The sequence below is a fragment of the Mesorhizobium sp. M0854 genome, from assembly GCF_040319815.1.
Taxonomy (GTDB): Bacteria; Pseudomonadota; Alphaproteobacteria; order Rhizobiales; family Rhizobiaceae; genus Mesorhizobium.
The window spans coordinates 1-57671 of the sequence record NZ_JAMYOL010000001.1; the positions used below are offsets into that span (position 1 = coordinate 1).

Annotated in this window: 49 protein-coding genes and 1 pseudogene (1 of these 50 running past the window's edge); 20 read left to right on the plus strand and 30 right to left on the minus strand. The window is 62.0% G+C overall.

Going from position 1 to position 57671, the window contains the following annotated elements; translation table 11 throughout:
- Positions 1–161: 161 nt before the first annotated feature.
- From NKH99_RS00005 to NKH99_RS00015, 3 genes are all read right to left on the minus strand, one after another.
- Positions 162–1169 (minus strand): magnesium and cobalt transport protein CorA, encoded by a 1008-nt coding sequence (locus tag NKH99_RS00005; RefSeq protein ID WP_023677347.1) that lies wholly within the window; start codon positions 1167–1169, stop codon positions 162–164.
- A gap of 116 nt (positions 1170–1285) precedes the next feature.
- Entirely contained in the window at positions 1286–2011 is a 726-nt protein-coding gene (gene phoU, locus NKH99_RS00010) for a phosphate signaling complex protein PhoU (RefSeq protein ID WP_023677346.1), read from the minus strand.
- Between the two features lie 117 nt (positions 2012–2128).
- On the minus strand, positions 2129–3391 hold the full coding sequence (locus tag NKH99_RS00015) for an ATP-binding protein (RefSeq protein WP_353011829.1): 1263 nt from the start codon (positions 3389–3391) through the stop codon (positions 2129–2131).
- Between the two features lie 197 nt (positions 3392–3588).
- On the opposite strand from NKH99_RS00015, the gene ppk2 reads away from it, so the two are divergent.
- Entirely contained in the window at positions 3589–4491 is a 903-nt protein-coding gene (ppk2, locus tag NKH99_RS00020; protein WP_352501703.1) for a polyphosphate kinase 2, read from the plus strand.
- Positions 4492–4515: 24 nt separating this feature from the next.
- Here the strand turns inward: ppk2 and NKH99_RS00025 are convergent, their stop codons facing one another.
- The 3 genes from NKH99_RS00025 to NKH99_RS00035 all read right to left on the minus strand — a co-directional run bounded on the left by NKH99_RS00025 (position 4516) and on the right by NKH99_RS00035 (position 6748).
- On the minus strand, positions 4516–5265 hold the full coding sequence (locus tag NKH99_RS00025; protein ID WP_023677343.1) for an enoyl-CoA hydratase-related protein: 750 nt from the start codon (positions 5263–5265) through the stop codon (positions 4516–4518).
- A gap of 15 nt (positions 5266–5280) precedes the next feature.
- Positions 5281–5919 (minus strand): acyl-homoserine-lactone synthase, encoded by a 639-nt coding sequence (locus NKH99_RS00030; RefSeq protein ID WP_023677342.1) that lies wholly within the window; start codon positions 5917–5919, stop codon positions 5281–5283.
- Positions 5920–6016: 97 nt separating this feature from the next.
- Positions 6017–6748, minus strand: coding sequence for a helix-turn-helix transcriptional regulator (locus NKH99_RS00035; RefSeq protein ID WP_023677341.1), 732 nt, complete (start codon positions 6746–6748; stop codon positions 6017–6019).
- A 270-nt stretch (positions 6749–7018) separates the two neighbouring features.
- Here NKH99_RS00035 and NKH99_RS00040 point away from each other — a divergent pair, with 270 nt between their 5' ends.
- Positions 7019–7870 (plus strand): ABC transporter substrate-binding protein, encoded by an 852-nt coding sequence (locus NKH99_RS00040; protein ID WP_353011833.1) that lies wholly within the window; start codon positions 7019–7021, stop codon positions 7868–7870.
- A 14-nt stretch (positions 7871–7884) separates the two neighbouring features.
- Here the strand turns inward: NKH99_RS00040 and NKH99_RS00045 are convergent, their stop codons facing one another.
- Positions 7885–8295, minus strand: a complete 411-nt coding sequence (locus tag NKH99_RS00045; protein WP_023677339.1) for a tellurite resistance TerB family protein — start codon at positions 8293–8295, stop codon at positions 7885–7887.
- 238 nt (positions 8296–8533) lie between these two features.
- Here NKH99_RS00045 and NKH99_RS00050 point away from each other — a divergent pair, with 238 nt between their 5' ends.
- On the plus strand, positions 8534–10189 hold the full coding sequence (locus NKH99_RS00050; RefSeq protein ID WP_352685723.1) for a lysine--tRNA ligase: 1656 nt from the start codon (positions 8534–8536) through the stop codon (positions 10187–10189).
- On the opposite strand, the gene NKH99_RS00055 is transcribed toward NKH99_RS00050, so the two are convergent.
- From NKH99_RS00055 to NKH99_RS00085, 7 genes are all read right to left on the minus strand, one after another.
- On the minus strand, positions 10152–10991 hold the full coding sequence (locus NKH99_RS00055; RefSeq protein WP_353011836.1) for a thermonuclease family protein: 840 nt from the start codon (positions 10989–10991) through the stop codon (positions 10152–10154). The genes NKH99_RS00050 and NKH99_RS00055 overlap by 38 nt on opposite strands.
- Before the next feature lie 11 nt (positions 10992–11002).
- The gene (locus tag NKH99_RS00060; RefSeq protein WP_353011839.1) at positions 11003–11647 is read right to left on the minus strand and encodes a S24 family peptidase; all 645 of its coding nucleotides are present in this window, start codon (positions 11645–11647) and stop codon (positions 11003–11005) included.
- 82 nt (positions 11648–11729) lie between these two features.
- Entirely contained in the window at positions 11730–13949 is a 2220-nt protein-coding gene (locus NKH99_RS00065; RefSeq protein ID WP_353011842.1) for a 3-hydroxyacyl-CoA dehydrogenase NAD-binding domain-containing protein, read from the minus strand.
- 12 nt (positions 13950–13961) lie between these two features.
- Positions 13962–15170 carry an acetyl-CoA C-acetyltransferase gene (locus NKH99_RS00070; protein WP_353011845.1) on the minus strand — a complete coding sequence of 403 codons (1209 nt, stop codon included), beginning with the start codon at positions 15168–15170 and terminating at the stop codon, positions 13962–13964.
- 32 nt (positions 15171–15202) lie between these two features.
- Positions 15203–16372 carry an acyl-CoA dehydrogenase family protein gene (locus tag NKH99_RS00075; RefSeq protein WP_353011848.1) on the minus strand — a complete coding sequence of 390 codons (1170 nt, stop codon included), beginning with the start codon at positions 16370–16372 and terminating at the stop codon, positions 15203–15205.
- A 239-nt stretch (positions 16373–16611) separates the two neighbouring features.
- The gene (locus NKH99_RS00080; RefSeq protein ID WP_352470099.1) at positions 16612–18408 is read right to left on the minus strand and encodes an acyl-CoA dehydrogenase; all 1797 of its coding nucleotides are present in this window, start codon (positions 18406–18408) and stop codon (positions 16612–16614) included.
- A gap of 236 nt (positions 18409–18644) precedes the next feature.
- Positions 18645–19106 (minus strand): MerR family transcriptional regulator, encoded by a 462-nt coding sequence (locus NKH99_RS00085; protein WP_023677331.1) that lies wholly within the window; start codon positions 19104–19106, stop codon positions 18645–18647.
- 550 nt (positions 19107–19656) lie between these two features.
- Between NKH99_RS00085 and NKH99_RS00090 the strand changes: the two genes are divergently transcribed.
- The 4 genes from NKH99_RS00090 to NKH99_RS00105 all read left to right on the plus strand — a co-directional run bounded on the left by NKH99_RS00090 (position 19657) and on the right by NKH99_RS00105 (position 26788).
- On the plus strand, positions 19657–23517 hold the full coding sequence (locus NKH99_RS00090; protein ID WP_353011852.1) for a peptidoglycan-binding protein: 3861 nt from the start codon (positions 19657–19659) through the stop codon (positions 23515–23517).
- 191 nt (positions 23518–23708) lie between these two features.
- Positions 23709–24632 carry a sulfite exporter TauE/SafE family protein gene (locus NKH99_RS00095; protein ID WP_353011855.1) on the plus strand — a complete coding sequence of 308 codons (924 nt, stop codon included), beginning with the start codon at positions 23709–23711 and terminating at the stop codon, positions 24630–24632.
- Positions 24632–25423: a TIGR02186 family protein gene (locus NKH99_RS00100; protein WP_352455141.1), complete on the plus strand. Its 792-nt coding sequence runs from the start codon at positions 24632–24634 to the stop codon at positions 25421–25423. The genes NKH99_RS00095 and NKH99_RS00100 overlap by 1 nt, the downstream gene beginning before the upstream one ends.
- 108 nt (positions 25424–25531) lie before the next feature.
- Complete coding sequence (locus tag NKH99_RS00105) at positions 25532–26788, plus strand: Hsp70 family protein (protein WP_353011858.1); 1257 nt, start codon at positions 25532–25534, stop codon at positions 26786–26788.
- Positions 26789–26793: 5 nt separating this feature from the next.
- Here the strand turns inward: NKH99_RS00105 and NKH99_RS00110 are convergent, their stop codons facing one another.
- On the minus strand, positions 26794–27696 hold the full coding sequence (locus tag NKH99_RS00110) for a LysR substrate-binding domain-containing protein (protein ID WP_353011861.1): 903 nt from the start codon (positions 27694–27696) through the stop codon (positions 26794–26796).
- 279 nt (positions 27697–27975) lie between these two features.
- Here NKH99_RS00110 and NKH99_RS00115 point away from each other — a divergent pair, with 279 nt between their 5' ends.
- From NKH99_RS00115 to NKH99_RS00125, 3 genes are read left to right on the plus strand one after another with little or no spacing between them, the layout of a single operon-like run.
- The gene (locus tag NKH99_RS00115) at positions 27976–30906 is read left to right on the plus strand and encodes a molybdopterin oxidoreductase family protein (RefSeq protein ID WP_353011864.1); all 2931 of its coding nucleotides are present in this window, start codon (positions 27976–27978) and stop codon (positions 30904–30906) included.
- Positions 30903–31637: a 4Fe-4S dicluster domain-containing protein gene (locus NKH99_RS00120; RefSeq protein ID WP_353011867.1), complete on the plus strand. Its 735-nt coding sequence runs from the start codon at positions 30903–30905 to the stop codon at positions 31635–31637. The genes NKH99_RS00115 and NKH99_RS00120 overlap by 4 nt, the downstream gene beginning before the upstream one ends.
- Positions 31638–31648: 11 nt before the next feature.
- Positions 31649–32584, plus strand: coding sequence for a dimethyl sulfoxide reductase anchor subunit family protein (locus tag NKH99_RS00125; RefSeq protein ID WP_352920660.1), 936 nt, complete (start codon positions 31649–31651; stop codon positions 32582–32584).
- A 2-nt stretch (positions 32585–32586) separates the two neighbouring features.
- Here NKH99_RS00125 and pdeM read toward each other — a convergent pair whose 3' ends face one another.
- From pdeM to NKH99_RS00150, 5 genes are all read right to left on the minus strand, one after another.
- Positions 32587–33303: a ligase-associated DNA damage response endonuclease PdeM gene (gene pdeM / locus NKH99_RS00130; RefSeq protein WP_353011871.1), complete on the minus strand. Its 717-nt coding sequence runs from the start codon at positions 33301–33303 to the stop codon at positions 32587–32589.
- On the minus strand, positions 33300–35822 hold the full coding sequence (locus NKH99_RS00135; protein WP_352819257.1) for a ligase-associated DNA damage response DEXH box helicase: 2523 nt from the start codon (positions 35820–35822) through the stop codon (positions 33300–33302). Before NKH99_RS00135 ends, pdeM begins: the two co-directional genes overlap by 4 nt.
- A 67-nt stretch (positions 35823–35889) precedes the next feature.
- Entirely contained in the window at positions 35890–36801 is a 912-nt protein-coding gene (locus NKH99_RS00140; RefSeq protein ID WP_502893817.1) for a C40 family peptidase, read from the minus strand.
- Positions 36764–37114, minus strand: a complete 351-nt coding sequence (locus NKH99_RS00145) for a MarR family winged helix-turn-helix transcriptional regulator (protein WP_352819255.1) — start codon at positions 37112–37114, stop codon at positions 36764–36766. The genes NKH99_RS00140 and NKH99_RS00145 overlap by 38 nt, the downstream gene beginning before the upstream one ends.
- A 70-nt stretch (positions 37115–37184) precedes the next feature.
- Complete coding sequence (locus NKH99_RS00150; RefSeq protein WP_352448623.1) at positions 37185–38549, minus strand: leucyl aminopeptidase family protein; 1365 nt, start codon at positions 38547–38549, stop codon at positions 37185–37187.
- A 122-nt stretch (positions 38550–38671) separates the two neighbouring features.
- Between NKH99_RS00150 and NKH99_RS00155 the strand changes: the two genes are divergently transcribed.
- Positions 38672–39493, plus strand: a complete 822-nt coding sequence (locus tag NKH99_RS00155) for a tetratricopeptide repeat protein (RefSeq protein ID WP_352470190.1) — start codon at positions 38672–38674, stop codon at positions 39491–39493.
- Between the two features lie 116 nt (positions 39494–39609).
- On the opposite strand, the gene NKH99_RS00160 is transcribed toward NKH99_RS00155, so the two are convergent.
- From NKH99_RS00160 to NKH99_RS00200, 9 genes are all read right to left on the minus strand, one after another.
- The gene (locus NKH99_RS00160) at positions 39610–40626 is read right to left on the minus strand and encodes a type II secretion system F family protein (RefSeq protein ID WP_352819251.1); all 1017 of its coding nucleotides are present in this window, start codon (positions 40624–40626) and stop codon (positions 39610–39612) included.
- Positions 40627–40634: 8 nt separating this feature from the next.
- Positions 40635–41648, minus strand: coding sequence for a type II secretion system F family protein (locus NKH99_RS00165; RefSeq protein WP_023676935.1), 1014 nt, complete (start codon positions 41646–41648; stop codon positions 40635–40637).
- Between the two features lie 29 nt (positions 41649–41677).
- Positions 41678–43186: a TadA family conjugal transfer-associated ATPase gene (locus NKH99_RS00170; RefSeq protein ID WP_353011874.1), complete on the minus strand. Its 1509-nt coding sequence runs from the start codon at positions 43184–43186 to the stop codon at positions 41678–41680.
- 29 nt (positions 43187–43215) lie between these two features.
- A complete protein-coding gene (locus NKH99_RS00175) occupies positions 43216–44499 on the minus strand; it encodes a CpaE/TadZ family protein (RefSeq protein ID WP_352819245.1) in 1284 nt (427 codons plus the stop codon).
- Positions 44500–44554: 55 nt separating this feature from the next.
- The gene (locus tag NKH99_RS00180) at positions 44555–45289 is read right to left on the minus strand and encodes a CpaD family pilus assembly protein (RefSeq protein WP_352541279.1); all 735 of its coding nucleotides are present in this window, start codon (positions 45287–45289) and stop codon (positions 44555–44557) included.
- A 14-nt stretch (positions 45290–45303) separates the two neighbouring features.
- Positions 45304–46830: a type II and III secretion system protein family protein gene (locus NKH99_RS00185; RefSeq protein ID WP_352899680.1), complete on the minus strand. Its 1527-nt coding sequence runs from the start codon at positions 46828–46830 to the stop codon at positions 45304–45306.
- A complete protein-coding gene (gene cpaB, locus NKH99_RS00190) occupies positions 46827–47642 on the minus strand; it encodes a Flp pilus assembly protein CpaB (protein ID WP_023676931.1) in 816 nt (271 codons plus the stop codon). Before cpaB ends, NKH99_RS00185 begins: the two co-directional genes overlap by 4 nt.
- Positions 47643–47831: 189 nt before the next feature.
- Positions 47832–48350 (minus strand): A24 family peptidase, encoded by a 519-nt coding sequence (locus NKH99_RS00195; protein WP_352541278.1) that lies wholly within the window; start codon positions 48348–48350, stop codon positions 47832–47834.
- 149 nt (positions 48351–48499) lie between these two features.
- Positions 48500–48670 carry a Flp family type IVb pilin gene (locus NKH99_RS00200; RefSeq protein ID WP_023676929.1) on the minus strand — a complete coding sequence of 57 codons (171 nt, stop codon included), beginning with the start codon at positions 48668–48670 and terminating at the stop codon, positions 48500–48502.
- Between the two features lie 342 nt (positions 48671–49012).
- Between NKH99_RS00200 and NKH99_RS00205 the strand changes: the two genes are divergently transcribed.
- The 3 genes from NKH99_RS00205 to NKH99_RS00215 all read left to right on the plus strand — a co-directional run bounded on the left by NKH99_RS00205 (position 49013) and on the right by NKH99_RS00215 (position 50798).
- Positions 49013–49435 (plus strand): pilus assembly protein N-terminal domain-containing protein, encoded by a 423-nt coding sequence (locus tag NKH99_RS00205; protein WP_352613897.1) that lies wholly within the window; start codon positions 49013–49015, stop codon positions 49433–49435.
- A gap of 151 nt (positions 49436–49586) precedes the next feature.
- Positions 49587–50147: a TadE/TadG family type IV pilus assembly protein gene (locus NKH99_RS00210; protein ID WP_352541276.1), complete on the plus strand. Its 561-nt coding sequence runs from the start codon at positions 49587–49589 to the stop codon at positions 50145–50147.
- 30 nt (positions 50148–50177) lie between these two features.
- Positions 50178–50798 carry a TadE/TadG family type IV pilus assembly protein gene (locus NKH99_RS00215; RefSeq protein WP_352470083.1) on the plus strand — a complete coding sequence of 207 codons (621 nt, stop codon included), beginning with the start codon at positions 50178–50180 and terminating at the stop codon, positions 50796–50798.
- 101 nt (positions 50799–50899) lie between these two features.
- Here the strand turns inward: NKH99_RS00215 and NKH99_RS32710 are convergent.
- Positions 50900–51028: pseudogene (locus NKH99_RS32710) on the minus strand (phosphate/phosphite/phosphonate ABC transporter substrate-binding protein); the annotation flags it as partial.
- 161 nt (positions 51029–51189) lie between these two features.
- Here NKH99_RS32710 and NKH99_RS00220 point away from each other — a divergent pair.
- The 6 genes from NKH99_RS00220 to dnaN all read left to right on the plus strand — a co-directional run.
- Complete coding sequence (locus NKH99_RS00220; protein ID WP_353012438.1) at positions 51190–52431, plus strand: phosphopentomutase; 1242 nt, start codon at positions 51190–51192, stop codon at positions 52429–52431.
- Positions 52424–53314, plus strand: a complete 891-nt coding sequence (gene mutM, locus NKH99_RS00225) for a bifunctional DNA-formamidopyrimidine glycosylase/DNA-(apurinic or apyrimidinic site) lyase (RefSeq protein ID WP_353011879.1) — start codon at positions 52424–52426, stop codon at positions 53312–53314. Before NKH99_RS00220 ends, mutM begins: the two co-directional genes overlap by 8 nt.
- A gap of 24 nt (positions 53315–53338) precedes the next feature.
- A complete protein-coding gene (locus NKH99_RS00230; protein ID WP_023719544.1) occupies positions 53339–54112 on the plus strand; it encodes an enoyl-CoA hydratase in 774 nt (257 codons plus the stop codon).
- A gap of 160 nt (positions 54113–54272) precedes the next feature.
- Complete coding sequence (gene rpsT, locus NKH99_RS00235; protein ID WP_023676922.1) at positions 54273–54539, plus strand: 30S ribosomal protein S20; 267 nt, start codon at positions 54273–54275, stop codon at positions 54537–54539.
- A gap of 841 nt (positions 54540–55380) precedes the next feature.
- Entirely contained in the window at positions 55381–56928 is a 1548-nt protein-coding gene (gene dnaA / locus NKH99_RS00240; protein WP_031211816.1) for a chromosomal replication initiator protein DnaA, read from the plus strand.
- Positions 56929–57136: 208 nt separating this feature from the next.
- Positions 57137–57671, plus strand: partial view of a DNA polymerase III subunit beta gene (gene dnaN / locus NKH99_RS00245; protein WP_023676920.1) — the beginning only. It continues 584 nt past the right edge of the window; 535 of the gene's 1119 nt are visible here — the first part of the coding sequence; its start codon is at positions 57137–57139; the stop codon falls past the right edge of the window.

Here is a 57671-nt window from a genome sequence, read left to right on the forward strand (position 1 = left end):
TAGTTAGGGGAATAGGGGAGTAAGGCAGTACGGCAGTAGGTGAATTGTAGAGAAGCGCGCTCCAGAAGCGATCGCCTACTGCCCTACTGCCATACTGCCCTACTTCACTACTGCCCTCCTGCCCTAAAGCCCTACTGCCCTACTGCCCTACTGCCCTCGCTTCAAAGCCACCCATTCTTGCGAAACCGCCAGTAAAGAAACGTGCAGATCAGGGCAATTGCCGCCAGGACGGCCGGGTAGCCATATTCCATCCTCAGTTCCGGCATGTCGCTGAAATTCATGCCGTAAATGCCGGCGAATGCCGTCGGCACGGCCAAGATTGCGGCCCATGAGGCAAGCTTCTTGGAGATCGCCGTCTCCTGGCTTTGACCGACCAGAAGGCTCGCCTCGAAGGCGAAGGCGAGAACCTCACGCAGGCTGTCGATCTTTTCCTGGACAGTGCGGATGTGGTCGGTGACGTCGCGAAACAGCGGGTGCATGGCTGTGTGGATTTGCGGCAGATCGGCGCTGGTGAGCCGCCGGCAGACCTCCACCAGCGGCAGGGCCGCATTACGCAGGCGCAAGAGATCGCGGCGCAGCATGTAAAGCCGTTCGATATCGGAGCCGGTCATCGGTTTCAGCAGAACCTTGTCCTCGATCGCCTCGACCTCGTTTTCGATCTGCTCAAGCACCGGCATATAGTTGTCGACGATGAAATCGAGAATGGCGTAGAGGACGAAATCCTCGCCCTTGGCAAGGGAATGCGGGCAGCTTTCCCAATGCTGGCGAACGGCGGCGTAGGAGGTCGACGGGCCATGCCTGACGCTGACGATGTAGCCCGCGCCGACGAACAGATGCGTCTCGCCGAAGGTGACGCGGCTGTCGATCAGCTGCGCCGTGCGGGCAACGATGAACAGGGCATCACCATATTGCTCGATCTTCGGTCGCTGGTGCGGATGCTCGGCGTCCTCGATCGCCAGCTCATGCAGATGGAATTGCGCCTGGACGCGCAGCAACAAATTGCGGTCGGGCTCCAGCAGTCCGATCCAGACCACGTGGCCCGGCTTCCCGGCCCATTCGCCGGCTTCCTCGATCGGAATGTCGGCGATGCGCCGCCCAGCCGTATAGACGCCGCAAGCGATTATACCCGACATCGGCGGCGCAGGAGCAAACTCGCGGACATATTCCATCGCAGCCTCCTGAAGGCGTGGCCTTCATCGCGGAACTGAGAAGTCGGCGCGTCGAAAGCTTAGCGCAATTTTCTGTCGGGTGGCGAATCCGAAATTCGCATCAGTGCTGAGAGAACTCACTTCGCTGGTTGGGTTGCGGGAAGAATAATCTTGTCCGTCTTATCGCCCTTCGGACGATCGGCCGGCATCTGGTCGCCGGTGACGATATAGTAGATCGTCTCGGCGATGTTGGTGGCGTGGTCGCCGATGCGCTCGATGTTCTTGGCGCAAAACAGGAGATGTGTGCAGGGCGTGATGTTGCGTGGGTCTTCCATCATGTAGGTCAGCAATTCGCGAAACAGAGAGGTGTACATGGCGTCGATCTGGTCGTCGCGGTCGCGCACGAAACCGATTTTCTCCACCGACCGCGACGCATAGACGTCGAGTACTTCCTTGAGCTGGGTCAGTGCCAGATTGGCCAAAGCCTCGAGGCCGCGGAACAGGCTGTTCGGCTGGCGCCCGTCTGCGACGGCAACCACCCGCTTGGCGACGTTCTTGCCGAGGTCGCCTACCCGTTCGAGGTCAGCCGAGATGCGGATCGCGCCGACGATCTCGCGCAGATCCGTCGCCATCGGCTGGCGTTTGGCGATGATGATGATCGCCTTGTCGTCGATCTCGCGCTGTCCCTCATCCAGAACTAGGTCGTCCCGAATGACTTTCTGGGCAAGCCCCGGATCCGCATTGACCAGCGCCGCGACCGCCTGCTCGACCATGCGCTCGGCATGCCCGCCCATCGCAGCGATGCGCTTCGACAGATATTTCAGCTCCTCGTCATAGGCGCTGACGATATGCACGGACTGCATGGACGAAATGCCTTCCCGGGATCTCGTGGTTGAGTCGTTCCCTCGAATCCCCGCTGATACGCTAGCCGGATGACAGAAAAAAGAAACGGCCCATTATGTGCTAGAGATAGTACTACGTTAGCGAGCCGGCAAATGGACCGTGAACGCCGCACCCTTGCCGATCTCCGACCTGATGGAGAGTCTGGCGTTGTGGCGGGTCAGGATATGCTTGACGATGGACAGGCCAAGGCCGGTGCCCTTCTGGGTTCGGCTGTTCTCGACGTCGACGCGGTAGAAACGCTCGGTGATGCGCGGGATGTGCTCTTCGGGGATGCCGGGGCCGAAATCCCTGATGGTGACGTCGATGCCCGGTTCGGGATCGCTGTCGCTGCGTATGATCGACACCACGACACGTCCGCCCGACTGACCATATTTGCAGGCGTTTTCCAGCAGATTTTCGAAGACCTGGAAAAGCTCGTCCCGATCGCCGGCCACGTCGAGCGGCCCTTCCGCGAAATCACGCTCGATGACGACGCCGTTTTCCTTTGCGAGCGGCCCAAGCGAATCGATGACGCTGTCGATGGCCTGGCGCACGTCGACCTCGGTTCCCGGCTTGAGATAGGGCTTCATCTCCAGGCGCGACAGCGACAGAAGGTCGTCGATGAGGCGCGCCATGCGGCTGGTCTGGTTCTGCATGATCTGCAGGAACTGCTCGCGCGCCGCGGGGTCGTTGCGGGCCGGCCCGCGCAGCGTCTCGATGAAGCCGGCGATCGAGGCGAGAGGCGTGCGCAGCTCGTGGCTGGCATTGGCAATGAAGTCGGCACGCATTCTGTCGATCCGGCGCGCCTCACTCTGGTCCTTGAACACCAGCACGTAGAGATCCGTGGCATGGCCGACTGAAGACGCGCTCACCCGATAGGCTCGTTCGACCGGCAGCTTTTCTATGTAGTCGACGCTGTCCGAAGCGACGTTGCCCGCCAACATGCTATCCAGCAAGGCCTGCATTTCCGGCGCGCGGAATTTCAGCGACAGCGACATGCCGGGGGCAATCCCACCGAAGGCGGCAAAGGCAGCGGCGTTGGCGTGGACGATGGCGGCGGAGCGATCGAAAATGATCAGCGGATCGGCAACCGCCGCCGCGAGATATTCGCCGGAAAGTTGTTGCACGCCCGACTCGATGGCCGCGGCATTTTCGGTCGATTGGCGGGCGATGCCGGCCGGCAGCATCGCAGCGGCAACCAGCACGGCGCCAGCCAGCAGCACCACATAGCCAGACATGCCGGCAAAACCATAGACCATCAGAACCGCAACGAGACCGGCCGCCAGCAGCCAGCGGCTGTTCCACAGCCGCATGGCGACGGTTTGCGCCCTGCCTCTCCGCTCTGTGCCGATGTCGGCCATTTGCGCTCCGTCTGCGGCCACTTCAAGAACTTCTTGCTGGACCGGCGCTAGAGCGCAGTGCGTCCAATTGGGCGCACAAAGGACGCTCTACCTCTTTATCTGCTGCATCGTTCTTTCCGAAAATCGATTCCGATTTTCGGGCCGATGCAGTAAGGCTCCCAATAGCACGAGTCCGGAAGCTGGAAAGGTTCGCCTCGATGAAAAACGCCAACGAAAGCCCCGCCGCACCCTCATCGGGGCCGCTGAAGATCATGATCGACGGCAAGGAGAGGGCGTTCGACATCGAGGCCCCCGCGCTTCCCGACTGGGTCGAGGACCGCAAGCTCACTGCCGGCGGTTACCCTTACGACAAGAAGATGAAGAGCGAGGAGTATGACGAGAGGCTAGAGAAGCTGCAGATCGAGCTGGTCAAGGCGCAGGCGTGGCTGCAGTCGACGGGCAAGCGGGTAATGTCGCTGTTCGAGGGGCGCGACGCTGCCGGCAAGGGCGGCACGATCTTCGTTTTGCGCCAGTATCTGAACCCTCGCACGGCGCGCAACGTGGCGCTGACCAAGCCAACGCCCACCGAGCTTGGACAATGGTACTTCCAGCGCTACGTCGACCACTTCCCGACGTCGGGCGAATTCGTCACCTTCGACCGCTCCTGGTATAACCGCGCCGGCGTTGAACCGGTGATGGGATTCTGCACGCCCGAGCAGCACGAGCAATTTCTGGACGAGGTTCCGCATTTCGAGCGGATGATTCGCAACGAGGGCATACATTTCTTCAAATTCTGGCTGAACATCGGCCGGGAAACGCAGCTCGAGCGATTCCACGACCGCCGCTGGAGCCCGCTGAAGAGCTGGAAGTTTTCGCCAATCGACATCGCCGGCATCAGCAAATGGGACGAATACACCAAAGCGCGCGACCTGATGGTCGAGCGCACGCACAAGGAGTTCGCGCCCTGGATCATTGTGCGGGCGAACGACAAACGGCGCGCGCGGCTGGCCGTCATGCAGCGCATTCTCCTTTCGCTTCCCTATGACGGCCGCGACCTCGACGTCATCGGCAAGGAGGACAAGAAGATCATCGGCGAAGGGCCGACTTTCCTCGAAAAATAAGCTCACCTCATCGATACGCGGCTCTCATGCCGCCAGCCGGGCAATCCGCTGCAGTCGCTTCAGCGTGGTGTCGTCCTGCAGCGCCTGCTGGAAAAGCGAGATCTCCTGATCGATGCGGTCGCAGAGCGCGCCGGTGTCGCCCCTAAGCAGGTCGCGCGTCTGTAGCAGCGCCGCGACAGGCTTCTTGGCGAGTTGCCTGGCTCTTGCCAACGTGGCTTCCTCGACGCTGCCGTCCGTCACGATCTCGCCGACAAGGCCCAGTGCCCTGGCATCTTCGGCGGCGAGCGTGTCGCCCAGGCAGAAGAAGCGGAACGCCCCGGCATAGCCGAGCTTCTGCGGCGCCAGAATGCTGGTCGCCGCGTCCGGCACCAGGCCGAAATCGACGAACGGCACCCGAAACGTGCTCTTGCTCGAGGCGATCACCATGTCGCAGTGGAACAGGATGGTGCAACCGACGCCGACGGCGTCGCCGTCGACACAGGCAAGGACCGGTTTCGGAAACGTCGCCAGCGTGCGGAACATATCGGTGACGGCGGCGATCAGTCGCCGATGTTTGGTGGCGTCGAGAAATTCGGAGAAATCGGCACCGAGGCAGAAGCACCCGGCCAAGCCGCGCAGGACCACTACGCGGACGTCGTCGTCGACAGCGGCTTCGTGGAATGTCCTGGCCAGGCTTTCATAGGCCCGCCTGTCCAGCACCGGGCGGCCGTCACCCGACGATACCGTGACGATCAGCGTGTGATTGCGGAATTCTGCTTTTGAGTGAACGTTCATGGCCTCTCTCCAATCTCACGAGGCGCGTCTCTGTCCGAGCATGTCCGGGTACCCTCTGGCCAGCACCGGCGCAAAGTGGTTGCGGCGCGAACGCACCACGTCGAGCGTGTGCTCGTTGAAGGTGAGCAGTGTGGCAACCACCTGCTGGTTGCCATAGGTACGCTGGTAACCGAGCGGCGTTGCCAGGAAATGCAGCTGCAGCGCGCGAAGCACCCACATCGGCTCGAATTCGATGATCACCTGGTTGACGTTGCGCTTCAGACCCCACTCGACGAAGCCGGCGATCAGCTCGGTGCCGACCGTCGACACGCCGCGCCGACCGTCGCGGAATCCCGGCGCAACCGCATAGCGGGTCAGTTCATAGACATTCGGGCCCGACGGTGGGGTTCCCTCATAAAGGTCCGCCAGCACATCGGTTAGAAGATGGGCCCGGGTTGTCGGCAACATCCGCTGATAACCGGCGAGCTCGCCATTGCGGATGACGATCTGGTGCACTGCCTCGTCGTGGTCGAATTGATCGATCTCGAGGCCATCAGGGCGCTGCAGATCGGTCCATCCCATCTCTTCGACGAAAACTCTGTAACGCAAACGATGAACTGCCTCCCAGAGGTCGGGCCGTTCCATCAGTTCCTGGGTTGTGAGGGAAAAAAGCATTTGCCGTCTCCTAGTTTCAATAGGAAGATACGGCCGTGCTTTCCCAAAAAAATTACGCGATCACGCAAGCAAGAATTTCTAGGCCGGCGCGGCCGACCTAGTTAATATAGCCGCGCCTTATCGCTTCCGCGACGGCCTGGACCCGGTTGACGGCACCGAGTTTGCTTTTGGCGTTAAGAAGGTGTTTCTCTGACGTGTGTTCCGAAATGCCGAGAATTTGTGAAATCTCCCATTCGGACTTGCCAACAGCAGCCCATTGCAGGCATTCGCGCTCACGCGGCGTTAATTCGACATGATCGATGGTTTTGCCCGCCATGGTGTGGAGCTGCATTGCGCGGCCAATCGCATAAGTCGAGACCAGCGACACCAACCCGAACTCGGCGCTCGACAATTCGACAGCCTCGCCGCCTAGCGACACCATGACGATCTGGCCATCGAGCGTGATTAGCGGGAAGGCCAACCCGTCGCGCAGCTTGAATTCGCCGGCATCGCCCATCACCTCGCCGCCGCTCTTGCCGATGCGGATGCCCTGAGATGCTTCCCGCCACTGGAATGGCGCTTGAAGCTGCTTCATGTGGCTGACGACGGGGTCGTGATCGACGTAGTTGCGCGCGACGTAGCGCTCAAGCCATTCAGCCGGCCAGTCGCAGAGCAGCACATGGTCCTTTTGCTGGTTTCTCGGTGTGCCAGGTTGCGGAACCGTCCCGGCCATCAGCGCCGTCAGCCCGAACCCGCTTGTTACCCCCAGCAGCTTTTCGCAGACGGCGGCGGCTGTGCCGGCGTGCTGCAACTGATCTATCAACTCCAGCGTACGATCGAAATGACCCATCGCAACATCTACCCCATGTTGCCTTCCGCTCTTGAGGCCAATGGCAGTGATCAACCCGCACCACGCCACCAACCCCGGACTGCAAAGCTGCCTCCCCTGTGCGTCCTACTGCTCCTCTTCAGCCGGCATCACGCAGTCACTTGCAAACTCACTAAACAATATCCCTAAATTGCAATGATGAAACCAAAAACCGTCGCACCTGTGTTTTTTTCGTACAAAAACCTGTTATTTCGTACGAAAGCCGGGGCAAGACCCGGACGGAGTCGTCGCGTGGCGTTTCGGCGCATATCCATTTCATTGATCTCGATATTGATCGGAGCGCAATCGCTTGCGGTTGCTGCGCTCGCCGCGGAGCCGCAGGTGCCGGTGTTCTGGGACGCCAAGGAGCGGCTGCCAAAGCCGGACCTTTCGATGCTGCCGCGGCTGCGATTCCTGACCACCACGGATTTCCCGCCGTTCAATTTCCTCGATGGGGCAGGCCGGCTGTCGGGCTTCCATGTCGACCTGGCGCGCGCCATCTGCGCCGAGCTCGGCGTTGCCGAAAAATGCCAGATCCAGGCGCTGCCCTGGGCCGAGCTCGAAGGTGCGCTCGGGAAAGGCGAGGGCGAAGCGATCATTGCCGGCATCGCCGCGACGCCGGAGTCGCGGTCGAAATACGCATTTTCACGCTCCTACCTGCAATTTCCGGCCCGCTTCATCATGCTGAAGACACAGGCGCTGACCGAACCAATGTTCGACAAGCTGCGCAGCAAGCGTGTCGGCGTGATCGCCGGCTCCGCGCACGAGCGGGTGCTGCGCGATTATTTCGGCGACGTCCAAATCGTCCCGTTCGCAAAGCCGGAGGAGCTTTATGGCGAGCTGAAAGCCGGCAAGATCGACGCCGCCTTCGGCGACGGCATGCGTTTCGCCTTCTGGCTCGGCGGTTCGGATGCAGCGGGCTGCTGCCGCTTTGCCGGCGGCCCCTATCTGGCGCCCGAATATCTCGGCTCAGGCATGGCAATCGCCACCAGGGCCGACGATCCGGCACTGGCCGCCGCTTTCGACTACGCGCTGCAGGAAATCTCGGTGAAAGGCACGTTCGCCGAGTTCTATCTGCGCTATTTTCCCGTCAGTTTTTTCTGAGCTTGGCCGCCGGCTCAGGTCAGCGTGCGAAGGCGGGCCTTGGCGGCTCGCGCAATGGCGGCGACCGTCAGCGCATCGAGGTCGAGTTCCCGGCGGACGAGCTGCAGAACGCGTACCTCCTCCAGGCGCATTTCGAGATCGACAGCTGCGACCTCGAAGGCGGCGGCATAGGCGGTGTCACGCAGGCGTTCGGGCAGCGCCTCGGCGACGCGCGCCAGGACGCCCTCCAGCCCATCCTTTTCATGCAGCATTTTCTGGCAGGCCTGGGCGACCTCGACCAGCCGCTCCTGGTTGAAATCCTCAAACACCGGCCAGGATCGAACGACGTCGCCGATCCGTGCCAGTTCGACGTCGGTCATGTCGCGGTCTGACGCCGAGGTGATGACCATCAGGTAGATCATGGCTTCGTGTGGCGACAATGGCATTTACAACTCCTTGAGATGGTCCCGAAGTTAGGAACGAGGGACCGGCGCCGCAAGGAAAAACAGCCGCGATCGTTGGCGCTCCGATCACGCCTTGGAAGTTGATCCATCCTGACTATCGGGACGGGGGCTTCTTGCCTGATCACGGTCCTGCCCGAAAACCGGGTTCCACTTTTCGGGATCATGGTCTAGAGCATGCGGCTGCCGGCATCGATGCTGGCAACGTTGCAGGAATAGCATCATGGCCGAACAACAGCCGATCGATCTCAGCCCGGAAGTCCTCGCCGCCGCCGCCGAAAGCAAGGCGTGGCCATTCGAGGAAGCGAAAAAGATCGCCGCCCGCTACGCGAGCAGCGGCTACCCGGAAACGGTGCTGTTCGAGACCGGCTACGGCCCGTCCGGCCTGCCGCACATCGGCACGTTCGGCGAGGTGGCGCGCACATCTATGGTGCGCCACGCCTTCCGCGTGCTGACTGAAGACAAGGTCAAGACGCGGCTGCTGTGCTTCTCCGACGACATGGACGGATTGCGCAAGGTGCCTGACAATGTGCCTAACAAGGACATGCTGCGCGCCTACCTCGGCAAGCCGCTGACCAGGATACCGGACCCGTTCTCCAATGAGTATCCGTCCTTCGGCGCCGCCAATAACGCACGGCTGCGCACTTTCCTCGACCGTTTCGGCTTCGATTACGAATTCGCTTCCTCGACCGACTATTATACTTCTGGCCGCTTCGACGCGACGCTGCTCAAGATGCTCGAGCGCTTCGATAAGGTGATGGCAATTATGCTGCCGTCGCTGCGCGAGGAGCGGGCGCTGAGCTATTCGCCCTTCCTGCCGATCCATCCCAAGACCGGCATCGTCATGCAAGTCGCGATCGACGAGCGCAAGCTCGACGCCGGCACCATCGTGTGGCGCGACCCGGACACCGGCGAGCGCTTCGAGACGCCGGTGACCGGCGGTCATGCCAAGCTGCAATGGAAGCCAGATTGGGCGATGCGGTGGGCAGCACTCGGCGTCGATTACGAGATGTCCGGCAAGGATCTGATCGATTCCGTCAAGCTCGCCGGGCAGATTTGCCGCGCGCTCGATGCTCCGGCACCGGAGGGCTTCAATTACGAGCTGTTCCTCGATGAGAACGGCCAGAAGATCTCGAAGTCGAAGGGCAATGGGCTGACCATTGACGAGTGGCTGACTTACGCGCCGACCGAGAGCCTTAGCCTTTATATGTTCCAGCGCCCGCGAACCGCGAAGAAGCTCTATTTCGACGTCATCCCGAAGGCGGTAGACGAATATTACACGTTCCTCTCTGCCTATCAGAGGCAGGACTGGAAGGAGCGGCTGGGCAATCCGGTCTGGCACATGCATGACGGCAATCCCCCGGCAGTCGACCTGCCGGTTCCGTTCTCGCTGCTGCTCAACCTGGTCAGCGCCTCGAATGCGCAGAACAGGGACGTGCTGTGGGGTTTCATTTCGCGCCACGCGCCGGGTGTGACGCCGACAACCCATCCCGAGCTCGACCGGCTGGCCGAATATGCCATCCGCTATTTCGACGATTTCGTGAAGCCGGCGAAAGTGTACCGTGCTGCCGACGCGGTCGAGCGCGAGGCGCTGACCAAGCTTTCGGTAGCGCTCGCCGCGCTGCCGGCTGATGCCGACAGCGAGGCAATCCAGAACGCTGCCCTCAATGTTGCGCGCAAGATCGAGCGCTACCAGGACCATTCCAAGCAGAGCCCGGAGGGCGGACCCGGTGTCTCCGTCGCCTTCTTCCAGATGATCTATCAGGTGCTGATAGGTCAGGAACGCGGACCGCGCTTCGGCTCCTTCGCCGCGCTCTACGGCATCGCCGAAACGCGCGAGCTCATTCAGCGGGCGCTGGCTGGTCAACTGGCGGCATGAGGACGCCGTCTTGCTCCTCCAGGATCGAGCTAGGCGCTACAGGCGCGGATCGCGACGCAGCAGCCGGGAGCGGCGGCAGGCCTGAAACGCTCGGCGCCGGCCCGAAGACGCCTTTTTTTGCTGCACGCGCCTTCTCGCCGGCTTCTGCGTAAGGGCCGCCCTTGGCGGCGCGCGCCCAGCCATTTTCGACCAGCCATTGGCCGATATCCTGATTGCCGATCCGGCACTCGGCGGCGATCAGATCACGACCGCCTTCGGGCGGCACGGCACAGACCACCGCACGACTGCGGAGAAAGGCGCGGAAGGCCGTTCGCGCCCGAATGCCGCAATTCCACGACTCGCCGCCGTCGGTGCAAGTCTCCTCCTGCTTGACGATGTCGATACCGGAAACCGCAATCGAATAGCCGTTTGCTTCGATGACCCCGGCGGCCGACGCGACGGGCTGGAATAGTTTCGTGCCTTTCCAGTCGTCGGGCATTTTCGTTTTTGGCGGCTTGGGCGGTCCGGCCAATGCCAGATCGCTCAACGGGGCGCGCGGCTCTATCCGTTCAACCTCGTTGGAACCCGGTTGCGGCGGCACCACGATTTCTGGATCGATTGCCCTCGAATGCGCCGCCTGCTTGGCCGGAACTGGTTTCGGGATGGCCGACGTAGCCGGCGCGGCGGGCTGAGGTTCAGCGCCGACCTGGATTTGCTCCCAGGGGCCGCCGCCTTCGCTCTGGACGGCGCGGCCGCCGGCGACAATTGCCGTGGCCATCGCCGGGATCGCCAGAACAGCCAAGGCAAGGTGAGGCAGACGCACCGGCCCCGCGCCTACTGGCTTGCCCAGACAATCCGCGCCACCCATTCGATATTGTGCATGGGGATGTCGCGGTCCGGGTGATCGGGATTGAGGGAGACCAGCGCGATCGACCTCGGTGTCTGGCGGTCGAGCACCTTGGCCATCACCTCGCCGGCATTGGTCTTGACGACGACGCGATCACCCTTTCGTATGGTAGCCCCTGGCTCGACGATCAGGACATCGCCATTGCGATAGAGCGGCAGCATGGAATCGCCCTGGACCTTCAAGGCATAGGAGGTTTCGGTTGCCCGTGCCGGAAGCTCGATAAGGTCCCATCCCTGCCCCGCTGGGAACCCGGCGTCGTCGAAGAAGCCACCGGCGCCCGCCTGGGCGAAGCCGAGCAGCGGCACCGACGATCTCTGCGCAGGTAGTGCGCCGGAACTACCCCGACCCTCGACCAGCCCCGCAAATTCATCCAGCGAGGCGCCGGTCGCCTCGATGATCTTGGCCAGCGATTCGGTCGACGGCCAGCGCGGCCGTCCATCTGAGGACAGCCGCTTCGATTTGTTGAAGGCGGTCGAGTCGAGGCCAGCGCGCCTGGCCAGTCCAGAGGCCGAAAGCGAATAACGCTCGGCAAGAGCGTCGATGGCGGCCCAAACGCGGTCGTGCGAGAGCACCTTGCTCTTCCTTCGAAACAGGAAAAAATACCTTCCCTGTTCTACCCCTTGGCCGCCATCTTGTCCACCGCCGAAGACGGCGTCAGGCTGCCTCCTTGGCCTCGTCCCTGGTATAGGGATCGAAGCGCTCGTAGAAGGTCTCGCCCTTCTCGGCCATATCAAGCAGCAGCTTCGGCGCCTTGAACTCGGTGCCGTATTTCTTCTGCAGGCGCTTGGCGATTTTGACGAATTTCTTAGCGCCGATGCCGTCGATGTAGGACAGTGCACCGCCTGTATAGGGCGCGAAGCCGAAGGCCAGGATCGAGCCGACATCGGCCTCGCGTGGGTCGGTAACGATGCCCTCTTCCATCACCCGTACCGCCTCAAGCGCGATGGTGACCAGCAGCCGCTGCTTCAGTTCCTCATAATCAACCTGCTCCGGCGCCAGCTGCGGATAGAGATCCCTGAGACCTGGCCACAGCTTCTTCTTGGCCGGTTTTGCCGGATAGTCATAGAAGCCCTTGCTGTTCTTGCGGCCCAAGCGACCATGCGTGTCGACCATCGTGTTGATCAGCGCCATCTGCTTCGGATCGACCGCCTTGTCGCCGAGATCGCGCATGGTCTGCTTCATGATCTTCTGGGCAAGGTCGATCGCGGTCTCGTCGGTCAACGCCAGAGGACCGACCGGCATGCCGGCGGCTTTCGCCGCATTCTCGATCATCGGCGCCGGAACACCTTCGATCAGCATCTTGTAGGCTTCCGACATGTAGCGCAGTACGCAGCGATTGACGTAAAAACCGCGCGTATCGTTGACAACGATCGGCGTCTTCTTGATGGCGCGGACGAAGTCGATCGCGGTGGCCAGCGCCTTGTCGCCGGTCTTCTTGCCGAGGATGATCTCGACCAGCATCATCTTGTCGACCGGCGAGAAGAAGTGGATGCCGATGAAATTCTTTGGCCGCGCCGAATTCCTGGCCAGCGATGTGATCGGTATGGTCGACGTATTCGAGGCGAAGATCGCCGACTGCTTGAGCACAGCCTCGGCCTGTTCGGTGGCATCCTTCTTGACGGCCGAGTCCTCGAACACCGCCTCGACCACAAGATCGCAGCCGGCAAGATCCGCGTAATCGGCCGTCGGCGTGATCAGCGACAGCAACCGATCCTTGTCCTGCGGCTTGGCACGGCCCTTCTTCACCTGATCCGAGATAAGGGTCTCGGAATGCCCCTTGCCCTTGGCGGCGGACTCCATGTCACGGTCGAGCAGCACCACCGGAATGCCGGCCTTGGCCGTGACATAGGCAATGCCAGCGCCCATGAAGCCGGCGCCGAGTACGCCGATCTTCTTGAACTTCGTTTCCGGCACACCGGCCGGGCGGCGCGCGCCCTTGTTCAGTTCCTGGAGCGACACGAACAGCGAACGGATCATCGCTGCCGCTTCCCTGGTCTGCATAATCTCGGTGAAATAGCGTTGCTCGATCCGCAGGGCGGTGTCGAACGGCACCAACAAGCCCTCGTAAACGCATTTCAGGATGGCGGCAGCGGCGGGATAATTGCCATAGGTCTCTCGGCGCAGAATGGCGATGGCCGGCGGCCACAGATTGGCACCGGCCACCGAATAGATCGGGGCGCCGGGCAGCTTGAAGCCCTTTTCATCCCATGGCGCCACCGGTTTCAAGCCGTTCTTGATCATCGCCTTGGCGGTTTCGACCAGCTTGTCCGGCTCGGCAAGCTCATGGATCAGGCCCATCGACTTGGCCTTCTGAGGCAACAGCGTCTGGCCGGACGTCAGCATTTGCAGCGCCTGCTGCTGGTCGGTCAGCCGTGGCACGCGCTGGGTGCCGCCAGCGCCCGGAAAAATGCCGATCTTCACTTCGGGAAGCGCCATCCTCACTTTGTCTGAATCGGCCGCGACACGGCCATGGCAGGCGAGCGACAATTCGAACGCGCCGCCCATGCATGTGCCGTTGATCGCCGAAACCCATGGCTTTCCGGAAGTTTCCAGCTTACGGAACAGGCCGTTCATGGTGCCCGCATTGTCGAACAGCGCCTTGGTCGCCTTCTCCGGGTCCTTCGCCTTGTCGGCGGCGAAGGTCGCCAGCATCTTCTGCAGCATGGTGATATCGGCGCCGCCCGAGAACGTATCCTTGCCGGAGGTGATCACCGCGCCCTTTATCGCTCCATCGCTCGCCACTTTGTCGACGATGGTATTCAGTTCGAGCATCACCTCCTCGGTGAAGACGTTCATCGAACGGTCCGGCATGTCCCAGGTGACCAGCGCAATGCCGTCGGCGTCAATGTCGAGGGTGAAATTGGTGTAGCTCATCATCTCTCTCCGTCAGACGCGTTCGATGATCGTTGCGGTGCCCATGCCGGCGCCGATGCAAAGCGTCACCAGCGCGGTGTTGAGGTCGCGGCGTTCCAATTCGTCCAGTACCGTACCGAAGATCATCGCACCGGTGGCGCCGAGCGGATGGCCCATGGCGATGGCACCACCATTGACGTTGATCCGATCATGCGGAATGTCGAATGCCTGCATGTAGCGCAGCACCACCGAAGCGAAGGCCTCGTTGAGCTCGAACAGGTCGATGTCCGACAGCTTTATCTTCGCCCGCTTCAACAGCTTCTCGGTGACGTCGACGGGGCCGGTCAGCATCAGCACGGGTTCGGAGCCGATGTTGGCGAACGCACGGATGCGTGCGCGCGGCTTGAGGCCGAGCGTCTTTCCCGCCTTTTTCGAGCCGAGCAGCACGGCCGCCGCGCCATCGACGATGCCGGAGGAATTGCCGGCATGGTGGACGTGGTTGACCTGTTCCACCTCGGGATGCTTCTGCACGGCGACGGCGTCGAAGCCGCCCATTTCGCCGGGCATGACAAAGGACGGATTGAGTGCGGCTAGCGACTGCATGTCGGTCGAGGGCCGCATATGTTCGTCGTGGTCGAGGATGGTCAGGCCGTTCTGGTCCTTGACCGAGATCACCGAATTCTTGAACCGGCCCTCGCCCCACGCATTGGCAGCACGCTTCTGGCTTTCGACCGCGTAGGCATCGACGTCGTCGCGCGAAAACCCGTATTTGGTGGCGATCAGATCGGCCGAGATGCCTTGCGGCACGAACCAGCCGGGCAGGCCGACCGACGGGTCCATGAACCAGGCGCCGCCGGAGGCGCCCATGCCGACGCGCGACATCGATTCAACGCCACCGGCAATGACGATCTCGTCGGCGCCTTGCGCGATCTTGGCGGCGCCGAAATTGATGGCGTCGAGGCCCGAGGCGCAGAAACGCGATATCTGCATGCCAGGCGCCTTGGTGTCGTAGCCGGCCTCGAAAGCAGCAGCACGTGGAATGACCGCACCCGCCTCGCCAACCGGATCGACACAGCCGAAGATGATGTCGTCGACGGTACCGGTGTCCAGCCCGTTGCGGTCGCGGATGGCCTCGAGCACCTTAGCGCCGAGCCGCACCGCCGGCACTTCGTGCAGAGAGCCATCCTTCTTGCCCCTGCCGCGCGGCGTGCGCACGGCATCATAGACATAAGCTTCGGCCATTTTCCTGCTCCTTGGGTTTGCCGAAAAGTCGCTCAGAGCGAGCGCCCGATCAGCAATTTCATGATCTCGTTGGTGCCGCCGTAGATGCGCTGGACGCGGGCGTCGCGGAACATGCGCGCAATCGGATATTCATTCATGTAGCCATAGCCGCCATGCAATTGAAGGCATTCGTCGACGACTTTTCCTTGCAGGTCTGACAGCCAGTATTTGGCCATCGAAGCGGTCACCGGGTCGAGGCCGCCGTTAATGTGGCGGGCAACGCAGTCATTATAGAAGACGCGGCCGATGGTCGCCTCGGTCTTCAATTCGGCAAGCTTGAACTGGGTGTTCTGGAATTCGATGATGGCCTTGCCGAAGGCCTTGCGCTCCTTGACGTAGTCGATGGTAAGCGCCAGCGCCCGCTCGACCATGGCAATAGCAGTGGTGCCGATCTGCAGCCGCTCCTGCGGCAATTGTTGCATCAACTGGACGAAGCCCTGGCCTTCGTGGTTGCCGAGCAGGTTCGAGGTCGGCACACGTACGTCGTTGAAGAACAGTTCCGACGTGTCGTTGGCCTTGAGGCCGATCTTGTCGAGGTTGCGGCCGCGCTCGAAACCCTCCAGCTCGTCGGTCTCGACGACGATCAGCGAGATGCCCTTGGCGCCCTTCTCAGGATCGGTCTTGGCAACGACGATGATGAAATTGGCGAGCTGGCCGTTGGTGATAAAGGTCTTCGAGCCGTTGAGCTTGTACTGGTTGCCGTCCTTTTCGGCGCGCGTCTTGACGCCCTGAAGGTCGGAGCCCGCACCGGGCTCGGTCATGGCGATGGCGCCGATCAGCTCGCCGCTCGCCAGCCTCGGCAGCCACTTCTTCTTCTGCTCCTCCGAGCCGTAGTGGAGGATATAGGGGGCAACGATCGAATTGTGCAGGCCAATGCCGAACCCGTCGACGCCGACATGGCCGATCGCCTCGATAATGGCGCTCTCATGCGCGAAGGTGCCGCCCGATCCGCCATATTCCTCCGGCATCGAGGCGCACAGCAGGCCGGCAGCACCCGCCTTCAGCCAGCTCTCGCGGTCGACCATTTCGTTCTTCTCGAACTCGTCGTAACGCGGCGCGATCTCTTCCGACATGAAGCGGTGCGCCATGTCGTAAAGCATGCCGACCTCGTCCGCCGCCCAGGCGGGCTTGGGAAGGCCAAGGATTTCGGCGGGGTGGGTCATGGTTTCTCCCTCGCGCCGACGTTCCCCTCCCCCTCGAGGGGAGGGTGGCCGCGAAGCGGCCGGGTGGGGTCGCCGATGACTTGCTCGACCTTATCTTTTACAACCTGCGCCATGTGCCACGGCATTGCGATCATTTTCCTCACAGGGCATGCACCAGAATGGAGGTCGGCGCACTGCACGCAGGACCCCTCCCGGCCCTTCGGGCCACCCTCCCCTCGAGGGGGAGGGGAACGCCGAAGCTAGAACGCTTCCGCCGGCAGTGCCATCAATGTGTCGGCACCGCTGGAGATGCGGGCAAGATGCGCCGACGTCTCCGGCATGATCCGCTCTATGAAGAAGCGCGCCGTCACCAGCTTGTTGTCGTAGAAAGACGAAGCGCCGTCGGCGCCATTCGCCAATTTCGCTGCGGCCACCCTGGCCATCTGCGCCCACATATAGCCCAGCGCCACCAGGCCGAAGAGATGCATGTAATCGGTCGAGGCGGCACCGGCGTTATCGGGCTTGGCCATGCCGTTCTGCACCAGCCACATCGTCGCCGCCTGCAGATCGTTGAGGCCCTTTTTAAGCGCCTTGGTGAAGGGCGCCATCGTCTCGTCGGTGCGGTTTTCCTCGCAGAACTCTCCGACTTCCTTGAAGAAAGCCTGGACCGCGCGGCCGCCATTCAAGGCCAGCTTGCGGCCGACGAGGTCGAGCGCCTGGATGCCGTTGGCACCCTCATAGATCATGGCGATGCGCGCATCGCGGACGAACTGGCTCATGCCGTGCTCTTCTATATAGCCGTGGCCGCCGAAGACCTGCTGCGCCATTACCGCATGATCGAACCCCTTGTCGGTGAGCACGCCTTTGACCACCGGCGTCATCAGGCCGGTGTAGTCGTCTGCGACCTGGCGATCTTTGTCGTCTCCGGAGCGGTGAGCGATGTCGGACTTGATCGCCGTCCACAGCGCCAGCGCGCGGCCGGCCTCGTTGAAAGCCTTCATGGTCATCAGGCTGCGGCGGATGTCCGGATGGACGATGATCGGATCGGCCTTCCTGTCCGGCGCCTTCGGCCCTGACAGCGAGCGGCCCTGCAGACGATCCTTGGCGTAGGAAACCGCATTCTGATAGGCGACCTCCGATAGCGAGAGGCCCTGCAGGCCGACGCCAAGCCGCGCCTCATTCATCATGGTGAACATTGCTTTCAGCCCGCCATTGGCCTCGCCGAGCAGCGTGCCTTCAGCGTCGTCGTAATTCATGACGCAGGTCGAGTTGCCATGGATACCCATCTTCTGCTCGATCGAGCCACAGGAGACGGTGTTCTTCTCGTCCGGATTGCCTGAGGCATCGAGCTTGAGCTTCGGCACGATGAACAGCGAGATGCCCTTCACGCCATCCGGCGCGCCCTCGATACGGGCCAGCACAAGGTGGACGATATTGTCCGACATGTCATGCTCGCCGGCAGAGATGAAGATCTTCTGACCGGAGATCCTGTAGGTGCCGTCGCCATTTGGGACGGCCTTGGTGCGCAGCAAGCCAAGATCGGTTCCGCAGTGTGGCTCGGTCAGGTTCATGGTGCCGGTCCAGGCGCCCTCGACCAGCTTCGGCAACCATGTTGCCTTCTGCTCTTTGGTGCCATGGGTGATGATCGCAGCGATCGCGCCTTGCGTCAGGCCGGCATACATCATCAGCGACATATTGGCCGACACCATGTATTCGGCAACCGCAGTGTGCACCGCGTAGGGCAAGCCTTGCCCGCCAAACTCGACAGGTGCCGCGAGCCCCATCCAGCCGCCTTCGCGATACTGGTCGAAAGCTTCCTTGAAGCCTTTCGGCGTCGTTACCGAACCGTCGTCATGGCGCATGCAGCCTTCCACGTCGCCAACGCGGTTCAGCGGCTGCATCACGTTTTCGGCGAGCTTCGCGCCCTCGGCAAGGATGGCCTCGAGCACATCCGGTGTGGCGTCGGAAAATCCGGGAAGATTGGAATAACGCTGATATCCCAGCACTTCGTTCAGCACGAACAGCGTGTCCCGGACCGGCGCTCTGTAGATCGGCATGCGTTTCCTCCACCATGCGGTCTTGGCCCCGAACTCAGCCCCAGCATATGAGGATGGCAGACGGACCAACGTTGTGGTCGAGATAACAAATATTGACGTTTGCGTAAACGTCAATTCTGCGCTGCGGCAAATTTTCTCCCGCGCGCCAGGACGACAAACGACAAAGCGCGGCAAACGACGAAGAACCGCGCAGCGAAAGCCGCGCGGCTCCTATTCGTCACAAATCGAAGCTTAGTTTAGCTCGCCACACTGGCCTGCGGCGTCGAGCGCTCGATCAGCATTTGCCGGACGGTCGACATCGAAGCACTCAGTTCGCTGATGGCATCGTCGATCAGTGCCCGCTGCTTCTGCAGGCGGGCAAGCTGCTTCTCCGACTTGTCGAGCGCCAGCCGCAATTGCTTGGTGTTGGAGCCGTTCGGATCGTAGAGGTCCATCATCTGCTTGACGTCACGCAGCGAGAACCCGACCTTGCGGCCAAGCAGGATCAGCTTCAGCCGGGCCCTGTCGCGGCGTGTATAAAGACGGGTCGAGCCGTCGCGCTGCGGGTTGAGCAGACCCTTGTCCTCGTAGAAACGCAGCGTACGCAGCGTCACTCCGTATTTCTTGGCCATTTCGCCGATGCGGACAAGCTCTTCACCGGCTTCGCTCGACATATCGTTGGTGTTGGCCGCGGCTTGGCCGGGCGAAATAAGTTTCATGGTCACTGGCTTTCCCCGTCTGGTGGCATCGCGGTCGCCGACCTTGCGTCGCCTGAGTGAAAGCGGGGGCGTGCTTCCACTCGTGGTTTCAACAAACAAATCGCAAACGGCGTAATCCGCTCATTTACGTTTACGTCAATTCTATATCGATAGCCGCCTCAGCACGCAAGAGTGTTCTGGTCTTGCAACTTTATGCCGCAGCACCAGCGGACAACCTAAAAGGTCGTTGCCGATTTCGGGAGCGATCATGCGGCTGATCAAAATTCTACAACGTCTTTTGCGCGTTCAAAAAAGACACCCGCGCCGTCGGCAGCCAGCCGACAAAGTTGCAACTTCTTAAGCTTGGTTAACGCGTTGTTTACCACGTTGGGGCGAAATGTGCGCATGTCGGTTACCCGTGTCTATCCTGTACTGAATTTTTCACGGTTTTTCGGAGCGCGGATGAGACCGGGAAGCTCGTCTTCCACTGCAACAAGCCAAGCAGTCGCCTTCGTCCCGGCAGGACTTTGGGAACCTGGTGAAAGCCAGCAATTCTGAAACGGGCGCATTGATGAACAGCAAGCGGTCCTACCTCGATACACTCAACGCCGGCAGGCAACGCCGGCCGCACACGACGCTTGAAGAGCTCAACCGCTCCCTGGAAACTCTGGAGCAGCGGCTGGAGCGGACGCGCGAGGAGACGGCAAGCCACGCCGATCCGCGCCGACCAGCGGCAGAACCACGCTATCCCAGCGCCCAACCCTATGGCCAGCAGCGCCGGTATGAGGATCCACGCGCGCAGCGGCCGAAAGGTCCAGCAGCGGCTTTCGACCAGAATTACCAGGCGATCGCCCGCGATATCGACCGGGTGCGGGGCCAGGAGGACGGCGTCGCCCTAGCCGGCAAGATCGCCGGCGAATTGCGCGGCCTGCGCGAAGAGTTGCGCCAGCAGATGACCTCCGGCCTGCAACGCGAGTTCGAGGTACTGCGCAAGAATATTGAGCGAGCCTTCCAGTCAAATGGCGGCGGCAAAGGCAGCGCCGAACTCAGCGTCGAATTCGAGCGGCTTTCCGGCGCCATCCAGACACTGGCCGAAAAAAGCGACGACAGAAGCGTCAATATGCTGCGGCTCGAGCTTGAGCAGGTCAAAGCCGCGCTCGATACGCTGGCGCGCGAGGAGAGCGTGCAGGCGGTCGGACGCCGCTGGGACGATTTCGACCGCCGCTGGAACGCTTTCGAGGATCGCGTCGAGGCCGATCAGCGCAAGCATTCCGATGCACCCGGCCTGTCGGCGCTAACGGAGCGGCTCGAACAGATCAGCAATGCCGTCAGCAATCTGCCGGAATCGCTGTCGCTGCGCTCGCTCGAGGAAAAGGTCCGCACGCTTGCCGGAGCGGTCGACCATTTCGCCCGCCAGCAGGACAATCGCGGCGGCGACACATTCAGTCAGATCGACGAGCGGCTCGACGAGATTTCCCGCGCGATCGTCGCCTCGACGGTTGCCGCGCAAGCCAATTCGTTCGACCCCGAGCCCTTCGAACGCATCGAGAAGCGGATCGATTCACTGGCCCAGCAAATCGAAGAAGTGTCGCAGGATCGTCCGGGTCGGGAGGTCATCGACCGTCTCAACACATTGTCGAGCCGCGTGGATGAACTGGCCGGCCGAGCCAATCTGCCGGAACAGGCGATGGAGCGCCTTGCCAGGCAAGTCGCGCTTATTGCCGACAAGATCGACCACGCACCTGCCATGCCGGACGCCGACTACATCTTCCAGGGGCTCGAGCAGCGCTTCGACGTGCTGTCCAGCATGATGGAACGTCGCCAGGGCGACGCAATCGAACAAGGCAACATGCTGTTTCGCGACCTTGAGCGCCGGTTGGACGAGGTCGCCGACAGGCTGGACCAGCGCATGCCGCAGGTCGATAGCGCCGGCATTATGGATGCCATCGACGCCCGCTTCACCGCGCTGGCCAAGCGGATTGAGACGCGCGTTCCAGATCCCGCCAACGAGGCGGCGATCCGTGGCCTGGAGAGCCGGCTCGAAGACATCTCAAGCCGGCTGGATTCGTCCGCGGCACAGGTCGCCAGCATCGACCCGGCGTTGATCCGCAGCCTTGAAGCGCAGGTCGCCGGCCTGACGGCGCATCTTTCCAAGCCCGGCACGCCGCTGCCGGAATTCGACGACATCAGCCCGCGTCTCAACGAAATCGAGAAGTCGCTGGCCGGAACCCGCGATTCCATCCTCGGCGCGGCGCGCGAGGCGGCTGAGAGCGCCGTCCGCTCACTGGCCGGATCAAGCGCCAACACGGCGGCCGTTACCGGCCTCGCCCAGGACCTGAAGACGCTCGAGGCACTGACGCGCCGTTCGGACGAGCGCAATTCGAGAACGTTCGAGGCTATCCACGATACGCTGCTCAAGATCGTTGACAGGCTTGGTTCATTGGAGACGGGTGAACCGGCAAGCGCGGAGTTGAGCAAGCGTTTCGGCCGGCCATCCAAGATCTCGGTGCAGGACGCACCGTCGATGGACCTCGACCAGCCGCTGCCGTTGACGGGCAGCATGGCCGATCTCGACGGCCGCGCCGCGGCGCTCGTGCGCGACGAGCCAGGTCCGCGTACGCCAGCCGAGGCCGCCGCCGCAGCAGCCCTGGCGGCTCTCGGTTCAGACACGACGCGTGAAAAAACCGAGCAAGGCGGCGGCAGGAAATCGATGTTAGGCGGGCTGGCGCGCGCCTTGAAGGGCAAGAAGGACGCCGAGATGCCGCCGCTTGCAGGCTCGGCGCAGAGCGCCGAGGTACCGAGCGTCGATCTCGACGAGCCCCTCGACCCCAAGCTCGCCAACCGGCCACTGGAACCCGGCTCCGGCGCACCCGACCTCAGCGCCATCATGAAGCGCGTGCGCGACGAGCGCGGGCAGCCGACCCGGGAAGGCGGCGCTGAGGCGGCGAAATCGGACTTCATCGCGGCAGCCAGACGGGCTGCGCAAGCGGCGGCCGCCGAGGCGGACGCCCTCAAGCGCCAGTCGACGATGAAAGGCCCGGTCAAGGCACTCAGGATCGGCGACCTGCTCAAGGCGCGGCGCAAGCCGATCCTGATGGGGGCAATCGCCATCATGCTGGCGCTTGCCGGCCTGCAACTGGGCAAAGCCTTCTTCTCCGACCCGGTCGAAGTCACCGACAATGAGGCGGCACCGGCCGTGGCCGTACAGCCGGCGGAAACCGCTTTGGCCAGCGTTGCCAGCGAGCCGAAGGCGGACGCGCAGACGACAACACAGGAGAGCGCGCCGTCGCCCACCGTCAGGCAGGCAGAGCCATCCGCATCGATAACCAAGGACGACACGGCGGCGCAAACCGGCCCCGCTATACCGGCAGCCGAGACATCGACGGCGCCCTCGGCTTCCGCGGCGCCCGCTGACCTGGCGGCGCAAGACACCGCGGCCGCAGTGCCCGCGCCGGCAGCGGCGACGGCCAGCGACGCCGAGCCAATGGCTGCCGCGCCTGCTATAGCCACCGCTGCGACGCAGGACACGACCGGCACGGTGCCGCCGGCGGATGCTGCCGCGGCAGGCGTTGCCAAGATCGACGTTCCGGCCGATGCCGGCCCGGCCGCCCTGCGCGATGCAGCGGCCGGCGGCGACGCCAAAGCGCTGTTCGAGATCGGCTCGCGCTACGCCGAGTCTCGCGGCGTCAAAGAAGACATGGCGGCGGCGGCCAAATGGTATGAGAAAGCTGCCGAACTCGGTTTCGCACCGGCAGAATACCGCATCGGCAATTTCTACGAGAAGGGCATCGGCGTCGCACGCGACATCAAGAAAGCGAAAACCTGGTACCAGCTTGCCGCAGCGCAGGGCAATGCCAGCGCGATGCACAATCTTGCCGTGCTGTTTGCGATGGCGGCGGATGGCGTGACCGACAATGAATCGGCAGCGCGCTGGTTCGAGGCGGCGGCGGATCTCGGTGTCAAGGATAGCCAGTTCAATCTCGGCATCCTCGCGGCAAAGGGCGTCGGCATGAAGCAGAACCTCGAGGAGAGCTACAAATGGTTCGCACTCGTCGCCAAGACCGGCGACAAGGATGCGGCGGCCAAGCGCGACGAGATCGCCAAGGCGCTGAGGCCCGAGCAGCTGGAGCGTGCGCGGGCCGCGGCTGAACTGTGGAAGGCCAAGCCGCTCGATCCAGCCGCCAATTCGGCCGACGTTCCTGAATCGTGGCAGGACGGCACACCGCAGACGACCGCCGGCATCGACATGAAGAAAGCGGTCCAGAACATCCAGCGCATTCTCAACAAGAACGGCTACGAGGCCGGCAATCCCGACGGCATGATGGGCCAGAAAACCAAGAACGCGATCATGGCCTTCCAGGCCGACAACGATATGAAGGCAACCGGCGCGATCGACGAAAAGCTGGTCAAGGCGCTGCTTGCGCGTAAATAACGGCGGATGCGTCGTTTCCGCGACGCCCTTGCCACAGATTTGCCTGTTAACTGATTGAGTTGTTTTTTGTTTCGGCGGTGCGGCGAAGTTTGACTTCACGGCCCGGCCGGCGCAAGAACGAGATAGCCTTCTGACGCAAAATGCCCGCAACGGTTGCATTCGCCAGGAGGCAAACTGATCGAGACTGACGGGTGGGCATCTATCTCCCGATCGCGGAAATTTCCGTCAACATCTTCGTGCTGCTGGCCATGGGTGCGGCGGTGGGTTTCCTGTCGGGCATGTTCGGCGTGGGCGGCGGCTTTCTCATTACGCCGCTGCTGATCTTCTACAACATACCGCCGGCAATCGCGGTCGCCACCGGCGCCAACCAGGTCATCGCTTCCTCCTTCTCCGGCGCCCTGTCGCACATGAAGCGCGGCACGCTCGACTTCAAGCTCGGCGGCGTGCTTTTAGCCGGCGGCATCGTCGGCTCGACCGGTGGCATCTATGTCTTTGCGCTCCTGCGCCGGCTCGGCCAGCTCGACCTGTTCATCTCGCTGCTCTACGTCGTGCTGCTCGGCACCGTCGGCGGACTGATGCTGGTCGAGAGCGTCAATGCGCTGCGCGCCACTCGCAGCGGCGCCGCACCGGTGTTGAAGAAATCCAGCCAGCATAATTGGATCCACCGCCTGCCGCTGAAGATGCGGTTCAGGGCCTCGAAGCTCTTCGTCAGCGTCATTCCGGTGCTTGGGCTGGGCGCGGCGATTGGCTTCCTGTCCTCGATCATGGGCGTCGGCGGCGGCTTCATCATGGTGCCGGCCCTGATCTACCTTTTGAAAGTGCCGACCAACGTCGTCATCGGCACCTCGCTGTTCCAGATCATCTTCACCTCGGCTTACACCACGCTGGTCCACGCCACCACCAACCAGACGGTCGACGTCATGCTCGCCTTCCTGTTGATGGCAGGCGGCGTCGCCGGCGCGCAATATGGCGCCAAGGCTGGTCAGAGGCTGCGGGGCGAGCAACTCAGGGCGCTGCTGGCGCTGCTCGTGCTGGCGGTAGCCATCCGGCTTGCCATCGATCTTTTCGTCACGCCGCCCAATCTCTATTCTCTGTCCGGCGTGGGCCTGAGCTGATGGCCGGCCTAAGGACGCTCGCGGCCGCCGCCTTGCTGTCGCTGCTGGCTGCTGCGCCACCGGCGAAGGCGCAGGCGCCACTAACCGAAAACATCCAGATCGGCCTTTCCACCGACAATGTCTCGATTACCGCCGGCTTTTCCGGCGCCGACCTGACCATTTTCGGCTCACTGGAAAATGCCGATCCGCTTGTCGCGCGGCAAGGGCGCTACGACGTGATCGTCGTGCTGGAAGGCCCGGCTCGGCCGGTCGTCGTGCGCCGCAAGGACCGGGTGCTCGGCGTCTGGGTCAATCTGGAGTCGGAGACCTTCAAAAACGTACCTGTCTCCTATTCGGTGGCGACGACGCGGCCGCTGCAGGACGTCACCGATCCGAACAGCTACAAGCAGCTGTCGCTTGGCGCCTCCAACCTCTATTTGCAGCCGGCCGACGCGGAGGACAGCCCGGCGACAATCGAGGAGTTCACCGCCGCGCTGCGCGAACGCAAGGCGGCGACCGGCCTCTACAGCGAGAATGTCGGCGGTGTGCAGTTCCTGTCGCAGAACCTGTTCCGCGCCACCGTCAGGCTCGCCCCAAACGTTCCGGTCGGCACCCATAAGGCCCGCGCCTTCCTGTTCAAGAGCGGCTTGTTCATCAAGGAAAGCTCCGCCCAGCTCGAAATCCGCAAGTCCGGTTTCGAACAGTCGATCTTCCGCGTCGCGCACGACTATTCCTTCCTCTACGGTGTCTTTGCCGTATCGCTGGCCATGCTGACCGGCTGGCTCGGAAGACTGGTGTTCAGGAAAGACTGAACTCTCGTAAAAGTGGTTTCCCTTTCCGAGGGTATGGGTTAGACCGCGACCCCCGGCCCGACCGGATACGAGCTGCTGCTCCCCAAATCAGAACTACAGGAACGCACGATGCGACCAGCATTTGCCGGTATCGACTTCGGCACTTCGAATTCCACCGTGAGCGTGGTCAGGAACGGGCAGCCGCGGCTGGTGGCGTTGGAAGACGGCCAGGTCACGCTGCCCAGTGCGGTATTCTTCAATTTCGAGGACAACCGCACCTATTTCGGGCGACGCGCCCTTGCCAATTATACGGACAGTATCGAAGGCCGCCTGATGCGCTCGTTGAAGAGTGTGCTCGGCAGCTCGCTTGCCCACGAAAAGACGCGCATCAAGGCGCGCTCGATCGGCTTCATGGAGATTGTCGGCCTGTTCGTCGGCCATCTGAAAAAGAAGCTGGAAGAAGAAGCCCATGACGCGGTCGACAGCGTCGTGCTGGGACGGCCCGTGCAGTTCGTCGACGACGATGCCGAGGCCGACGCCAAGGCGGAGCACGAACTCGAAAATGCCGCTCGTGCCCACGGCTTCAAACATATCGCCTTCCAGTTCGAACCGATTGCCGCGGCACTCGACTACGAACAAAAGGTGACGCGCGAGGAACTGGCGCTGATCGTCGACATGGGCGGCGGCACGTCCGACTTCTCAATCGTGCGGGTCTCGCCCGAGCGCGCGCGCTCGCTTGACCGCAAGGACGACATCCTGGCCAGCCGCGGCATCCACATCGGCGGCACCGACTTCGACCGGCTGTTGAGCATCGCCCATGTGATGCCGCAGCTCGGCCATCTCTCACCGACCAAGGATGGCAAACGTAATCTGCCGGCGAGCTACTTCATCGACCTGGCGACGTGGCAGCGCATCAACCTGGTCTATACCGCAAGGGCGATGACGCATCTGCGCCAGATCCGCTACGAGGCAGAGCGCGCAGACCTGGTCGACCGCTTCATCCACATCGTCGAGCATCGTTACGGCCACGCGCTGGCGGCGCTGGTTGAAAAGGCCAAGATCGAGCTGACGGACCGATCGTCGGCCGATGTCAAGGTCGCGCTGCCGGAGGTGAGGTTCACGGCAGAAATCACGCGCAAGAGTCTCGAAGCCACCATAGCCAGGGACATTGAGCGCGTTGCGGCTACGGTCGAGCAGACCATCCGTGACGCACAGATGAAGGCCTCGGATATCACCGCGGTGTTCTTGACCGGCGGATCGACCGCGATCCCGCTGGCCAGGCAGCAGATCCTGGCGCTGGTGCCGCAGGCCTCGGTAATCGAAGGCGATGTGTTCGGCTCGGTCGGGCTTGGGCTGGCGCTCGACGCGCAGCGGAAGTTCGGCTGATCGGCTTAAAGCGGCGCGGATCTCTCAGCTTTGCCGCCGAGATGCGCCTTGAGCGCCATCTGGGCCAGGCTTGGCTGCCGGTCGCGATGCGTGATCATGGCAAATTCGCGCTTCGGCAGATCGATCGGCACGGAACGCAGACTGCCTTCGGCGACCGCGCGGGCGACGACGAGTTCCGAGATGATGCTGGCGCCGGCTCCGGCCTCGACCACCTGGCGAATAGCCTCATTGCTCGGCAATACCAGGAATATCTGCAGGTCCGCGAACGAAACCCCGTCGCGTCGGGCAAGGTCCTCCAGCGCCTCGCGCGTGCCCGACCCGCCTTCGCGAATGATCCAGCGAAGCCCGCCAAGGTCGGGATGTCCAGGCGAAACTTCCGCGATCTCAGGGTGCGTGCGCGCCACGACCAGCATCATGCGATCGATATCGACCTTGGCACGCCGCAAAATGTCGGATTCGGTGCGCCCCTCGACCAGGCCAAAATCGGCTGCGCCATCAAGTACATTGGTCTCGACCTGCCTGGTGTTGCCAATGCTCACGCTCAGCCTGACGGCAGGATAGGCTTCGTGGAAAGAGGCGAGCCGGCGCGGCAGCCAATAGCTGGCGATGGTCTGGCTGGCAGCTATCGAGAGACTGCCTGATATCGTCTGCGAGACATGCTCCAGCACATTGTGGGCCGCCGCAGCCCGCTCGAGGACCGCCTTGGCTTCGGGCAAGAATCGGCGTCCGGTCTCGGCGAGTTCGATGTTGCGGCCGACGCGGTTGAACAACTGGACGCCATGCTGCTGTTCGAGCGAGCGGATCGCGGCGGATGCGGCCGACTGTGAGATGCCCAGCAACTCGGCCGCTTTGGTCATGTGCGCCCGTTCGGCGACGGCGACGAAGATCCGCAACTGGTCCAGGGTCATTCCGATACTAAGAAGCAAATCCGATTGGAATTACAAGAGCAAGTTGTTAGACGGATCGGTCGCTTTGTTCTAAATTTTGGCCCGAAATTGGAAAAAAGTCGCGCCAGAGCAGTCGAGGGTAGAATTGGTGGGGCGGTTCAAATCCGTGTTTGCGCACTGGACCCCCAGCCTGCGGTGGCGGCTCGTCGGTGAACGCTATCGTCCGGAACAACATTACATGCGCGGCCCAGGTCCGAAGACGAGAGCCAAGGTCGCGGAGCGCAAGAGCATAACCGGATCATGACCAACAACCTGCTGCGCGGAGCCAATTCGGCACCATCACAACGGCCGCTTGCCGATACGCGCGCGCCCGCTGAAGGCGACGGCGTCGATACGTCGCCCGATGTCTCCGACAGCGTCGCCAAGACGACTTGCTATATGTGCGCCTGCCGCTGCGGCATCGACGTCCATATCAAGGACGGCAAGGTCCGCTACATCAACGGCAACAAGGATCACCCGGTCAACCGCGGTGTGCTGTGCGGCAAGGGCAGCGCCGGCATCATGCAGCATTACAGCCCGGCCCGGCTGAAGAAGCCGCTACTGCGCACCGGCCCGCGCGGCTCGGGTGAGTTCCGCGAAATCGAGTGGGAGGACGCCTTGTCGATCGCGACTGAACGGCTTTCGAACATCCGCCGAACCGATCCGAAGAAACTTGCCTTCTTCACCGGGCGCGACCAGTCGCAATCGCTGACCGGCTGGTGGGCGAGCCAGTTCGGCACGCCGAATTTTGCCGCCCATGGCGGCTTCTGCTCGGTCAATATGGCGGCCGGCGGCCTCTACACGATTGGCGGTTCGTTCTGGGAGTTCGGCGAGCCCGACTGGGACAACACCAAATATTTCATGCTGTTCGGGGTTGCCGAAGACCATGATTCCAATCCGATCAAGATCGGCCTCGGCAAGCTCAAGGCGCGCGGCGCCAAGGTGGTTTCAATCAATCCCTGCCGCACCGGCTATAATGCAATTGCCGACGACTGGATCGGCATCCGGCCCGGCACCGACGGCCTGTTCGTATTCGCCCTCATCCATGAATTGCTGAAGGCTGGCCGCATCGATCTCGAGTACCTGTTGCGCTACACCAATGCCCACATCCTGGTCGTTCAGGAGCCTGGAGCTGTCGATGACGGGCTGTTCATGCGCAATGGCGACGGCAATCCGCAGGCTTGGGACAGGGTGGCGAAGATGCCTGTCAATGCCAGCGATGCCGACGCGAAGCCCGCATTGACCGGCAGCTTTCTCGTCGACGGCCGCCGCTGCGTGCCGGTCTTCCAACTCGTCGCCGACCGTTATTTGGACGAGAGCTATTCACCGGACGCCGTCGCTGACCGGTGCGGCATCTCCGCCGACACCATCCGACGCATTGCCGCAGAACTCGCCCATGTCGCCTTCGAACAGCAAATCGAATTGCCGGTGGCCTGGACGGACTGGGCCGGCCGCCGGCACGAGACCATCAAGGGTCGCCCGGTGTCGATGCATGCGATGCGCGGCATCTCGGCCCATTCGAACGGATTTCACACTTGCCGCGCCATTCATCTGCTTCAGGTGCTTCTCGGCACGGTGGACGTGCCGGGCGGCTTCCGCTTCAAACCGCCTTATCCGCGGTCCGCGCCGCCGGGTCCAATGCCCGCCGGCAAGAATGTGAAGCCGATGACACCGCTCGAAGGCATGCCGCTCGGCTTCGTCTGCGGACCGGAGGACCTGCTGATCGATGAAGGCGGCAAGCCTGTTCGTATCGACAAGGCCTACTCCTGGGATGCGCCGCTGGCCGCACACGGGCTCATGCACACGGTTATCCGCAACGCCTGGGCCGGCGATCCCTACAAGATCGACACGCTGTTTATGTACATGTCCAACATGGCCTGGAACTCGTCGATGAATACGGTCGAGACGATGGCGATGCTGACCGATGTCGGTGCGTCGGGCGAGTACAAGATCCCGTTCATCATCTATTCCGACGCTTATTATGCCGAGACCGTGCCTTTTGCCGATCTGGTGCTGCCGGACACCACCTATCTCGAGCGTCATGACTGTATCAGTCTGCTCGACCGGCCGATCAGCCATGCCGACGGTCCGGGCGACGCCATCCGCCATCCGGTCGTCGAGCCGGACCGCGACGTCAGGCCGTTCCAGACGGTGCTGATCGAACTCGGCGCGCGACTCGGTCTGCCCGGCTTCGTTCATGACGACGGCTCCGCCAAATACCGCGACTATGCCGACTACATCGTCAATCACGAGCGCACGCCAGGTGTCGGTCCGCTCGCCGGCTGGCGCGGCAAGGACGGGGCCTCGGTCGGCAAGGGCGAGGTCAATCCCGACCAGTTGCAGCGCTACATAGATAATGGCGGCTTCTGGCACCAGGATTTCGCCGCCGATCAGCGCTATTACAAGATGGCCAACCGCTCGTATCTCGAATTGGCTGAGAGCATGGGCTTCATGCCGAAGGCCGAGCCGATCGTCTTCCAACTCTATTCGGAGCCGATGCAGCGCTTTCGCCTTGCGGCGCGCGGCCATGGCGGGGTGCTGCCGCCGGAGGCGGAGCGCAGCCGCATCGAGACCTATATGGATCCGCTGCCGTTCTGGTATGCGCCCTTCGAAGAGGCTGCGGTCGACAGCCAAGCCTATCCGCTGCACGCGCTGACGCAGCGGCCGATGCACATGTACCATTCCTGGGGCGGGCAGAATGCCTGGCTAAGGCAGATCACCAGCCAGAACCGACTGTTCGTGCACTACCGGACGGCAGCCGGCCTCAGCCTTGTCGACGACGATTGGGTTTGGATCGAGAGCATCAACGGCAAGGTCAAAGGACAGATCAAGCTGGCCGACGGCGTCAACGCCGATACGGTGTGGACCTGGAACGCGATCGGCAAACGGCGCGGCAGCTGGGGGCTCAAGGACGACGCGGCCGAATCCAATCGCGGCTTCCTGCTCAACCACATCATCGGCGACCAGACCTCCGCCGATGCCAACGGCAAACGCTATTCGAATTCCGACCCGGTAACGGGCCAGGCCGCATGGTTCGACCTGCGCGTGCGCATCGTCAAATGCGCGCCCGAGGAAGCGGGCTTCACCGAACCGCAGTTCGAGCGGTTCCGCCAGCTGCCGGACTCTGAGCTCTCGCCCGACAAGCTCAGTTTCGGCGCCGAGTTCCGCATGAAAAGAGAAGCCGCGGAATGACTTGCCTTCCCGCCCATACCGACAAGAAGCTCGGCCTTGTCATCGATCTCGACACCTGCGTCGGCTGCCAGGCCTGCGTTACCGCCTGCAAAGAATGGAACACCGGCGGCCATATGGCGCCGCTAACCGACATCGACCCCTATGGCGGCAATGTCGACGGCGTCTGGTTCAACCGCGTGCACAGTTATGAGCACATGACCGAGATGGGTGGGCGCACGGTCAATTTCCCACGCTCCTGCCTGCACTGCGAGACGCCGGCGTGCGTCACGGTCTGCCCGACCGGCGCCTCCTACAAGCGGGCGTCGGATGGCATCGTGCTGGTCGACGAGGACAAATGCATCGGCTGCAAATTGTGCAGCTGGGCCTGCCTCTATGGCGCGCGCGAGTTCGACACCGATGTCGGCGTGATGAAGAAATGCACGTTGTGCGTCGACCGCATCTACAACGACAATCTGGCGGAAGAAGATCGCGTGCCGGCCTGCGTCGCTGCTTGCCCGACCAGCGCGCGGCATTTTGGCGATCTGGGCGATCCGGCATCCGCTATCTCGCAACTGGTGGCCGAGCGTGGCGGTGTCGATCTGATGCCGGAAATGGGCTATAAGCCGACCAACAAATATCTGCCGCCACGTGCCCACACCACCCGCGCCGCATCGGTGCCGGCGCCAGCGCTTGAAGCGGTGCGGGCCGAAGGCGGCTTCCTCGGCTGGGTCGACCGCATGCTCTCGAACTGACCCGTGCCTTCATGCATCCAGCCTTCTCCGTCGTCTTTTTCACCACGGCCACGGGCGCCGGTTACGGCCTGCTCGCGCTGCTTGGCGTGCTCGCTGGACAGGGCTTTATCCCGCCCGATTTCTGGCTTGGCCTCACCGGCATGGGGCTGGCGCTTGGCCTGATCTCGACAGGCCTGCTGTCGTCGGCCGGCCATCTCGGCCGGCCCGAACGCGCCTGGCGTGCCTTCTCGCAATGGCGTAGCTCATGGCTGTCGCGCGAAGGTGTTGCCTCGGTCGCCACCTTCGTGCCGGCGGGACTGTTCGGTATTGGCTGGGTGGTCCTCGGCCGTACGAGCGGCTGGGCGGCTGTCGCCGGGCTGCTCGCTGCCGTCGGCGCGGTCGCAACCGTCTGCACCACCGGCATGATCTACGCGTCGTTGAAGCCGATTGCCCAGTGGCACAGCCGCTTCACCCTGCCCGCCTACCTGGTCTTTTCGGCGATGACCGGCAGCGTACTGCTCAACGCCCTGCTGCAGGGATTTGCCGCAGGCTCGAATATGCTTCTGGCGGCTGCCCTGTTGCTGACCGCGCTCGGCTGGGGTTTGAAGCTGGCGACCTGGCGATACAATGACAGGCTGGAGATCCCGACCAACGCCAACACCGCAACCGGGCTTTCCGGCGGCACGGTGCGGTCGCTGGAATGGCCGCATACCGAGGAAAACTATCTGCTCAAGGAGATGGGTTTTCGCATTGCGCGCAAGCACAGCGCTAAACTCCGCCAGATCACGCAGGTGCTGGCCTTTGCTTTGCCCGCGTTGCTGCTGGTGGTGGCGTTCGCCTTGCCGTGGCCCTATGCGGCAGCACTGTCGATACTCGCCCCAATCGCCCAACTCGCCGGAATGCTGGTCGAGCGCTGGCTGTTCTTCGCCGAGGCCAAGCACACGGTTACTTTGTACTACGGCAGGTAGGTTCAGCCCGGCCTGAGCATCGCGTGGGAAATCGCGAAAATGCGCTCTGTGCCAAGCATATAGGCCATCAGCGTTTCGCGGCGGAACAGCCCGGCATAGGCGCGATCGAGCACGTTGAGCGAGCCGGTATAGGCGCCGAAAGCCGGCATGATCATGCGGCTGCCATCGCCGGCAAAGCAACGACGCCGCACCGAACGGCCTTGCTGCACGATGCGGGCGCAAGGATGCAGGTGACCTGATATCTCGCCTTCCGCCCTCACCGCCGAAGGCTCGTGCCGGAAGAGCAGAGAACCGATGGCCAATTCGCGCACGGTTTCGCCCGGCAGGTCGGCCGGTGCTTCCGGGTCATGATTGCCGGCGACCCAGAACCAGTCGCGCCCGACCATCAGCCCCTCCAGCCTTTGGCGAAAGCTCGCGTGCATACGTGCGGCGCCGCCGCCATCGTGAAAACTGTCGCCCAGGCTGATAACGATCGCAGGCTGATAATCGCCGATCACCGCCTGCAGCCGGAGCAACGTCGCACCGGTGTCGTAAGGTGGGACCAGCGTGCCGCGCCTGGCCAGTGATGAACCTTTTTCCAGATGCAGGTCGGATACGGTCAGAAGCCGGAATTCGGGAAAATAGAGCACGCCGCGACGGTCGCAGATCGCGCGTTCGCCGGCGATACGGACAGCGCCCGCATCCGCCAGAGGCGCAGCCATGGCGAGCGCGACAGTCATTTCGTCCCCATGGCCTCCTCGACCAGCGTGGCTGCATCCATCAGCAGCGTGTCATCGGCCTCGCCGTGCACCGGCATTTTGCCGATCTCGAGCATGATCGGCACGGCGAGCGGCGATATCTGCTCGAGGTTCTTATGCATGATTCGACCTTGGACGCGCGAGAGCATCTCGGCAAGTCTGCTGACATCCAAGAGACCGGTCGCGGCATCGGCACGCGTCGCCTGCAAAAGGATATGGTCGGGCTCGTGGCTGCGCAGCACGTCGTAGATGAGATCCGTCGACACGGTTACCTGGCGGCCGCTCTTCTCCTGCCCTGGGTGGCGTTTCTCGATCAATCCCGAGATCAGCGCGCAATTGCGAAAGGTGCGCTTCAACAACCAACTGCCGGCGAGCCAGGCTTCGAGGTCGTCGCCCAGCATGTCCTGATCGAATAGCGCAGCCAGCGACGGTTTCTTCGCCCTGAACATATGGCCCATATCGGCCAGCGACCATATGGCAAGCGCATAGTCGGTGGCGACAAAGCCGAGCGGCTTGGCTCCCGCCCTGTCGAGGCGGCGGGTGAGCAGCATGCCGAGCGTCTGGTGCGCCAGCCTGCCCTCGAACGGATAGGCCACCAGATAGTAGCGGTTGCCGCGCGGAAAGGTCTCGATCAGCAGATCGTCGCGTTTCGGCAGCACCGACTTGTCGGCCTGAAAGCGTAACCAGTCGGCGACCTGCTCCGGCAGCTTCTTCCAGCGCTGCGGATCGTCCAGCATGGCGCGGACCTGTTCGGCCAGGTACGTCGAAAGCGGGAATTTGCCACCACCGTAATACGGCACCTTGGCGTCGCTGCCGGGTGCATTCGAGACAAAGCACTCATTCTCGCGGATACCTTCGAAGCGCAGCACCTTGCCGGCGAACATGAAGGTGTCGCCATGCGTCAGCGTTTCGAGGAACGCCTCCTCGATTTTGCCCAGAACCCGGCCGCCACGCGAAGCCGCGCCTCTGCTGCCGGCCTGGACATAGCGGACGTTGAGCGCCGGCACTTCGATGATGGTGCCGACATTGAGCCGGTATTGTTGGGCGACGCGAGGATTTGAGACCCGCCACAGCCCGTCCTTGTTGAGACGAATACGGGCGTAGCGTTCATAGTTCTTCAGCGCATAGCCGCCAGTGGCGACGAAATCGATGACGCGATCGAATGTCGGGCGATCGAGATCGGCATAGGGTGCTGCCGTCCGCACCTCCTCGAACAGCGCATCGGCATGGAACGGCGCACCGCAGGCACAGCCCAGCACGTGCTGCGCCAGGACGTCGAGCCCGCCATCGACCAGCGGCGGCGTATCCTGGGCACCGAGATAATTGGCGTCGAGCGCCGCCCTGCATTCCAGCACCTCGAAGCGGTTGGCCGGTATCAGGATCGCCTTGGACGGCTCGTCCATACGGTGGTTGGCGCGGCCAATGCGCTGCGCCAGCCGGCTGGCACCTTTCGGCGCGCCGACATGGACGACCAGGTCGACATCGCCCCAGTCGATGCCGAGGTCGAGCGTCGACGTGGCGACGATGGCGCGCAGGGCGTTCTCGCCCATCGCCTTTTCGACACGCCGGCGCTGCGCGACGTCGAGCGAGCCGTGATGCAGCGCGATCGGCAAGGTCTCCTCGTTGACCCGCCACAACTCCTGGAACAGCAACTCCGCCTGGCTGCGCGTGTTGACGAACAGCAGGGTTGTCTTGTGGCGCTTGATCTCGTTGTAGATTTCCGGCGTTGCGTAGCGGGCCGAATGTCCCGCCCACGGCACGCGCTCCTCCGAATCGAGAATGGAGATGTCGGGCTTGGCGCCGCCAGTGACGACGATTAGTTCGGCCATCGGCCCCGGTGGATTCTGGCTGACCAGCCAGCGCCGCAATTCATCAGGCTCGGCGACCGTCGCCGACAGGCCTATCGTCTGCAGGGCGGGCACAAACGAGCGCAGCCGGGCCAGCCCGAGCGACAGGAGATGCCCGCGCTTCGAGGTCACCAGCGAATGCAATTCGTCGAGCACGACATAGCGCAGGTCCTCGAAGAAGCGCCTGGCATCGGGCGCGGCAATCAGCAGCGCCAATTGCTCGGGCGTGGTCAGGAGAATGTCGGGCGGCGCCAGCTTCTGCCGCTGGCGCTTGTGTGCGGGCGTGTCGCCGGTGCGCGTCTCGACGGTGACCGGCAGCCCGATTTCTTCGACGGGTTTGCCGAGATTGCGCTCGATGTCGACGGCCAGCGCCTTCAGCGGCGAGATGTAGAGTGTGTGGATGCCTCGATGCGCCTGCCCCGGCCTTCTCCTCGGCCGGCCGGCCAGTTCGGTCAGCGATGGCAAGAACCCGGCCAGCGTCTTGCCGGCGCCGGTCGGGGCGATCAGCAATACCGACCGGCCGCCCTGGGCTTTGGCCAGCAAATCGATCTGGTGGGCGCGCGGCGACCAGCCCTTTTCCGCAAACCATTTGACAAATGGCTCGGGCAGGACGACGGCGGCATTCTGTTCGGCAAGGCGCGGCTGCTCTGTCACGCGCCAGACGTAGCGCGGCGGCGCGCAATCGCCAAGCAGAATCAGAACAAAAGGTGATCGATTCGCGCTACGGCCGGCGAAACCCGGTCGGTCCGCCATAGAGATAGCCGATACGGGCGACCGCCTCCCTCAGTCCTTCACGCGACACCAGCATGGTGTGGCCGTTGGCGTGGATCATGGTCTCCGGATCTGTCATGATCGCGACGTGGCCTTTCCAGAAGACCAGGTCGCCGCGCCGCAACCCGGCAAAATCCGGCCCGGGTTCGAGCGGCTCGCCGACGGTCGCCGCCTGCATGTCGGTGTCGCGCAGCACTTGCCTGCCAGCCATGTGCATTGCAAGTTGCACGAGACCGGAACAATCGATGCCGAAGCCGGAGACGCCGCCCCACAGATAGGGCGTGCCGAGAAACGCCTCGGCGACCGCGACGTAGTCGGGATGAACCTCGGCGACCGGCCTGAGATGACCCGAGATGACCGCCTGGCCGGACGGCAGCAGAGCATAATGCGTGCCGCGCGTTTCCGCTGAGCCCGTCACCGCCACCAATGACCCCATCGAGAGCTCCCCGCTCACCGGGAACCGCAAATCCGGTCCCGGATAGAGGAAAGTGCGCGGCACCGAGACAACATGGGTGGGCGCATGCTCCCGACCGCCCAGCACGGTGTCGGCGACATAGCCGACATAGCCGTCGCGCTCGGCCTGTATCCAGGCCCAGCCCTCAACGTCCTCGAAGACGAGGACGTCTTCGCCGAACAGAAGCTGGGTATCGACGCCGGCGTCCGGGCGCGGCGCCTTGCGGATGTCGGCGACGGAGGCTGATATGCGAGCCGGCCGGCCGGCGACGAAACGGTCGGCGGCGACCTCGCCTCGCAGCCTGGCGTCGGCGAGATCGGAGCGGAAGGCATGGAGGCGGGCATCCCTGGCGGTCAAATCGGCAACTCGTTCAAATTGGCAACTCTTGGGCTCTGGCAATGATAACATCGCCAAAGCGCTCGACAAAGAGCGCGCCTTCGACTGTGCGCCTGACCAGCACGTTGCGCTTGTCGAGCTTGTCGCGGTGCCGCGACACCAGTTTCAGCGCCCCCATCGTATCGAGCGCACGGGTGATCACCGGCTTGGTGACGTTGAGGCGGGCGGCTAACCCCCGTACCGTGTGGGGCGGCGGATCGAGATAGATGGTGAACAGGATCGCCGTCTGGCGCATGGTGAGATCGGGCGCGTCGTCGCGCACCTCCGACAGCACCACCTGTTGCCATAGTCGCAACGCTTGGCTTGGACGCATGATAATCGACATCCGTCCAGCATGACGGAAAATTGTTTCGGTTCCGTTTCAGTCAATAACCTTCGTCGGCTATGCCCGAGAATCAGCCGTAGCGGTTCGAAATGACCTGCTCCAGCGCCCGGATGCCTTGCGCTTCGCCACCGGCAAGGCCGTGCGGGCGGTCGAACGGGTTCCAGGCGAAGATGTCGACATGCGCCCAGCCGGCGGTCTTTTCCACGAAGCGCTTCAGGAAAAGCGCCGCCGTGATCGAGCCGGCGAAACCGTCCGGCGTGACGTTGTTGACGTCGGCCACCTTCGACGCCAGCTTGGCGTCATAGGGCTTCCACAACGGCATCCGCCATAGCGGATCCTCGACCGCAACGGAGGCGTCCGCCAGCTCGGATGCAAGCGTCTCGTCACCGGTATAGAACGGCGGCAAGTCGGGACCGAGCGCAACACGGGCAGCGCCTGTCAGCGTTGCCATATCGACCAGCATCTGCGGCTCTTCGTCATCGGCCAAGGCCAGGGCATCGGCGAGCACCAACCGTCCTTCGGCGTCGGTGTTGCCGATTTCGACGGTAATGCCCTTGCGGCTCACCAGCACGTCGCCTGGCCGGAAGGCGTTGCCGGCTATCGAATTCTCGACAGCCGGGATGAGCACGCGCAGCCGAACCTTCAACCCGGTGGCCATGATCATGGAAGCGAGACCCAGCACGTTGGCAGCGCCACCCATGTCCTTCTTCATCAAAAGCATGCCCGAGGACGGCTTGATGTCGAGACCGCCTGTATCGAAGCAGACGCCCTTGCCGACCAGCGTTATCTTGGGGGCATTGTTCGGCCCCCAAATCATGTCGATCAGGCGTGGCGCGTCGGCAGAAGCCCGACCGACGGCGTGGATCATCGGAAAGTTGGCGGTAAGAAGATCGTCGCCTTTGGTCACCGATATTTCGGCCTTGTGCGTCGCGGCCAAGGTCCGGGCGGCCTTCTCCAACTGCCCGGGGCCCATATCGCTGGTCGGCGTGTTAACCAGATCGCGCGCCAGGAAAATGCCATCGGCGAGGCGGCGGATGCGGGCGGCGTCGGTGCCTGCCGGCAGCGCGAGGCGAAGCGTCTTGCCTGGCTTCTTGCCGTAGCGGGTGAAGACATAGCCGCCGAGCGCCACGGCGAGTGCCGTAAGCTCCGGCTTGGCCGGTGCGGACGCAAAATGCCACTCGCCTGCGGGCAAGGCTCTCGCTAGTGCGCCGATGGCCAGTGCGCCCTCGCCATCACCGGTGCCGAACAGGGCTCCGGCAATCGCGCCGTTGTCGCCAGGCACGATGAGCGTCCTGCCGGCCTCGCCGGAAAAGCCGTTGGCCTTGGCCCAGGCGACCGAGGATGGCGCAAGGCCCGCCGCCGCCAGAGCATCCTTCGCCACCAGATGGACCGGCAGCGCATTGCTCAATTCTTTCTCGACGAGTTCGACAGGCATTCGCTGGCCTCCGGCTTCCGAGTCGGCGTTTCTTAACTCTCCGTTAGGGTTAACAGAATATTTCTGCGGGAGGAAAGATGACCTCGCAAATGGTCACGCGCATGAACGGAGCCCTGGTGCCGATGCCGACCAACCGCAGGATGAACGCCAGCGCAAATAGGCTGATCACCACGGCGTTGATGATGGTGCTTGCTGCAGGCGTCGCCGGCTGCGGAACCAGCAAATTGACGACTGGCTCGATTTCTCGTCCAAGCGGCAAGCCGCTGGAAACAATGTCGGCGGGCGAACTGCACAACGCTACGATGGCGCTCGGCCAGTCCTATTCGAAAAACCCCAGCGACAAGCGGATCGCGACAAATTATGCCGCGGCGCTGCAGATGGACGGCGACGCAGACCAATCGCTTGCGGTGATGCGCAAGCTGGCGATCGCCTTGCCGAAGGATCGCGACGTGCTCGCCGCCTATGGCAAGGCGCTTGCCGCCAACGGACAGTTCGAGCCGGCACTCGATGCCGTGCGCCGCGCCCAGACGCCCGAATATCCTGACTGGAAACTGGTATCGGCGGAAGCTGCTATTCTCGACCAGCTCGGCCAGAAGGATGAGGCTCGCCAAGGCTATCGCAAGGCGCTTGACCTCAGGCCGAACGAACCGTCGATCCTTTCCAATCTCGGCATGTCGTACGTGCTGGAAGGTGATTTGCGCACAGCCGAAACCTATATGCGCTCAGCCGCCCAGCAGCCGAATGCAGATAGCCGCGTCCGCCAGAACCTTGCGCTGGTCGTCGGTCTGCAAGGCCGTTTCGACGAGGCAGAGAAGATCGCCTCGCAAGAGCTGTCGCCGGATCAGGCGCAGGCTAACGTCGCTTACCTTCGCCAGATGCTGGCGCAGCAGAATGCCTGGAGCCAGCTCAAGGACCAGGACAAGGCAAAGCCCGCCACCAACTGACCGCTTCGAGCGCCTAACCGGCGCGCGAATTCCGCAACATGTCTAACGCAAAGAGCCGCGCTGCACCGGCAGCGTGGCTCTGAATCGTATCAGCGTTTCTGGCAACGCCGCTGGCGCTACTCGCTGCTTGATTTCGGCTGGTCGCCAAAGATGCCGCGCTGGCTCACCTGGATGCCGGCGGGACCCAGAATGATGGCGAACAGCACCGGCAGGAAGAACAGGATCATCGGCACGGTGAGCTTCGGCGGCAGCGCGGCCGCCTTCTTCTCGGCGGCATTCATGCGCATGTCGCGGCTCTCACTGGCAAGCACCCGCAATGCATGCGCCACGGGCGTGCCGTAGCGCTCGGCCTGAACCAACGCCTGGGACACCGACCTGACGGATTCCAGGCCAGTTCGGCTTGCAAGGTTCTCGTAGGCCTGCTTGCGCTCCTGCAGATAGGAAAGCTCGGCGTTTGTCAGGATGAATTCTTCCGCCAATGCCACCGATTGCGCGCCGATCTCATCGGCGACCTTGCGAAGCGCCGCTTCCACCGACATGCCGGACTCGACGCATATCAGCAACAGGTCGAGCGCGTCCGGCCACGCCATCTGAATCGATTGCTTGCGCTTGGTAGCGCGGTTGTTGACGTAGAGCACCGGCGCGTAAAATCCCGCATAGGCTACCACGATGCACACGAACAGCTTCACGAAAAGCGGCTGCTCGGGCAATCCGCCGAGCACGAACAGATACATCGCCGCCAATGCAAAGCCGAAGAAGGGCAGGACGAGACGGAAGAAAAGGAAGCGCGTCAGCGGATTTTGCCCGCGAAAACCCGCCACTTTCAATTTCTGCAAGGTACCTTCATCCGCCAGCGCACGCCTGAGATCCAGGCGATCGACAATATTGCGCATGCCGACCGACTGTTCTTCGCGCAGGCCCTTGCGGCGGCGGTCGGCTTCGACTGCCAGCCGCGCGCGCTGCTTGGCGCGCAGCTCATCGCGCTCCAGCGCTACGGATTTCATGCGCGCCTTGAGCTGGTTCCCGCCAAAAGCGGGCAGCAGCGTGAAGACGGTCGCAAACACCGCGATGCCGACCAGCAGTGCGATCAGCAGGGACGGGTCGGTGAGAGTTCTGATGACGTGATCGGTCATAGCGAGTCCTAGACTTCGAAATTCATCATCTTGCGCATTACCAGGACGCCCATCGACATCCAGATGCCGGAACAACCGAGGATCAGATGGCCGGTGCTGGTGATGAAGAGGGGCATGATGTAGTTCGGGCTCGTCAAATAGACGAGAAAGGCGACGACGAAAGGCAACGCGCCGATGATCACGGCGGATGCCTTGGCTTCCATGGACAATGCCTGGACCTTGGCTTTCATTTTCTTGCGGTCGCGAAGCACGCGCGAAAGATTGCCCAGCGCTTCGGAAAGATTGCCGCCGGCCTGAGACTGAATCTGGATGACGATGCCGAAGAAGCTCGCCTCGGTGCACGGCATCGTTTCTGGCATGCGCATGGCCGCGTCGGGGATCGACAAACCCATTTGCTGCGAATCGACTATGCGGCGGAACTCGGTCTTGACCGGCTCGGGGGATTCGTTGGCGATCAGACGCACGGCGTCGTTCAGCGGCAGGCCGGATTTTACCGCACGCACGATGATGTCGAGCGCGTTCGGAAATTCGTTGAGGAACGCCTTGACGCGGTGCGCGCGGCGAAACGAGACGAACCAGCGGGGCAGACCCAAGACGCCGACCAGCAGCGCAGCCGGCAAGACCAGCAACGGTGCACCGATGAAATATACAAGAGCCGTCAATACGACGCCGCAGACCGCCGAGTAGACATAGAAGCGCTCAAGCGAGATCTTCATGCCGGCCTGGCGGATTTGGATCTTCAGCGGTGGCTTCTTGACCAGGCTCTGATTGGACTTTTGCTTTTGATCGAGATCCTTCAGCGAATCCTGGACGGACTTGCGACGCTTGGCCGCTTCCGCCACGCGATCGCGCGACGCCTTGACGACGGAACGATCCGTCTCGGCGGTCTTGATCGATTCAAGCCGCTTGCCGACCTGCTTCTCGGTGCTAATCCGGTTGAACAAGAAAGCATAGGCCACAGCGCCGGCGCTGAAGCCGGCGAGCACGACGAATGCCAATACGGTGCCGTCAATTCCGAACATCGACCCTGGCCCCCACGCTTCCAGACGGATCAATCAGCGCGTTTCTCCATCGCCTCGAGCGCAACCGCGAGGCGCTGCTCCTCACCGTAGTAGCGGGCGCGCTCCCAGAAATGCGGACGGCCGATGCCAGTCGACACGTGCTCGCCCAGCAGCCTGCCGTTCGCGTCCTCGCCCTTGATGTTATAGAGAACGATGTCCTGGGTGATGATGACGTCGCCTTCCATGCCGATTACCTCGGTGATGTGGGTGATACGCCGCGATCCGTCGCGCAGGCGTGCAGCCTGTATGATCACGTCGACGGAGCCGACGACGATCTCGCGCACGGTTTTTTGCGGCAGCGTGTAGCCGCCCATGGCGATCATCGACTCTATGCGGTTGAGGCATTCGCGCGGGCTGTTCGAGTGGATCGTTCCCATCGAGCCGTCATGGCCGGTGTTCATCGCCTGCAGCAGGTCGAACACTTCGGGTCCGCGCACTTCGCCGACGATAATACGTTCGGGGCGCATGCGCAGACAGTTCTTGACCAGGTCGCGCATGGTCACTTCGCCCTCGCCTTCGAGGTTGGGCGGACGGGTTTCGAGACGCACCACATGCGGCTGCTGCAATTGCAGCTCAGCTGAGTCCTCGCAGGTGATGACGCGTTCTTCGCGGTCGATATAGTTGGTCAGGCAATTGAGCAGCGTCGTCTTGCCTGAGCCGGTACCGCCCGAGATGACAATGTTGCAGCGGACACGCCCGATGATCTTGAGAATCTCGGCCCCTTGCGGAGAAATCGAGCCGAACTTGACCAGCTGGTCGAGCGTCAGCTTGTCCTTCTTGAACTTGCGGATGGTAAGTGCGGTGCCGTCGATAGCCAGGGGCGGTGCGATGACGTTGACACGGGAGCCATCAGGAAGACGCGCATCGCAGATCGGGCTTGATTCATCGACGCGGCGGCCAACCTGGCTGACGATACGCTGGCAGATGTTGAGGAGCTGCTGGTTGTCGCGGAAACGGATGCCGGTCTGCTCGACCTTGCCGTTGACTTCGATGTAGACGTTCTTGGAGCCATTGACCATGATGTCGGCAATATCGTCGCGGGCAAGCAGTGGCTCAAGCGGCCCGTAGCCCAAAACGTCGTTGCAGATATCCTCGAGAAGCTCTTCCTGCTCGGCGATGGACATCGCGAAATTCTTGATCGCGATGATGTCGTTGACAATGTCGCGGATTTCCTCGCGCGCGCTTTCGGGATCGAGTTTGGCGAGCTGCGACAGATCTATCGTATCGATGAGTGCGGCGAAGACCTGGCTTTTGGTGTCGTAGTAGGTTTCGCTCTTTTGGCGTTGGATACTTTTCGGCTCCGGCGCCAATGGCGGCGGCTCGACCGCACGGCGAACCGTCGGCGCGGCAGGCGCGCCGGATGGCGGCAGCGCCGCCGGCCTGGCAGCTATGGCCGCTTCCACAGGGTTCGCGGCCGCCAGCGCGGCAGGCGCGGGTGCTGGCTGACGGAATTCCGGAATGGTCCGGTTGCCGTCGTCGCTGCCTCTTTTACCAAACATGATCGCTTACCAATTCCACCGCTGAGGCATCACTTCTTGTTGCGCGAAAGCTTGCCGATCAGGTTGCCGAGGCCAGCCTTCTTCTTCATCTTGATTTCGCTGCGCCCTGTCAGCACATGGGCGATCTCGTTGATCGTGGCGACAACCGGACTCTTGGCATCCATCTCACCGAGCATACGTCCGTTGTTGGCAGCATTTCCGAACAAAAGCGGCTCGAACGGGATAACCGACATCGGCGAAAGGCCGAGCGATTCGGAGAAGTCGGACGGCGTAATCTCAGGACGTTTCGGCACACCGGCCTGGTTGATCACAAGCTTTGGCGCGGGATCGTTCGGACGAAGCCGCTTCAGCATGTCGACCAGGTTCTTCGTGTTGCGCAGATTGGCCAGTTCGGGCGTCGCCGTGATGACGATCTCGTCGGCCTTGACCAGCGTGTTCTTGGTCCAGCCGGCCCACACGTGGGGAACATCGAGCACGAGGAGCGGCGCGCTACGCTGGGCTATGTCGATAAGCTGGGTGAAGGCGTCGGGATCGAAATCGTAGACCCGCTCCAGGGTCGAAGGGGCCGCAAGCAGCGACAGGTGCTCGGCGCATTGGGCGAGCAGCCGGTCGAGATAGACCTCGTCGACGCGTTCCGGCGAGAAGACTGCCTCGGCAATGCCTTGCGCCGGATCCTGGTCGAAATTGATATTGGCCGTTCCGAAGGCGAGGTCGAGATCGGCGACAACCACTTCGGATTTGAAAAGCGACGACATGGCCCAGGCCACATTATGGGCTATGGTCGAGGAGCCGACGCCGCCTTTGGCGCCGATGAAGGCAATCGAGCGGCCGATCGGCTCAGCTTCCGGATCAACGAAGATCGAAGACACCACGCTGACGATGTCGGCCATCGATACGGGCGCGATGACATACTCGGAAATGCCCGAACGGATGAGTTCGCGGTACAGGCCGACATCGTTGTAGTGGCCGACAACCACCACCTTGGAGGTCGGGTCGCAATGCTCGGAGAGCTGGGCGAGTTGTTCCAGCAACAGCTTCGGCTCGCTGCGCGATTCAAGCAGGATCAGGTTCGGCGTCGGCGCCGACTGATAGAATTCGATAGCGGTGGGGATGCCCCCCATATGCACCTTCAAATGGGCCTTGGCCATGCGGCGATCCTCGCCGGCGCGCTCGACCGGATTGGCTACGCCTTCGGTCTCGCAAAATGCCTGGATCGAAATGCGCGGGATCGGCCGCAACGCCTGCATCGCGGCAATATCCTGCTCCGAGGTTTCGCCGCCCGGTACCTCTGTGTCATAGGCAAGATTGCTCATTGTCATCACTTTCCGTGACTTGCGCGGCTTAGGGTTTGTTGAGCCTCAACACTCGTTAATATTCGACTTCCGAATTGCCGAGGAATTCGTCCGAAATACCTCTGTCACGATAGACGTCGATCACCGCGCCGCGATTTTCCGCGTCGATCGGGGTCGGCTTGCGTGGCCCGATCAGATCGGACGGATTGGCCATCTGGGCAGCCAGGTTGTTCTGATACGAACAGCCGAAATCGGCATAGTGCTTGTTTTCCGAAGTCTGCAGCAGGTCTTCGGGCCAGCGCCCGCATTTATCCGTCTGAGCCTTCACCGAGACGTAGGCAACACGAACCGGTGCAGACGCTTCGGCCGAAACAGACTGATAGGACCGCATGTCGATCCGCTTCCGGCTGATGCCGCTGGCTATGGCCAGCCTGGCGAAATCGCGGCCGGCCGCGGCCGCTGCGATTTCGTTGGCTGAGCCGCTCGGAATCTCGATCGTCAGCACCGGAGCCGCGCTCCTGTCGTATCCGTCCAGGAAGCCCAGGAGCGTGTCACGTTGGGATCTGGTCATGCCACGGTCGCCGGCGCCGACCGGAAGGTCGATCTTCTGTACCTTCTCGGCTATGACGATCGGATGGGTGGTGCGATAATCGTCCGGTATGGCACCCACCGTGACGCTGTCGCGATTGGCGCAGCCGGCCAGCAATGCCGCCATCGCGATCGCCATAATGGGAACGGCCGGCCGCCAGATTCGCGAATGGACTGACCGCGTCGCGGTGATCGCCCGTGCCTTCGATGTTGCCTTAGACATGACCGCTTCCCCGCTTACTTGTAGATAAAGCCGACAACGCCGTGGTAACGGCCGTTGGGCTTGTCGGTCTGCATGGTGCCGTAGACACGGTTGACGCGGCCAAGGAAAATGCCGGCGCCATCGCTGGCGGCGTTGAAATTGTCATCCGGCTTGGCAAGATCGTTGCGCGCCACCGGCTTCACCAGATAGGGCGTAATGATGATGACGAGCTCGGTCTCGTTGCGAACGAAATCCCTACTGCGGAACAGCGCGCCAAGCACTGGAATCTTTGTCAGACCGGGCAAGCCGTTGACAGCTTGCCTGAGATCATCGCGGACAAGGCCGGCAATCATCATCGAGCCGCCCGAAGGCAGTTCCACTGTTGTGTCGGCCAAGCGCTTGCGGAGCGACAGGGCATTCATGCCTGGGCTCGTTACGCCTTCGGACAAAGACACAGATCCCTCCGTTGTCGGCTCGGAAACCGAGGTTCTGACTTTCAGGCTGATACGGCCGGGAGACAGCACCACAGGCTGGAATTCCAGGCCAATGCCGTATTCGATCTTCTCGACCGAATACGTCTTCAGACCGGTCTGGTTATCGTTTGATACGGCTTGGGAAACGCTGGTCACCATGTTGTATTCGCCGCCAACCTTGAAGGTCGCCTTCTCGCCGGATACGGCCGTCAATGTTGGTTCGGCGAGGGTTTTCATGACACCGGACTGTTCCATGGCATTGATGTAGGCCTGCAGCGTCGAGCTCCCGATAGAGAGGCCCGAGTTCGACAGCGACTTGCCCAAACCAGTGAAATTGTCGCTTACCGCGCCCCAGCTGATGCCGTTGCTGCTGCCGTTGCCCACCATGTTGACGCCGAGCTGCTTCATCACCGAGCGGCTGACTTCCGCGACCGTCACCTTCAGCGTCACCTGGTCGTCGCCGATGATCTGCAGCAGGTTGACGATCTTGCTGACGCGGCGCTCGGCATCCGGGTTATCGATCGCGACGCCGGCTTCAGCCGAACCGCCGGCAGCGGTCTGCGAATATTGACCCGTGGTTGCCTCGCCGCCGGACACGAAAATAGTTGCCAGATCGGCCGCGCGCTTGGCGTCCAGAGGAGTGTCCACGGTTCCGGTCAGGACGACGTTGTCGTTCAGCAACTCGACCTTGACCTCCGATGACGGGATGAAGCGCTTGATATAATCCTCCAGCCCGGCGACGTCACGTTCGACCGCTAGGTCAAGGCTGACGATCTGCTCGCCATTCGGGCCAAAGACGAAGATATTTGTCTCGCCGACCGCCTTTCCAAACAGATAGATGCGCCTGGCGGTGCGGGTCACCGCGTCGGCTACAGCGGGGTTGGCGACGAGAATGTCGTAGGCATCGCTCGGGAGGTCGATGACCACCGACTTGTTCAGTCCGAGCTTAACCCGCTGGGTGGCGGTCGAAGCCGTCACCCTGGCATTGCCTGCCGCATTGGCATCGACAATGCCATATGCACTCGTTCCAAGGAGAAACAGGCCGATCGCCGCAGCCAGGATGAGCGGCAGTTTGGTCTTTAGCCTCATTTCCTTGCCCCCACTTCGGAAACTTCGCCCGACTTGATCAACCGCACGGTTCCGCGCCGGCCATTGCCGGAAACCAGGTAATCGGCTTCGCCCACATTCTTGTCCTGACTGTCCTTGATCGAGCGCAGCGCCAATGTCAGGCGATCCGCCATCTGCTGTGCGACGGTGATGATCTCGGACTGCTGCGGCGTCAGTTCCAGGGTGGCGGTCTGGCCAACCCTGGTCTTCTTACCTTCCTCGTCCTCCTGAATGGTCTGGTCGATCGCCAGGACGCGAATGTTCTTCAGGATAGTTTCGGTCGTGAAGCCCGGACCACCGCCGTTGGCGGGATCGGCTCTGCGGGTCATGATGACGTCGACGAAATCGTTGGGAAGAATAAAGCCACCGGCCGAGGTGTCGGCCGAGATGCTTGTGGCAACGGCCCGCATGCCGGAGGGCAGGATCGACGACATGAAGCTTTGCCCTTCACCGATCAGCTTCGAGCGCCGCAGCGGCTCGCCGGCGTAGAGCGCCACGCGAGCGACGGCGCCCTTCAGCTTGTCCAGCGCTTCAGGCTCGGCGGCGCGGGTGATGAAATTTGCGTTGATGCCTGCGGACGGCCATGACTCCCAGGAAATGTTGTTTTCAAGCGGACTGCCCATCGGAACGTCGCCGGAAAGAACAAGCACATCCTGCAGCGCGATCGCCGGCGCCTGAGGACCGGAATCGACAACCGGAGGCGGCGGAGCCACGACCATGTTCTTCGCGACATAGCCTGCACCACCGGCCGCGGCTATCGCCACGCTCAGAATAATCAATCGGGATGCTGGCATCTGTCCGAACCTCGCCTTGGCAAACCACGTAGCCAAGCGGGACTTTGCAGCGGCAATCGTCAAAACAAGGTTAATGTTATACTTACGATCGTGATTAATTTAACGTTTATATAAATTGGATCGACAAGCCCGGCCCGAAGGAAAACGTGGCCAACTCGCCTGCTCGGCGCCAACCGCGTAAAGTGAACTTCAGCCCGCCAGCCTGGTAAGTCCCCAGGCCATCAATGGCGAGTCGGAATAGGTGAGCAGACCGCCAATGCCAAGCGCGATGCCGTACGGAACGCCGGTCGCCTCATCGGCGAAATGGCGCAGGAACGGATTATGGCTTGTGACGGCGGCAAGCGGCGATTTTCGATAGGCGAGGATGGCTAGCGTCAGCAGGCCGCCGATGAATGTCGAGGCGACGAGGTATTCGATGAGATGGATGTTCAGTCCCATCCACATGGCAGTGGCAGCCAGAAGCTTGGCGTCGCCGCCGCCCATGCCGCCCAGCGCGAACAGGCCGAACGTCACCGCGAGAACCAGGCCGGCGGCGGCGAAATGCCAGCCATAGGTGGCCCAGTCCATACCGGTCAAAGGCGCAACCAAGGCGAAGACGACCACAAGCAACACCGGCACGCGATTGGCGATCGTCATCGAAAGCATGTCGGAGATCGCGGCAAAAAGCATGCAGAACGGAAATACGACGAAGATCACGGCTTCAAGCATCGGCGCGCCTATGACCCAATTGCATCTGGCCCCCAACCCAATCCTATTCGACTAACGACTGATGAGGCGCAAATTTCAATTCATACCAGGACTAAATAAGGGCCGCCAGTGCGGCGGCCCTTATTTCAGAACAACCGAACCCGTTACGGTCAGCTACCGTTCACCTTAGTGGAGATGGCGGTGAACTTGGCGTTCAGCGAGTTGCCGAGCTGGCCGGCGCCGACCATGATGGCGAGTGCGATAAGAGCGGCGATCAGACCGTATTCGATAGCGGTCGCGCCGGATTCGTCCTTCACAAAACGTGCGATGAGGTTAGACATTCGAGCTCCTACTCCAATTGTTACAGCACTTCCGTCAACTTCTCTTGGTGGCTGATCGGATACTGCGAATCTAAGGAGAAGCTGTTTCAATCGGCTTAATAAACAGGCTTACCGATTCCTTTCCCGCTTCGACGACATTGCGTGGTTAACCCAGAACTAAAATACCCGCCGCCAGGGCCCCGGCCGACAAAAGGCGCAACAGGCGCAATTCGGCAAAGACGTTTCAGCCGTGCCGGCTAGACCCAATGCCGGTTCCGGCTTGATCCTGAATTCCAGCCGCTTAACGGTTGGTTCACCAATCTCGTTCATGTTCCGTTGAACAGTTTGCCAGGGGGCGCCTCAATGGCCGGGCCGAGATCATCATTTCCAGTTGCCGTGCTTTTTGCCGCAGCGGCTTTCGCCTTTCCAGCCAAGGCCGGCGCCGGCATCGAGGTGACGATGAACCAGGCAAAGATCATCAAATTGTCGCGCGCCGCCGATACGATTGTCGTCGGCAATCCGGCGATCGCCGACGCCTCCGTGCAGGACGCATCGACGATCGTACTGACCGGCAAGGGATTTGGCGTCACCAATCTCGTCGTCCTCGACCAGCAGGGCAATCCGATCGTCGATGAGCAAATAACCGTCGTGCGCCAGGCAGCGTCGTCGGTGCGCATCTATCGGCGTTCCGAAGTACAGACCATGTCCTGCGCGCCATATTGCGAAAGCTCGTATAAGAGCGATGCCGAGAAGGCCTCTGAAGCCGAAATGAGCGCCGTGCATTAGCTAGCCGACGTCTCCGTCTTTGGCGGGAACGTGCTTCGGTTATCGCCGGGTTAAGGCCTTCCCGTTGAATTTAACGGTCATTCCAACCGGACTTCAATCGGTTCCGACTAAGGGTGGACCGATACAGAAGCGGCATCGGCGGGCAGCGGACATGAGCAAGGCAGGACGAGCAGGTTCTCCAAGACGGTTTTTGGGCGACCGCCGCGGAAGCACGGCGATCGAATTCGCCATGCTTGCAATTCCTTTCGCGCTTCTTGTCTTTGCCATCCTGGAGAGCTGCATTTCTTTTGCCGCACAGGAAGTGATGGCAAACGCAACCGACGACATCGCGCGCCAGCTGCGTACCGGCCAATTAAGACCGACCGATGTGTCCGGCACCAAGCTGCGGGATATGATCTGCACCAAATTGGAGATCATGGTCGCCAAGACCTGTCCCGGATTGCTGGTGGACTTGCGCGAATATCCGACCTTCGCCGATGCGGCGCTGGCCGGTTTCAAGATCCAGGATGGCGACGTCGTGCTGACCAAAGGCACGAGCACACAGACCTTCACCGTCGCACCTGGCCTGGCGGAGTCGAGAAACATGCTGCGTGTTTTTTACAAATGGCCGGTGATGACCGACTTCATGGCCAAATCGATGGCCAACCTGAAGGACGGCAAAACGCTGCATTTTGCTTCGATCACTTGGCAGAACGAGCCGTTCGACAACTGAACCACGTAGTCGCTTGAAAAGGGCAAAGCCATGATTCGTGCGGGGGCACAGCTGGGCATCGCAGGGATTTGTACAAGAGCAGTCCGACTTTGCTCGGACCGCCGCGGTATTGCGGCTGTCGAGTTTGCCCTCATCGTGCCTATCCTGTTGATCATGTACTTTATGACAATGGAGGCCTCGCAAGCCATCGAGACCAGCAAGAAGGTCAGCCGCATCGGCAGCATGGTAGCGGACCTCGTCACGCAGCAGCAGACCGTCAAGGCGGCCGATGTCGATGCCATCATGGCGATCGGCAGTTCCACGCTCCAGCCCTACAACCGCTCGAAACCGAAGATCATTATCACGGCGATACAGGTGACGAACGAGACGACGCCGAAAGTCCTGGTCGTGTGGTCGCGCAAACTGGTCGATGGCGTCTCTAGCGTCGACGCGGTCAAGGATTCCACCACAACGGTCCCGAGCGCGCTCAAGATCAAAGGCACGTTCCTCATCCGGGTCGAAAGCGATCTCGCCTACAAGCCAATCATCACCTGGTCGGCGGACGGCCAAAGCCGGTTCGGGTTGAGCTCGGTCTTCAATTCGATATCGATGGCGGAAACTTATTATCTGCGGCCGCGCAGGAGCCCGACCATTCCGTGCAGCGATTGCTGACGCCTGAAGCCCGCTAACCGGTCTGTTGCTATTGCTTGCGACCGCGGGCCGAGACTAGACGCACGATGGCTGCAGCCAGCACATAGTCCCTCGACCGGCAACGGTTCGGCGACGATACCGATACGGAACGTTCCGATAACATCGCGCCAATCGGCTCGCGCCAGGTTTGTGCAAGACGCATCCAGCAGCAAAGCCAGTACGGTGGCGAATGCTGTCAGGGCAAGCCTCATGCGAGCTCCGCGCCGCGCATTTCCATCCGCAGATCGACCATCCCGCGATTCGTCTCTCCGGGACCAGCACGCCAAAGCCGTGCTGTTTGGGTTTCCGAATTGCCAATGGCGGCGCGGAACCCTATGTCTGAGCCAACACACAGGCAATGATGAACCTTTCGATGGCACGCGCCTTCCTTTTTGTCCTCGACTCCTTCGGCATCGGCGGCGCGGCCGATGCCGAACGTTATGGCGACACCGGCTCCAATACGTTCGCACATATCGCGCGGGCCTGCGCAGAAGGCCGCGCCGACCGCGAAGGCCTGCGTGCCGGACCCCTTCTTGTACCAAACATGCTCGCGCTCGGTCTCGGCCAGGCCGCGGCAACGGCAACGGGTTTCAGGTTTGAGAATGCCGGCAGTGCACCGCTTGCCGCCGCCTTTCACGGCGCGGCCCAAGAGGTTTCGAGCGGCAAGGATACGCCATCGGGCCATTGGGAAATAGCCGGCCTGCCGGTCCGTTTCGACTGGGGTTACTTCCCAGACAAGATTCCTGCCTTTCCGGCCGAGTTGACCGAAGCAATGGTGCGTGAAGGGAAGGTGCCTGGCATCCTCGGCAATTGCCATGCTCCGGGCACCGAGATTATCGAACGGTTCGGCGAAGACCATATCCGCACCGGCAAGCCGATCTGCTACACTTCGATCGACTCCGTCCTGCAGATCGCCGCGCATGAGGCTCATTTCGGCCTGGAACGGCTTTACGAGTTCTGCAAACTGGTGCGCAGGCTCGTCGATCCGCTGAATATCGGCCGCGTCATCGCGCGGCCGTTTATCGGTGAAACCGCCGCCACGTTCGAGCGAACGCATAATCGTCGCGACTATGCCGTACCGCCACCGGAACCGACGCTGCTCGACCGGCTGACGGCGCGCGGCAGCCGGGTTATCGCGATCGGCAAGATCGGCGACATTTTCGCCCATCGGGGGATCTCGGAAGTCCGCAAGGCTGCCGGCAACATGGCGATGTTCGACACAACGCTTGGTGCCATGGAAGACGCCCGCGACGGCGACCTCGTCTTCGCAAACTTTGTCGACTTCGACACCGAGTTCGGGCATCGGCGCGACGTTGCGGGATATGCCGCCGCACTCGAAGCTTTCGACCGGCGCCTGCCCGAGGCATTCGCACGGCTGAGGCCAGGCGATCTGCTCATCTTGACCGCCGATCACGGCAATGATCCGACGTGGCGCGGCACCGACCACACGCGCGAGCGTATTCCGATTATCGGGACACGGCCGGGTTTCAAAGGCGCAGACATCGGACTGAGGACAACATTTGCCGACATCGGCGAAACCGTGGCCGAACATCTCGGGCTGGCGCGCGGCCGTCACGGCACCTCCTTCCATGCCACGATAGGTGGCCATGCCTGAGCTGCCGGAGGTAGAGACAGTCAGGCGCGGTCTGCAGCCGGCCCTTGAAGGTGCCCGCATTGTCGGTGTCGAGGCACGCCGGCCGGATTTGCGGTTTCCGTTCCCCGAGAGATTTTCCGAGCGGCTGACCGGCAAGACGATTGCGGCGCTCGGCCGCCGTGCCAAATATCTGACAATGCACATGGACAACGGCCCGGTTCTGATCTGCCATCTCGGCATGTCGGGTTCGTTTCGCATCGAAACGGCCGACGAGAGCGCAACGCCCGGCGCGTTCCACCACGAACGCTCGAAAAACACTGCTCACGATCACGTCGTCTTCGACATCGCATCCCCTGCCGGCGTCCGCTCTCGCGTGATCTTCAACGACCCGCGCCGCTTCGGGTTCATGCTGTTTTCGGAAGGCGAGCCCGACATGCATCCGATGCTGGCGGGATTAGGCGTCGAGCCTACAGGCAACGCACTGGACGGCGCGCTGCTCGCTTCGTTGCTGAAAGGTCGCAAGTCACCGCTGAAAGCGGCACTTCTGGACCAGAGGCTGATTGCCGGGCTAGGCAATATCTACGTCTCGGAAGCGCTTTGGCGGGCCGGCCTGTCGCCGCTGCGCGAAGCGGGCACCCTCGCGAGAGCCGGCAAGAAAGCCAAAGAGCAGAGCGAACGCCTGGCCGAAGCAATCCGCTCGGTCGTCGCCGATGCGATCGCCGCCGGCGGCTCGTCGTTGCGCGATCATATGCAGACCGATGGATCACTGGGCTATTTCCAGCATTCCTTCGCGGTTTACGATCGCGAGGGGGAAGGCTGCTCCAAGCCTGGTTGTGGCGGCCACATCGAGCGTATCGTGCAAAGCGGTCGTTCGACCTTCCACTGCCGGGCCTGTCAGGCTTGAACCAGAAGCGAGGAGGAGCAAAGCATGGGCTATGAAACCATCATCGTCGAAACCCGCGGCAAGGTCGGGCTGATTACGCTGAACCGGCCGCAGGCGCTCAACGCGCTGAATTCACAAGTGCTCGCGGAACTGGTCGCGTCGGTGAATAGCATGGGCGCCAATGCCGACATCGGCGCCATGGTCATCACTGGTTCGGAAAAGGCTTTCGCGGCAGGTGCCGATATCAAGGAAATGCAGTCCATCTCCTATGTGGATGCCTATCTGCAGGATTTCTTCGTCGGCTGGGAAGAATTTACGCGGGCACGAAAGCCGATCATCGCGGCGGTGGCGGGCTATGCACTGGGGGGCGGCTGCGAACTGGCGATGATGTGCGACTTCATCATCGCCGCCGACACCGCCAAGTTTGGCCAACCCGAGATCACGCTGGGCGTCATGCCCGGCATGGGCGGATCGCAGCGCCTGACCCGCTTTGTCGGCAAGTCGAAGGCGATGGATATGTGCCTGACGGGTCGAATGATGGACGCAGCCGAGGCCGAGCGTTCCGGCCTTGTCTCGCGCGTGGTGCCAGCCGGCGAGTTGATCGAGGAAGCGCTTAAGGCAGCGGCCAAGATCGCTGGTTTTTCCTTGCCGTCGGTGATGATGGCAAAGGAGGCCGTCAACCGCGCCTATGAGACGACGCTCACCGAGGGTCTGCGGTTCGAGCGCCGGCTGTTTCATTCGCTGTTTGCGCTGGATGACCAGAAGGAAGGCATGGCGGCCTTCACCGGCAAGCGGAAGCCGAATTTCACGAACCGATGAGATGACGAAGGCGCCGGTCAAAAAGAAAGCGCTGCAGCGTTGACGCGCCGGAAAAGCTGAACTATAAGCCGCACCAACCGAGGCGGCCCTGTGGCTGCCCGTTTGTTTTTTGCGCCCTGCGGTATCCCGCAAGCGCCCACCAGATCAGAAGAGAGGCACCATGGCCAATACCTCCTCGGCCAAAAAGGCAACGCGCAAGATCGCCCGTCGCGCAGCGATCAACAAGAACCGCCGCTCCCGCGTCCGGACCTACATCCGCCAGGTCGAAGAGGCGCTCGCGGCCGGCGATAAGGCGGCCGCACAGGCTGCCTTCAAGGTGGCCGAGCCGGAATTGATGCGCGCCGCGACCAAGGGCGTGGTGCACAAGAACACGGCATCGCGCAAGGTGTCGCGGCTGGCCCAACGGGTCAAGGTGCTGTCGGCCTAATATATCTTTTCCTGAACTGCGCTTCTTCAAACCCGGCCAATCGCGCCGGGTTTTTTTCGTTTGCCGGCAAGTACTTAAAAGAAAGCCCGCAAAATGGCGCTCCGGGTGCACTTCAAAGTTCGAAATGCTTTGCCGGCGTATACATACCCGCTGATATTCGCAGCCTTCGAAACCGTCAATGCGAAAATTTCCGAGCGTCACAGATTACTGTTTTTTTTCAGAGGCTTACCGATGGTGATCCACAGCTTGTTCACATCGGCTGTGGCCGATAGGCGGCAATTGGCTGTCAAGTGAATTATTTCAGAAAATTTCGCGTTGTGTGGCCTTTTTCACATTCGCCGGAAAAGGGTTTGAATCACAATGGCTTTGTCAAAATCAACTGTTGCGGCATGGCGTTCGAAACGTCCCTTGCTAGTCAGATTCCTTAAAAATCCGTTAGGGGTGGCCTTGCCCTATCCACAGCGATTTCGGTAATGTCTGTCCATCGAAGGGACGGGCCCTTAGCCCTTGACCAGCCTGAAACCGGCCAGCTCAAATTGGCAGAGTTTACAGCGCGGATTCAACTCCGCGGACGGGGTTGGTTTGTCTTTTCGATACGGTAGGGGACTGGCGTAATTGTACATGGCAGGTCGACGGTGCGCCGGCGGTTTTTCGCCGGACGGCATTTTGTTGCCCTAACATGACCAAAGCGGATCGGCTCTTCGGCGCCGGACCGACAACGAGGCGATTCATCAGCCCGGCGGCGGCGATGGTGTCGCAGCGAAGACACGGTCGCCGGAAACATGGATGCAGGAGGCGCATCCCCGGCGGAAAACAGGTACAAGAGACAAGGAACTCGATCATGCAGAGCGGCGGCATCGAAAGGGAGCTTACAGGCGACCTCCCATTTCCTGGAACGTTAATCGGAAGGAACGACATGGCGGCTTCCAATGAAGCTGAACAGAAGTTCGATCGGGTCAAGGCCCAGTTGAAGGCGCGTCTGGGAACCGAGGTCTATTCGAGCTGGTTCGGGCGCATGAAGGTCGCTGAATCCTCTAAGGGCATTGTCCGCATCTCAGTGCCAACCGCATTCCTGCGTTCATGGATCAACGGCCACTATCTCGATCTCATCACCGAGTTGTGGAAGCACGAGGATCCGGAGATCCTCAAGATCGAGATCGTGGTTCGCACCGCCACACGGCAGGGCCGCAACAGCGTCGAGCCAGAAGTGGCCCCGGCGCGCAAGATGACCAGACAGACGCAAACCGCGCTCTCTGCGGGCACGGCGAGCCCCAGCAGGGTCGAACGGGTCCCGGTACCCCGCCCGGGGATGCCCGCAGAAACCGAGTTCCGGCACAATGTTCTCGGTTCGCCACTCGATCCACGCTATACTTTCACCTCCTTCATCGAAGGACCATCGAACCGAGTGGCTTTTGCCGCCGCCAAGGCGGTCGCGGAATCGCAGTCGAGCGCGGTGCGTTTTAATCCGCTCTTTCTTCACGCGACGGTCGGGCTGGGCAAAACGCACCTGTTGCAGGCGATCGCCGCAGAATCGCTGAAGCAGAATCCGAAATCGCGGGTCGTCTATCTGACGGCTGAGTATTTCATGTGGCGGTTCGCCACCGCGATCCGCGACAACAACGCACTGACGCTGAAAGAACAGCTGCGCGACATCGACCTCCTCATCATCGACGACATGCAGTTCCTGCAGGGCAAGTCGATCCAGCACGAATTCTGCCATTTAATCAACATGCTGCTCGACAGCGCCAAGCAAGTGGTGGTCGCTGCCGACCGGCCGCCGTCGGAATTGGAGTCGCTGGAGCCACGCGTCCGCTCGCGCCTCAACGGCGGCGTCGCGCTGGAAATGTCAGCCCCGGATTTCGCCATGCGTATCGGTATGCTCAAGCTCAGGCTTGCCACCGCCAAGCTCGACGATGCGTCGCTCGATATTTCCGAAGAGATCCTCAACCACGTCGCCCGCACGGTGACCGGCAGCGGACGCGAGCTCGAAGGTGCCTTCAACCAGCTTTTGTTTCGCCAATCCTTCGAACCGCAGATCACCATCGACCGCATCGACGAGATCCTTGGCCACATCTATCGTTCGGGCGAACCCAAGCGGGTGCGTATCGAGGACATCCAGCGCATCGTCGCGCGCCACTACAACGTGTCGAAGACCGAACTTCTGTCCAACCGGCGCACACGCACCATCGTCAAGCCACGGCAGGTCGCCATGTATCTGTCGAAGGTGATGACGCCGCGCTCGCTGCCGGAGATCGGGCGGCGGTTCGGCGGTCGTGACCATACGACCGTGCTGCATGCGGTGCGCAAGATCGAGGATCTTTCCGGTGCCGACAACACACTGGCGCAGGAACTCGAATTGCTGAGAAGGCTGATCAACGACCAGGCCTGACGGCCCGAAAAACGCCGGCTCGCGGACTCCGGCCTTTTTATCCCCTTTATCCCCGGAAAGCCCGTGCAGCCGGTCCGAACCGGTGGCGCGGGCTTGCGTTTGCCGGGTTTTTCCTGTCAGTTTACGCAGATTCTGAGCCTGTTCAGACCTTTCGCGGGGCGCCGCTTGCCGGAGACCCGTTCATTCATTCAAGCGAGCCTGTTTCGTCATGCGTGTTATCCTGGAACGGTCAAATCTCCTGAAGTCGCTCAACCATGTTCACCGCGTGGTCGAGCGGCGCAATACCATTCCGATCCTGTCGAACGTGCTGCTCAGCGCCGAGGGGGCCAGCCTTGAAATGAAGGCGACCGACCTCGACCTGGAGGTGACCGAAGCAACGCCGGCAAAGGTCGAACGTGGCGGGGCGACGACGGTCCCGGCACATCTGCTCTACGACATCGTGCGCAAGCTTGCCGACGGCGCGGAGGTGGCGCTGAAGACCGACGAAGACGGCAACGCCATGACGGTGACGTCGGGGCGCTCGAGCTTCCGCCTGCAATGCCTGCCGCAGTCCGACTTTCCCGAGCTTTCAGCCGGGTCGTTCTCGCATATTTTCCGGCTCGATTCCGTCGGACTAAAGGGCCTCATCGAAAAGACCCAGTTTGCCATCTCGACCGAGGAGACGCGCTATTATCTGAACGGCATTTATCTGCACACGCACGAGGCCGGCGGCAAGCTGAAGCTGCGCTCTGTCGCGACCGACG

Bases quoted from the DNA above. Each gene is read 5' to 3' on its own strand.
- NKH99_RS00175 (WP_352819245.1), bottom strand. From the start codon at position 44,499: ATGAGCAATCTTGCCTATGACACAGAGGTACCGGGCGGCGAAACCTCG.
- NKH99_RS00170 (WP_353011874.1), bottom strand. From the start codon at position 43,186: ATGTTTGGTAAAAGAGGCAGCGACGACGGCAACCGGACCATTCCGGAA.
- NKH99_RS00180 (WP_352541279.1), bottom strand. From the start codon at position 45,289: ATGTCTAAGGCAACATCGAAGGCACGGGCGATCACCGCGACGCGGTCA.
- NKH99_RS00025 (WP_023677343.1), bottom strand. From the start codon at position 5,265: ATGAACGTTCACTCAAAAGCAGAATTCCGCAATCACACGCTGATCGTC.
- NKH99_RS00015 (WP_353011829.1), bottom strand. From the start codon at position 3,391: ATGGCCGACATCGGCACAGAGCGGAGAGGCAGGGCGCAAACCGTCGCC.
- NKH99_RS00075 (WP_353011848.1), bottom strand. From the start codon at position 16,372: ATGACCCACCCCGCCGAAATCCTTGGCCTTCCCAAGCCCGCCTGGGCG.
- NKH99_RS00070 (WP_353011845.1), bottom strand. From the start codon at position 15,170: ATGGCCGAAGCTTATGTCTATGATGCCGTGCGCACGCCGCGCGGCAGG.
- NKH99_RS00090 (WP_353011852.1), top strand. From the start codon at position 19,657: ATGAACAGCAAGCGGTCCTACCTCGATACACTCAACGCCGGCAGGCAA.
- NKH99_RS00140 (WP_502893817.1), bottom strand. From the start codon at position 36,801: ATGTTATCATTGCCAGAGCCCAAGAGTTGCCAATTTGAACGAGTTGCC.
- NKH99_RS00215 (WP_352470083.1), top strand. From the start codon at position 50,178: ATGATTCGTGCGGGGGCACAGCTGGGCATCGCAGGGATTTGTACAAGA.
- NKH99_RS00155 (WP_352470190.1), top strand. From the start codon at position 38,672: ATGCCGACCAACCGCAGGATGAACGCCAGCGCAAATAGGCTGATCACC.
- phoU (WP_023677346.1), bottom strand. From the start codon at position 2,011: ATGCAGTCCGTGCATATCGTCAGCGCCTATGACGAGGAGCTGAAATAT.
- pdeM (WP_353011871.1), bottom strand. From the start codon at position 33,303: ATGACTGTCGCGCTCGCCATGGCTGCGCCTCTGGCGGATGCGGGCGCT.
- NKH99_RS00050 (WP_352685723.1), top strand. From the start codon at position 8,534: ATGGCCGAACAACAGCCGATCGATCTCAGCCCGGAAGTCCTCGCCGCC.
- NKH99_RS00185 (WP_352899680.1), bottom strand. From the start codon at position 46,830: ATGAGGCTAAAGACCAAACTGCCGCTCATCCTGGCTGCGGCGATCGGC.
- NKH99_RS00205 (WP_352613897.1), top strand. From the start codon at position 49,013: ATGGCCGGGCCGAGATCATCATTTCCAGTTGCCGTGCTTTTTGCCGCA.
- dnaA (WP_031211816.1), top strand. From the start codon at position 55,381: ATGCAGAGCGGCGGCATCGAAAGGGAGCTTACAGGCGACCTCCCATTT.
- rpsT (WP_023676922.1), top strand. From the start codon at position 54,273: ATGGCCAATACCTCCTCGGCCAAAAAGGCAACGCGCAAGATCGCCCGT.
- NKH99_RS00160 (WP_352819251.1), bottom strand. From the start codon at position 40,626: ATGACCGATCACGTCATCAGAACTCTCACCGACCCGTCCCTGCTGATC.
- NKH99_RS00165 (WP_023676935.1), bottom strand. From the start codon at position 41,648: ATGTTCGGAATTGACGGCACCGTATTGGCATTCGTCGTGCTCGCCGGC.
- NKH99_RS00100 (WP_352455141.1), top strand. From the start codon at position 24,632: ATGGCCGGCCTAAGGACGCTCGCGGCCGCCGCCTTGCTGTCGCTGCTG.
- NKH99_RS00035 (WP_023677341.1), bottom strand. From the start codon at position 6,748: ATGGGTCATTTCGATCGTACGCTGGAGTTGATAGATCAGTTGCAGCAC.
- NKH99_RS00065 (WP_353011842.1), bottom strand. From the start codon at position 13,949: ATGAGCTACACCAATTTCACCCTCGACATTGACGCCGACGGCATTGCG.
- NKH99_RS00005 (WP_023677347.1), bottom strand. From the start codon at position 1,169: ATGGAATATGTCCGCGAGTTTGCTCCTGCGCCGCCGATGTCGGGTATA.
- NKH99_RS00220 (WP_353012438.1), top strand. From the start codon at position 51,190: ATGGCACGCGCCTTCCTTTTTGTCCTCGACTCCTTCGGCATCGGCGGC.
- NKH99_RS00210 (WP_352541276.1), top strand. From the start codon at position 49,587: ATGAGCAAGGCAGGACGAGCAGGTTCTCCAAGACGGTTTTTGGGCGAC.
- NKH99_RS00200 (WP_023676929.1), bottom strand. From the start codon at position 48,670: ATGTCTAACCTCATCGCACGTTTTGTGAAGGACGAATCCGGCGCGACC.
- cpaB (WP_023676931.1), bottom strand. From the start codon at position 47,642: ATGCCAGCATCCCGATTGATTATTCTGAGCGTGGCGATAGCCGCGGCC.
- NKH99_RS00105 (WP_353011858.1), top strand. From the start codon at position 25,532: ATGCGACCAGCATTTGCCGGTATCGACTTCGGCACTTCGAATTCCACC.
- mutM (WP_353011879.1), top strand. From the start codon at position 52,424: ATGCCTGAGCTGCCGGAGGTAGAGACAGTCAGGCGCGGTCTGCAGCCG.
- NKH99_RS00045 (WP_023677339.1), bottom strand. From the start codon at position 8,295: ATGCCATTGTCGCCACACGAAGCCATGATCTACCTGATGGTCATCACC.
- NKH99_RS00150 (WP_352448623.1), bottom strand. From the start codon at position 38,549: ATGCCTGTCGAACTCGTCGAGAAAGAATTGAGCAATGCGCTGCCGGTC.
- NKH99_RS00115 (WP_353011864.1), top strand. From the start codon at position 27,976: ATGACCAACAACCTGCTGCGCGGAGCCAATTCGGCACCATCACAACGG.
- NKH99_RS00230 (WP_023719544.1), top strand. From the start codon at position 53,339: ATGGGCTATGAAACCATCATCGTCGAAACCCGCGGCAAGGTCGGGCTG.
- NKH99_RS00080 (WP_352470099.1), bottom strand. From the start codon at position 18,408: ATGCCGATCTACAGAGCGCCGGTCCGGGACACGCTGTTCGTGCTGAAC.
- NKH99_RS00030 (WP_023677342.1), bottom strand. From the start codon at position 5,919: ATGCTTTTTTCCCTCACAACCCAGGAACTGATGGAACGGCCCGACCTC.
- NKH99_RS00125 (WP_352920660.1), top strand. From the start codon at position 31,649: ATGCATCCAGCCTTCTCCGTCGTCTTTTTCACCACGGCCACGGGCGCC.
- NKH99_RS00085 (WP_023677331.1), bottom strand. From the start codon at position 19,106: ATGAAACTTATTTCGCCCGGCCAAGCCGCGGCCAACACCAACGATATG.
- NKH99_RS00120 (WP_353011867.1), top strand. From the start codon at position 30,903: ATGACTTGCCTTCCCGCCCATACCGACAAGAAGCTCGGCCTTGTCATC.
- NKH99_RS00145 (WP_352819255.1), bottom strand. From the start codon at position 37,114: ATGTCGATTATCATGCGTCCAAGCCAAGCGTTGCGACTATGGCAACAG.
- NKH99_RS00110 (WP_353011861.1), bottom strand. From the start codon at position 27,696: ATGACCCTGGACCAGTTGCGGATCTTCGTCGCCGTCGCCGAACGGGCG.
- ppk2 (WP_352501703.1), top strand. From the start codon at position 3,589: ATGAAAAACGCCAACGAAAGCCCCGCCGCACCCTCATCGGGGCCGCTG.
- NKH99_RS00195 (WP_352541278.1), bottom strand. From the start codon at position 48,350: ATGCTTGAAGCCGTGATCTTCGTCGTATTTCCGTTCTGCATGCTTTTT.